The sequence below is a fragment of the Sphingomonas sp. genome, assembly GCF_019746665.1.
Taxonomy (GTDB): domain Bacteria; phylum Pseudomonadota; class Alphaproteobacteria; order Sphingomonadales; family Sphingomonadaceae; genus Sphingomonas.
The window spans coordinates 1-43769 of sequence record NZ_JAIERS010000011.1 but is presented as its reverse complement, the minus strand read 5'-3'; the positions used below and the strand labels follow the sequence as shown (position 1 = coordinate 43769).

Below are 43769 nucleotides of genomic sequence, written 5' to 3'. Positions count from 1 at the left end.
ACTTATGTAACCCCCGCGCCGACCGTCACGGCGGTGACGCCCAACAGCGGCAGCACGGCGGGCGGAACGGTGGTGACGCTGACCGGCACCGACTTCACCGGGGCGACCGGCGTGACCTTCGGCGTGACGGCGGCAGCGAGCTTCACGGTCAACAGCGCCACCTCGATCACGGCGACGGCGCCCGCGGGGGCGGCGGGGACGGTCAACGTCCGGGTGACGACGGCGGGCGGCACGAGCGCGACGGCAGCGGCCAACCAGTTCACTTATGTAACCCCCGCGCCGACCGTCACGGCGGTGACGCCCAACAGCGGCAGCACGGCGGGCGGAACGGTGGTGACACTGACCGGCACGAACTTCACCGGGGCGACCGGCGTGACCTTCGGCGTGACGGCGGCAGCGAGCTTCACGGTCAACAGCGCGACATCGATCACGGCGACCGCACCGGCAGGCGCGGCGGGGGTGGTCAACGTCCGGGTGACGACGGCGGGCGGCACCAGCGCGACAGGCGTTGCGAACCAGTTCACTTATGTGACCCCGGCGCCGACCGTCACGGCGGTCGCGCCCAACAGCGGCAGCACGGCGGGCGGGACGGTCGTGACTCTGACCGGCACAAACTTCACCGGGGCGACCGCCGTGAGCTTCGGGGGCACGGCGGCAGCGAGCTTCACTGTCAACAGCGCCACTTCGATTACGGCGACTGCACCTGCCGGGGCAGCGGGCGTGCTCAACATCACGGTCACGACCCCAGGCGGCACGAGCGCGGCGGCAGCCGCGAACCAGTTCACATACGTTACGCCTGCTCCCACCGTGACCGGGCTGACACCGAACAGCGGCAGCACGGTGGGCGGCAATCTGGTCATCATCAACGGCACCGGTTTCACCGGCGTCACGGGCGTAAATTTTGGTGGCGTGCCGGCAACGGGTGTATTCGCGCTCACGTCAACCGTGATCCAGGCGGTGGCGCCGGCGGGCGCGGCGGGGACCGTCAACGTGACCGTCACCACCGCAGCCGGAACCAGCGCTGCGGCACCGGCGAATCAATATACCTATACAACGCCTGCGCCCACGGTCACCGCCATCAGTCCGACCTCGGGCAGCACGGCGGGCGGCACGGTGGTGACGCTGACGGGTACCAACTTCACCGGCGCCACGGCTGTCTCCTTTGGCGGCTCGGCGGCGACAAGCTTCACCGTCAACAGCGCGACCTCGATCACCGCGACAGCTCCGGCAGGTGCGGCGGGGACGGTCAACATCACCGTGACGACGCCCGGCGGTACGAGCGCGACGGCGGCGGCGAACCAGTTCACCTATGTCGCGCCAGCGCCAACGGTTACGGCTATCACGCCCAATTCTGGCAGCACGGTGGGCGGCACGGCGGTGACGCTGACGGGTACCAACTTCACCGGCGCGACGGCTGTCTCCTTTGGCGGCGCGGCGGCGGCAAGCTTCACCGTCAACAGCGCGACCTCGATCACCGCGACAGCTCCCGCAGGTGCGGCCGGGACCGTCAACGTGGCCGTGACGACTCCGAGCGGTACTAGTGCCGCTGCGGCTGCGAACCAGTTTACCTACGTCTTGCCCGCGCCAACGGTGACTGGGATCGCCCCCAACACCGGGTCCACGTCCGGCGGCACGGTCGTGACTCTAACCGGAACCAATTTCATCGGTACGACCAGCGTTAGCTTTGGCGCGACGCCGGCGACTTCCTTCACCGTGAACAACGCGACCTCGCTCACGGCAATCGCACCCAACGGTACCGCCGGCGTGGTCAACGTCCGCGTGACGACTGGAGGCGGTACCAGCGCGACGGCCGCAGGGAACCAGTTCACCTACGTCACGCCCGCTCCGACGGTGACCGCAGTGACGCCAAACACGGGCAATACCGCGGGTGGGACGGTTGTGACGCTAACCGGCACCGATTTCACTGGCGCGACGAGCGTGAGCTTTGGGGCGACAGCGGCCGCGAGCTTCGTTGTCAATAGCGCGACCTCGATCACCGCGACTACTCCGGCGGGGGCGGCGGGGACGGTCAACGTTCGGGTGACGACCGGTGCTGGGACGAGCGCAATCGCTGCCGCCAATCAGTTCACTTATGTGACGCCGGTGCCCAACGTCACGGCGGTTACGCCGAATACCGGCACCACCGCCGGCGGCACGGCGGTGACGTTGACGGGAACCGGGTTTGCCGGAGCGACCGCGGTGCGGTTCGGCACGACTGCGGCAACGGGCTTCACGGTCAATAGCGACAGTTCGATCACGGCCACCGCGCCGGCTGGCAGCGGGTCTGTGAACATTACGGTCACGACTCCGGCAGGCACCAGTCTTGCCACTGGCGTTAACCAATTCACCTATGTCGCTCCCGCGCCGACGGTAACGGCACTGGCCCCCAGTTCGGGACCGATCAATGGCGGCACGAACGTGGTCATCACCGGCACAAATCTCACCGGAGCGACCGGTGTGAGCTTTGGAGGCCGGCCGGCGACGTTCTTCTTCGTCAACAGCCCGACCCAGATTAGCGCGGTTTCCCCGACGGCGCCCGGACCGGCGGCGTTTAACGTGCAAGTCACGACGCCGAGCGGGATCAGCGCTCCGGGGCCACAAAACGTATTTACCTACCTGCCGGTACCAACCGTAACCGGTGTGTCGCCCGCTACGGGTGTCGCCACAGGCGGTACGGTCGTCGCGCTCACCGGGACTGGCTTTACCGGCGTGTCCGCCGTGAGCTTTGGCGGTGTTCCGGCGACGAGCTTCACGGTCAACAGCGCGACCTCGATCACCGCGACGGCGCCTCCAGGGGCAGTGGGTACGGTCAATATCACTGTCGCTGCCAGCGGCGGCACCAGCGCCACTGCAGCCGCCAATCAGTTCACTTATGTCGCCCCCACGCTGGTGCTATCGCCGACGGCGCTGACGGCGCCGGTTTATGGCAGTGCGTATAACCAAACTATCACCGCTATCGGAGGCAACGGCAGTTACAGTTTCTCCGTCACGGCGGGCGCCTTGCCCGCCGGACTGACACTTTCAACCAGCGGGGTGCTCTCCGGTACGCCCACCGCTGCGGGAACGTTCAACTTCACCATCACGGCGACCGACACGTCGGCGACCCCGCTGACTGGAGCACGTCCGTATAGTGTGACGATCGCGGCACCGACCATTGCCGTCACACCGGCAAGTCTCGTGGCGGTGGTAAATCCCTCACCCGGTAACAGCTACACGGCGGCCTTAAGCGCGACCGGCGGGATCGGGCCTTATAGCTTCGCGGTGACCGCGGGTACGGTCCCGCCAGGGCTGACCGTTTCGAACGCCGGGGTCTTCGCGGGCACGCCGACCGCCGGCGGCAGCTTCACCTTTACCGTAACGGCGACCGATGCGGGCGGCTTCACTGGTAGCCGCGTTTATACGGTCCCGGTCAATGCGCCGTCGCTCGCGCTGACGCCGACCACCCTCCCCAACGGAACAGGTGGAACCCCGTACAGCCAGACCATCGGCGTGATCGGCGGTGGGACCGCGCCGTTCACCTTCAGTCTGACCGCCGGCGCGCTGCCGCCTGGGCTCACATTGTCGAACTCGGGCACGCTCTCTGGAACGCCGAGCGCGCCGGGCAGCTTCAATTTCACGGTTACCGCCCTCGACAGCAGCACCGGGACGGGTCCATACAGTGTAAGTCAGGCCTACACCGTTGCTATCGGGGCGGGCAGCCAGACGATCAGCTTCACGTCAACCGCGCCAACTAGCGCAACGGTCGGTGGCACCGGCTACACCCCGATCGCGACAGCGACGTCGGCGCTACCGGTCACCTTTACGATCGATGCCGCCAGCACCGGTGTTTGCTCGATCGCCGGCGGCGTGGTGAGCTTTGTTGGCGCAGGCACCTGCACGGTGAATGCGAACCAGGCCGGCAACGGCGCCTTCTCCGCAGCACCCCAAGTTCAGCAGAGCTTCGCCGTCGGGCGCGCGAGCCAGACGATCAGCTTTACGTCGGCCGCGCCCACCGGCGCAACCGTGGGCGGCGCAACCTATACGCCGCTGGCGTCGGCAACCTCGGGCCTAGCCGTGGCCTTCAGCATCGACGCGACCAGCACCGGGGTCTGCACGATCTCGAGCGGGGTGGTGAGTTTCACGGGGGTCGGCACATGCCGGATCAACGCCAACCAGGCCGGGAACGCCGCCTTTAGCGCGGCGCCGCAGGTGCAGCAAAGCTTCGCAGTTGGCGCGCCGACGATCACGCTCACGCCCACGGCCCTACAGCCGGCGACGGTCGCGACGCCGTTCAGCGCGACGCTCTCGGCGGGCGGTGGCGCCGCGCCCTATAGTTTTGCAGTGACCGGCGGTGCGCTCCCAGCCGGGATGGCGCTCTCGACCGGCGGCACGCTCTCCGGTACCCCGAGCGCGGGCGGCACATTCACATTTACCGTCACCGCGACCGATGCCGCTGGTTTTACCGGCGCTCGCGCCTTCACGCTTACCGTCGCGGCACCAACTGTTACCGTCGGGCCCGCAAGCCTGCCGGGTGGCCGCGTCGGGCAAAGCTACGCCCAGGCCCTCGCCGCGGCGGGCGGCACCGCGCCTTATCGCTTCGCTGTCACCGCCGGCGCGCTGCCGGCCGGGCTCACGCTTGCGGCCGATGGTGGCCTCAGCGGCAGGCCGACCGCTGCAGGAAGTTTTACCTTTACCGTTACCGCTACCGATACCAGCACGGGCAGCGGCCCCTATAGCGGGAGCCAAGCCTATACGGTGAGCATCGCCGAGGCAGCGCCGATCGCCGGCGCGGTGAACGCGACGGCCGCCTATGGCAGCAGCGCCAACCTGATCACGCTGGCTCTTAGCGGTGGCCCTGCGACCTCGGTGAGCGTCGCATCCCCGCCCGCCAACGGTACCGCTACCGCCAATGGCACGAGCATTGTCTATACGCCGTCACCGACCTTCATCGGCACCGACAGCTTCACCTATACTGCGACTGGCCCAGGCGGAACCTCAGCACCGGCGACCGTGACAATTGCCGTCTCGCCGCCGCCACCGCCGGTCGCCACGAATGTGAGCGTCACGACGGCTTACCAAACGGCGCGCGCCCTCGATTTGGCGGGATCGGTGACGGGAGTCTCGACTAGCGTTGCCATCGCGACGCCGCCGACGCGCGGCACCGCGACGCTCGCCGGCACGACCGTGACCTACACCCCGGCGGCTGGTTTCATCGGCACCGACACATTCACTTTCACCGCGACCGGGCCTGGTGGCACATCGGCACCGGCGACCGTGACGGTTATCGTCTCGCCGCCGCCGCCGCCGACCGTCGCCAATGTCACGACGACCACGCCCTACCAAACGGTACGATCGATCGATTTGGCGCCGTCGGTCACGGGTGTTTCGAGCAGTCTCGCCATCGCGACGCCGCCAACGCGCGGCACCGCGACGCTCGCCGGCACGACAGTTACCTACACGCCGGCCGCGGGCTTTATCGGCACCGACAGTTTCACCTACACCGCGACCGGGCCGGGTGGGACCTCGGCGCCGGCTACGGTGAGCGTAACGGTCGCGCCGCCCCCACCTCCGGTTGCGAGCAACGTCACCGTTAGCACGCCGTTCCAAACCGCGCGCGCGATCGACCTGGCGCCTTCGGTCACCGGCGTCTCGACAAGCATCGCGATCGGTGCGGCGCCCACGCGCGGCACCGCGACGGTCAGCGGCACGACCGTGACTTACACGCCAGCCGCCGGCTTCTTCGGCGCCGATAGCTTCACCTACACCGCGACCGGACCGGGCGGCACGTCGGCCCCGGCCACGGTGACGATCACGGTGGCGACGCCGCCTCCGCCGACCGCGGCTGGTACGAGCGCCTCGACGCCGTTCGAGACACCGCTGCCGATCGACGTCGCCCGGCTGGTGACAGGGGTCTCGACCGGCATCGCCATCGCCACGGCACCTGCCAACGGCACCGCCACGGTGAGTGGCACGGTAATTACTTATACTCCGGCGCCCGATTATGCCGGCACCGACAGCTTCACTTATAGCGCAACCGGCCCGGGTGGAACCTCGGCGCCCGCGACGATCACCCTGACCGTCGCGCCGCTGCCACCGCCCGCGCCCGCACCGCGTCAGGCGACAACCGACAGCAACCGCAGCGTGACCTTCGATGTCACCACCGGGTTGCGTGGTGCGCCCTTCACCGTCGCGATCGCTACGCCACCGCCGAGCGGCCGGGCGAGCGTGCAGGGTGGGGTAATCAGCTTCACGCCGGCGCCCGATTCCCCCGCCAACGTCCGCTTCACCTTCACCGTCACCAGCCGCTTTGGCACTTCGCAGCCGACGCCGATCGATGTTGCGGTGAACGTTGTGCCCGTGCCGGTGCCGCTGAAGAGCGCGCAGACGCTCGCGGGCACTAGTGTGACGGTCAGCCTCTCTGACGGCGCGACCGGTGGACCGTTCACCGCTGCGGCGCTGGTCGGCCCGCTTGATCCGGCGATGGGCAGCGCGGCCATCACGCGCCAGGGTAATGGCTTGGTGCTGACCTTCACCGCCGGGCAAACCTTCTCGGGTCTCGCGCGGATCAGCTACACGCTCAGCAACAGCTACACGACGTCAGTGCCGGCGGTGGTCGAGGTGACCGTCAATGCACGGCCCGATCCCACTACCGATCCCAATGTCCGTAGTATCGTCGATACTCAGGTGCAGACCAGCCAGCGTTTCGCTACCCAGCAGATCCGCAATATCGACGGCCGCTTGCAGCAGCTCCACGATGGCGGTGGGACGGGTTTCACCAACCAGCTCTCGCTGGGCGGCAACATCTTCACGCACTATGCGCTTGGCGACCGGGCACTGATCGACGCTTTCACCAGCTACAACCCCTATGCTCGATTGGGCTTCGAGGGCGGTTATAACGCGCTCGCTGGCGGTGCGGGCAGATCGTCGGCCCTACGCGGCGATGTGGGCAGTTTCGGCGGCGGTGTTCGCCAAGCGAGCGCGATCCGCGGCACCGGGCTTGGGGCGCTCGTGGCGGGCGATGCGAGCGCGCTCGATCGGCTCGACAGCGCCGAACTGCTCCAGGCAGCCGGCACCAAGAGCTATGGCGGCGGGGACAATCCCTTCGGTGCGTGGCTCGGCGGGTCGCTTGAGTTTGGTACACGTGACGCGGTAGGTGGAAATGGTGCCTTCCGCTTCACCACTGGTGGGGTCACCGGCGGGCTGGACTATCGCTTCAGCGATAAGTTTATCCTCGGCGGCAGCATCGGCTATGGCCAGGACCTGACCGATCTGGCGAACGGCCAGGGCCGCGTCAGCTCGCAGCAGTATAGCGGCTCGATCTATGCAAGCTCGCAGCCGGCGCCGCGCTTGTTCATCGATGGATTGTTCGGCTACGGTCGGACGAGCTTCGATACCCGCCGCCTTGCCCAGCAGACCGGGGCAACGATCACCCGCAGTCGCGACTCCGAGCAAATCTTCGCGTCGCTTAATATCACCTATGAATATCGCGGCGGGCGGCTGTGGTTGGCGCCCTATGGCCGGGTCGATTTCGTCGGCGCGACGCTGTTTGATTACGCCGAGCGGGGTGACGCGGTGTATGCGCTGCGGGTGCTCGATCAGTCGAGCTCGCTCGTTACCGGTGCGGCCGGCTTCCGCCTGCGCTATTCGCTGCCATTCGCGGGCGGCACGCTGACCCCGACCTTCCGGGCCGAGGTGCAATATGATCTCGAGCAGGGCGGTGCGGCTCGGTTGCGCTACGCGGATTTGAGCAACGGCTTCATCTACAGCTTCTCCTCGCAGCAATATGCCCGCACGCGGGGATTGTTCGGGGGCAGCCTATCGTATTTCATGCCGCGCGGGGTGCGGCTGAAGCTGGACTACGAAGGTACGGCGATGAGCAATGGGACGAACCACCTCTTCCGCTTCACGACCGGGGTGGCGTTCTGAAGGGCGAGGGGCGGGGCAGACCGCCCCTCGCGGTCTATTGAGCGTCGACGGGCGGCTTGCCCCGTCGGTGATTGGGCACAGGCGAAGCGGAAGGTTATCGTCCGAGCTAATCCGTTCGCGACATGGAACGGCTATGGCCGCGCCGACGATGCACCTCCTTTGCTCGCCCAGCGGAATACCCTCGCTCAACTCTGCTGGGGTGGCGGAAAACAACGCTAATGACGCCGCATCGAAGCAGGCCGGCCTTGTGGAGAACGAGAGTTTTCCGCCCGCCAGTGGCGTCGTTAGCGGACGCCCTACAGCGTCGCCTCGATCGCGCGCGCGGCTTCGGCGGGGTCTTCAGCCTGAGTGATGGGGCGCCCGATCACGAGCATCGAAGCACCCGCGTCGCTTGCCGCGCGAGGAGTGACGACGCGTTTTTGATCGCCTGCCGCGCTAATCGCCGGACGCACTCCGGGCACGACCAAAAAGCCCTTGGGCCAAGCCTTGTGGACCGCGCCAACCTCTTCGCCCGAACAGACGATACCATCCACACCGGCGCTCCGCGCGAGCTCGGCCAGATGCAGCACTTGCACGTGTGGATCTTGGGCAACGCCTATCGAGCGCAGATCATCGCTGTCTAGGCTGGTCAGCGTCGTCACCGCGACCACTTTGGTGCCCGCCGGCGCGGCCGCCTTGGCATCCTCCAGCATGGCGCGACCGCCGCTCGCATGGACCGTCAATACCGCTGGCGCGAGCGGCCGCAGCGTCTGCACCGCCTTGGCAACCGTATTGGGGATGTCGTGCAGCTTCAAATCAAGGAAGATTGGCAGGCCGAGCGTAGCGATCTCGTGCACGCCCGCCTGGCCATTGGCCAGAAAGAATTCGAGGCCCAACTTCACCCCACCGACATGCCGCTTCACCGCTTGCGCAACGGCTCTCGCGCGGGCGAGATCAGGCGTATCGAGCGCGACGAAAATCTTGTTCATGCACCCCCCGGCGGCACCGCGCCTGGTATGGCGACGGGCGGCGGCGTGGACTCGCTCGACGGTGGGAGCATCGCCCCGCGCAGATCGGCCATCGCGCGCTCGGCGCTGTTCAGCCGCTGCCGCATCCGCCAGCGCACCGCGTGATGCCAAAGCAGCATCGGCATCAACCCGGCGAGAAAAGTAGCGATCAGCAGCAGCGGCAGGTTCACGTCCGCCACCAGATCGGCCCAGAGGTTAAGCCGTACCGTGGTCCAGTTGCCGTGAATGAACAGGGCGGCCACCACCGCGACGAGGAACCAGAGCAGGGTTTTCAAGAACTGCATGGCCTGGAGCTTAAGCAAGCGCGGCGTGCTTTACCAGCCTCATGGACGCGGCCGGCGATGGCGTTTGCTTCGCACGTAACGCTTGCCTAGGATCGCGCCCATGCCGACCCATGGCCCGACCCCGACACTGATCTTCATCGCCATGCTGGCGTTCGTGTTCGCGCTCAGGGCGAGGCGGATGCAGCGTGGCCGGCGGTTAAGGGTCGAGTTCCTTTGGGTAATGCCGTTGCTGATCGGCATGATGGCGGCGGCGATGTTCGCCTTTACCCCCGTCACCCCCCTCGTGCTGGCGCTGAGCTTGATCGGGCTCGGCTTAGGAGCGCTGCTTGGCTGGCAGCGGGCGCGATTGGTGAGGATCGAGGTTGATCCCGTCACGCATGAGCTGAGCCAGCGCGAGTCGCCGCTGGCCCTCCTTTTCCTCCTCGGGATCGTCGGCCTCCGCGCGGTGCTGCGCAATATCGGCGCACAGGAGGCGGCGGTGTTTCACGTGAGTGCACTGATTGTGACTGATGCGCTGGTCGCGCTCGCGTTCGGCCTGGTCGCGACCCAACGGCTGATGCTGTTCCTGCGCGCACGGGCGCTGCTTGCCGAGCTTCGGGCGTGAGCGACCCGACACCGTGGATCGCGGCGGAGGACAGCGGCGCGGCCAAGAAGCACGCTCCCGCGACGCTGCGCAACCGCGATGTGATTCTGTCAGTGCTGTGCGAAGTGCTGCCTGCCGCCGGGCTGGTGCTGGAGGTGGCCAGCGGATCGGGCGAGCATATCGCTTATTTCGCGGAAAGCCTGCCCCGGCTTGAATGGCAGCCGAGCGATCCCGCGCCTGCAGCGCTCGCCTCGATCGCGGCGTGGAGCGCGGGGATCGCCAATGTCCGCCCACCGCTCGCGCTCGATGCTGCGGCCGCCGAGTGGCCTCTCGCGCGCGCCGATGCGATGCTGTGCATCAACATGGTGCATATCAGCCCTTGGCAAGCGACACTTGGCTTGTTCGCGGGGGCCGCGCGGCTGCTCGCGTCCAACGCACCACTGTACCTATACGGCCCGTTCCACCGCGCCGGAGTTACGACCGCCGAAAGCAATTTGGCGTTCGACGCCAATCTGCGCGCGCGCGACCCCGCCTGGGGCCTGCGCGCGGTGGAGGACGTGACTGCAGCAGCGCAGGGTTTTGAGCTGACCCAACTGGTCGAAATGCCGGCTAATAATCTCAGCTTGGTCTATGTCCGCCGGTGACGTGACGACCCAGCGGCTCGATGCTTTTGCCGACGCCGCCTTCGCTTTCGCCGTATCGCTGATGGTCGTCGGCGCCGGGGCGCCGGCCGTTGACGCAAAGATGCTCGCTGCCTCGATCGCCGCGATTCCCAGCTTCGGGATCGGTTTCGCGATCATCGTGATGTTCTGGCACACCCATGCCCGCTGGCGTGCACTTCGCGGGCCGGGTGAAATGCGCGCGACGTTGTTGACGCTGGCGCTGATCTTCGTGGTGCTGATCTATGTCACGCCGCTGCGAGCGATGGCACAGAGCTTCGCCGCGTTTCTCGGCGGGCGTGGCGGCGGGTTCGAGGGCGGACTGGGGCGGCTGTTTGCGATTTACGGCAGCGGTTTCGTGGCCATGGCGGCGCTCACCGCCCTGTTGTTCGTCGATGTTGCCGCCAGCGCAGATCGCGTCGCAGCGGTGCGCGCCCAGGCACGCGGCGAGGCGATCATTTGGGGGATCGCGGCGGTCACCGGAGCGATCTCCACGCTGATGTCGCTTCAGCGTGCGACGGAATTTCATGCCCCCTGGGTTTATGCCAGCCTGCCGCTCACGATCGGCCTGTTTGCCTGGCGTTATCGCTGGAACTGAACGCGGCGCTTCACCCAAGGCTCACGAAGCTGTCGATCACGCGCTTGCGGCCGGCGTTCTCGAAATCGATCTCAAGTTTGTTGCCCTCGATCTCGGCGATTGCGCCATAGCCGAATTTCTGGTGGAATACGCGCATCCCCACCGCCAGATCGTCGCGCCCCTTGTTGCCCAGGCTGACGGCGGAGGCGCGTGCCTCCACGATGCGCGCGGGCTCGCGGACATAGCTGGTGCTCGCGCGCTGCCAGCCGGGCCCGCGGGTGGTGCCTCGCGCGACATCGGCGAAGGGATCGCCCTGGGTCGACCAGTTGGCGCGCCATAAGCTTTCGCCGCCGGCCATCGTGGTTTCGCTCTCGACATGAGGGGGCGGAAGCTCGCCGACGAAGCGGCTTGGGATGCTCGACGTCCACTGGCCATAGATGCGCCGGTTAGCGGCATGAAGAATGATCGCGCGGCGGCGGGCGCGAGTGATGGCGACATAGGCTAGGCGCCGTTCCTCCTCGAGCGCGGCGGTGCCGCCTTCGTCGAGCGAACGCTGCGAAGGGAAGACACCTTCCTCCCAGCCCGGCAGGAAAACGGTGCCGAACTCCAGCCCCTTGGCGGCGTGGATCGTCATGATCGTCACCCGGCCTTCGTTGGCGGCGGCATCATTATCCATGACGAGGCTGACGTGTTCCAGGAACGCGCCAAGTGATTCATACTCCTCCATCGCGCGGACGAGTTCGTTCAGATTTTCAAGCCTGCCGGACGCCTCGACTGACTTTTCGGCCTGGAGCGCGGCGGTGTAGCCACTTTCGTCGAGGATTTGCCGCGCGAGATCGGGATGGTCGAGATCGTTCGCCATCGTCCGCCAGCGCGCGAGATCGCCGACGAAGTTGCCGAGCGAACGTCGCGCGGCGGGCGTAAGTTCATCGCTGTCGAGTAGTCGCGCGGCGGCGATCGACAGCGGCACGCCCATCGCCCGCGCCGCCTGGTGGATCTTCGCGACCGCCTTGTCGCCCAACCCGCGCTTGGGAACGTTGACGATGCGCTCGAACGCCAAATCGTCGGCACCTTGGTTCACCAGCCGGAGATAAGCGAGCGCGTCGCGGATCTCGGCGCGTTCGTAGAAGCGCACCCCGCCGACAATGCGGTAATTCAGCCCGATGGCGATAAAGCGATCCTCGAACTCGCGCGTCTGGTGCTGCGCGCGCACCAGGATCGCGATGTCGTCGAGCGATTGCCCCCGGCGTTCGGCCGCCTCGATCTCCTCGGCGACCCGGCGTGCTTCCTCGGGGCCGTCCCACACGCCGATCACACGCAGCTTATCACCGCCCTCGGCCGCGGTCCAAAGGGTCTTGCCAAGCCGGCCGCTATTGTTCGCGATCACGCCCGAGGCGGCGGCAAGGATATGCTCGGTGGAGCGATAATTCTGCTCGAGGCGGATTACCTTGGCGCCCGGAAAGTCGCGCTCGAACTTCAGGATGTTCTCCACCTGCGCCCCGCGCCACGAATAGATTGATTGGTCGTCGTCGCCCACGCAGCAGATATTCTTGCGCTCCTGCGCGAGCAGCCGCAGCCAGAGATATTGGACGCTGTTGGTGTCCTGATACTCGTCAACCATGATGTAGCGGAAGCGCTGCTGATATTGCTCCAGCACCGCGCGCTCGCGGCGCAGAATGACAAGCATGTGCAGCAATAAATCGCCGAAATCGCAGGCGTTGAGCGCGATCAGCCGCGCCTGATAGGCGGCGTAGAGTTCCTGCCCACGCCCATTGGCATAGGCCTCGGCATCGCCGGCATCGAGATCGGCGGGGGATAGCCCGCGATTTTTCCACCCGTCGATCGCGCCCGCGAGCTGGCGCGCCGGCCAGCGCTTCTCGTCGATCTCAGCGGCGGCAATCAGCTGTTTCAGCAGGCGCAACTGGTCGTCGGTATCGAGGATGGTGAAATTGGGCTGCAACCCTACCAGTTCGGCGTGGCGGCGTAGCATCTTTGCGCCGATCGCATGGAATGTGCCGAGCCAGGGCATCCCCTCCACCGCTTCGCCGACCAGCCGGCCGACACGCTCGCGCATTTCGCGCGCCGCCTTGTTGGTGAAGGTGACGGCCAGGATCTCGCTCGGCCAGGCCTTGCGCATGTAGAGCAAATGCGCGAGCCGCGCGGTGAGGGCGGCGGTCTTGCCGGTGCCGGCGCCGGCGAGCACCAGCACCGGGCCGTCAGTGGTCAGCACCGCCTCGCGCTGCGGCGGGTTGAGACCCGCGAGATAAGGGGGATCGGCGTCGGTCATGCGCGAACGGGTAGGGAACGTGCGGGCAGCCCGCAATGGTTAATCTGCCGGTGCGCTCAAGCGAGCGCCGGCGCCCCGCGCACGACCCGCCGCATCACTGTGAGGTAGCCTAGCGCGCCTTCCTCCAGCGTGAAGCGGCGAACATAGTCGAGGCGCTCGTTGGCGGGAGCTGGGGCGGGGGGTGCCGCCATCGCCGCCGCCAGCGACTGAGCGTCCCCGACCGGCACCAGCGTGCCAAACACACCCTGGCCGAGCAGATCGCGCATCGACACGCTGCAATCGGTGGCCACGATTGGGAGCCCGGCGGCGAGTACCTCGATGATCACCGCAGGCACGCCTTCGAACAGTGACGACATCACGAACACGTCGCTCTCGGCCAGCCAGGGCTTCAGGTCGCTGACATGGCCTGGCATCGCGACGCGATCGGCGATGCCGAGCGCCGCCATCCGTGCTTCAAGCGCCGCGCGGTCGGGGCCTTCGCCCAGGATGGTCAATCGGTCTGCCGGCCCCGCCATGGCGGCGAACGCCTCAAGCAGCAGCGCGAAATTCTTCTGGGGCATCAGCCGGCCGATGGCGAGATAGCGGCGACCGCCATTCGGGCAGGGGGCGGGGCGGGGGAGCGCTGCAAGTTCGGCCAACTCCTCACCACGGAGCACGGGATCGTGCACCACATCGATTCGGTCGCGCGGCACGCCCATTGCTTCCGCGACTTCATCGACCATCGCTGGCGACATCGCCACGAAACGATCGAGCAGTCGCCCCTGCAACCAGCACCAGCGGCGGTAAGCAAAGCGAAGCAGTGGCGGCATGTCGAGCCGTACCAGATCGTTGCTAACTTTGGCGATCACCGGAGGGCAGGCAGCCCCCATCAGCAGCTTCATCGCGACGCCGACAGAGGTATAGGTGTTACCCGCGCAGAAAAGGACATCGGGCCGCTCGCGGCGCAGGATGGCCGGCAACTTGCGCATCATCCACCCCAGTGCAGATCCGCCCGCGAAGCCAGGAATCACCTCGATTGGCGCGCCCTGTGCGGCGGCGCGGGCGCTCCCACCGTCGCGGCCGACAATCACCCGCGCGGGCAAGCCAAGTTCGGCCCAGCGGGCGTTTAGGCGGAACGCAACGCGCTCCACCCCACCAGGATCGAAGCTATGTAGACAGGTAAGGATGCGCAGCGGTTGTGCCGCCGCGGGCGGGTGCCAGCCGCCGGTGAACCCGGCGTCGAGCGTCTCGATCGATAAGCTGTCCTGCCGCATACCCCCCTCCGCCCCGCAACCCGCTATAGGTTGTTGGCACCCCGCAACAACCCTGACCGTTCGTGCGCTCGCATTTAGCCGCGATACGACGCGGCGTCATCCTTGGTGAAGTTGCGTATCCGCGAAATGTGGCGGTGGTTAGTCACGGAACTGACATTATTCCCGGGCAACGCGGAGGCCATGGCAACGACTTTCGACCAGGGCGCCGCTGCGCCGCGCGGACCCCGGCTCAACGAGCCCAATCCGCTGCCCGCGCGCTTGCTGTTCCTCGCGGTGCTCGCTGGCGGTTTTGCCTATGCGGTGCTGAGCGTGCTGAGCGACGCGCGCGGCGCAGGGCAGGTGCTGGCGCCGGTCGTGCTGATGTTCCTGCTTGGGGCGCTGCTGATCGCGCTCGGCTTCGAGTTCGTGAATGGTTTCCACGATACCGCCAACGCGGTCGCGACCGTCATCTACACCCACTCCATGCCGGCGCAAGTCGCGGTAGTGTGGTCGGGTGTGTTCAACCTGATCGGCGTGCTGTGCTCGAGCGGGGCCGTGGCATATTCGATCATCACCTTGCTGCCGGTCGAGCTGATCCTGAACGTCGGTAGCAGTGCCGGCTTCGCGATGATCTTCGCGCTGCTTCTCGCGGCGGTGCTGTGGAATCTGGGCACTTGGTATGTCGGCCTGCCGAACTCGTCGAGCCACGCGCTGATCGGCTCGATTTTGGGCGTCGGCGTCGCCAATCAGCTTATCGCGGGCGGACTGGGTGGCACCTCGGGCGTGGAGTGGGGCCAGGCACAGAAGGTGCTGCTCTCGCTGTTCGTCAGTCCAATGGTAGGCTTTATCGGGGCGGCGCTGCTGCTGCGCCTGCTGATGCTCACCGTCCGCTCGCCCCGGCTGTACCGCGCACCGGTCGGGGAGGCGCCCCCGCCCTGGCCGATCCGGGCGCTGCTGGTGTTCACCTGCACCGCGGTCAGCTTCTTCCATGGCAGTAATGACGGGCAGAAGGGTATGGGGTTGATCATGCTGATCCTGATCGGCTGCGCCCCCACGGCCTACGCGCTCAACCGCACGCTGGAGCCGGCAAAGACGCCGGGCCTCATCCTGCAGGCGGACGCCGCCACCCGAGCATTCGGTGCGCATGGCGATGGCGTTCGGCCAAGCTTGGCGATCGCGCGCCAGCAGCTCGAGGCGGCCCTGAAGATCAAGGACGCCGCCCGCCCCGAGGTATTTGCCGCCGCCAGCACCGTCACCGCGCAAATCGCCGACCAGCTGCGCGTGCATGGCAGCCTGGGCTCGGTGCCGGCCGCCGGCATCGCTCCGCTGCGCCGGGATATGTATCTCGTGCTCGATACCGCCAAGCTCGCGTTGAAGGCGCCCGCCGCGACGACCAATTTCAGCGGCCCGGAGCACGACGCGATCAAGCAGTTCCAGGGCGGACTAGAGGCGAGCACGCGCTTCATCCCGCTGTGGGTGAAGATCGCCGTCGCGATCGCGCTGGGGCTCGGGACGATGGTTGGCTGGAAGCGGATCGTCGTCACCGTCGGCGAACGGATCGGCAAGACCCACCTAACTTACGCGATGGGCGCCTCGGCCGAGCTGATGGCGGCGGCGACGATCCTGCTCGCCGATGTGTTCGGCCAACCGGTATCGACCACGCATGTCCTGTCGAGCGGTGTCGCGGGCGCCTCGGTCGCCAATGGCGCGGGATTGCAGCGGCGAACGATCGCCAACATGGCGCTCGCCTGGCTGTTGACGCTGCCGGCGACGATCGTGCTGGCGGGGGGGCTTTATTGGGCCTTTCTGAGCATCGCTGAGGCAATGGGGACCGCGTGACGCGGCATGGTCGCGCTCGGCTCATTGCTACCCCCCGCGGATCGCTCGGTTGCGGGCATCGGAGAGGGCGCGGCCATGCCGGGGCGGGCATCGCCAATTGCGCCCACGGCCCCCGCGCCTATCTAAACCCTTGATGACACCACGCCCCGGCTTGCCGATTCCCGCCACCGCAACCAACATCATCGCGGGCGCGACCGCCGCCGTTTCCGCGCTTCTCATTCTAGGGAATGGGGTGGGGGCGGCGGGCGTGATCCTCGGCTTCGTCCCGCAGACCGTGACCCAGCCGGTCGCGCCGCCGCCGGGACTTTTCCTGGTGCCGGCATGGCTTACCCCGCTCACGGCGACCTTGGTCCATGCCGGTTGGACGCATCTGATCCTGAATCTGGTGATGCTTGTCTATTGCGGCCAACAGGTGGAGCGCGCGATCGGGCCGCGACTGCTCTCGCTGCTCTACGGCGTGGGTGCCTATGCCGCCGCGCTCGGGCAATGGGCGCTGGACCCAGTGAGTCTGTCGCCCATGGTCGGCGCGAGCGGCGCCACCTCGGCGTTGATCGCGGCCTATTCGCTGCTCTTCGCCGAGCGACCGGTTCCGGCGATCGGGCCGTTCCCATCGCGCGTGGTCCGCGTCGCCTGGCTCGCGGCGGCATGGATCGGGGTGCAGAGCCTGTTTGGCCTCGTCGCCGGCTTGGGCGGTAGCTCGATCGCGGTTGGGGCGCATATCGGTGGCTTCCTGGCCGGGCTCGCGCTCGCCCGGCCGCTGCTGCTCTGGCGCTATCGCCGCGCCTGAGACGCAGCACCGAAGAGGAAGCGCAATGCCCCAGGCAAGCGCGCCGCCCAGGCTGCTTCGTTGTGATGCGCGTTCGGCGCTATGACGAGTTTGGTCGTGCTCGACAGCAGACTGGCGGAGAGATTGGCCGCCAATGCGCGTGCACCTGCCACGACCCCGGCATTGAACCGCGCGGTATGGGCTCGTTCCGCCACGCTCGCCTTTGGCGGGGTCTGGAGTTCGGCGCCGCCCATGCCAATGAACACGCGGTTGGGTAGCGCGACGACATGCTCCGTATCGCGCAGCAATTGCCCGTTGCCGACCTGCAAGGACGGGCTCTCGATCAGCGCGCGCCCGAACAGATCGGGGTGGGCGAGGATCACCTGCAAGGTCGCGATCCCGCCATAGGAAGAGCCACCCAGCGCGCGCCCGTCGCGATCCTCGCGCACCGCATAGCGTTTGCCGATCAGCGGCAGCACCTCGTCGCGCAGCATCGTCGCCAGCTTCTGCCCTTCCACGGAGGCAGCATCGGCGTTGAAGGGATCAGGATAGGGTAGATATTCCTGCGCCCGTCGCGCGCCGCCGTTATCGATGCCGACGATGATGAGCGGCGGTATGTCGCCGCGCGCGATCGCTTGGCTCGCCACCTCGTCCGCGGTCCATTCCTGGTTGCCATAGCCAGTGCAGCGATCGAACAGGTTCTGCCCGTCGAACATGTAGAGCACGGGGTAGCGCTTGGCGGGATCATAGCCCTGGGGCAGCCAGACGCGAAGCTTGCGCGCGCCCGGGAAGGTTTTGCTGTCGAAGTCGATCAGCTCAAGTCTGCCCACCACGCTCGGCTGGCAAGCCGGCGGATCGGCAGCCATCGTGGCTTGCGGGATGGCGGAAAGCGCGGCGAGCAGCAGCAGACGGTACATAAATCCTCCCTGTCCGTTGGCGTAATGGGTTGGGCAGGGAAGACAAGCGTGTATTATGTCAACGGCACACTGGAAATCCAGCGTGTTCGAGGGATAGTGTTGTCGATACAGGCACTTAGCTCTGGGGAGTCCGGGCGATCAGATCGGGTTCGAGCAGCCGGTGGAGATGGACGACGACATATTTCATCTCGGCATCATCCACCGTGCGTTGCGCGGCGGCGCGCCAGGCTTTCTCGGCACTGGCGTAGTCCGGAAAGATGCCGACGACCTCGATAGAGCCGAGGTCGTCGAAATCCAGCGTCTGCGGGTCGCGCACGCGACCGCCGAAAACCAGGTGGAGCTTGCTCATGGGCTTCCTCTTGGAACCAGTGGGAAGCCCGCCGATAGCGGCTCAGCCCTGATCTTTGAAGCCCTGCCGCGCACCGTCCCGCCCCGCTTGCGCGGCGGCGTTTCCAGCGCTTTTCGCGGCGCTAACCGCTTGTTCGAAAAGCTTTTTCACCTGGTCGCGCGCGGCATCGCGGCTGATGCCGTGGTTCGCCAGTTCGGCGGCGCCCGCATCGCGCGCGGCGCGGGCGGCGAGCGCCGCGCCTTCCTTCACCCGGCGCCCGACCGGGCCGAGCACCTTCGTCTCGCGTTCAGTGCGCGGCAACAGCGCGCCGGCGAGAACGCCGATCGCGAGGCCGCCGGCGAGCACCGCGAGCGGCGAATCCTCGATCGTGTCGGCGGTGCGGCGGGCGACGACCGCGGCGCTGTCCTTCACCGCGTCCGCGGCGTTGGCGGCCCCGTCCTTCACGGCGGTGACCGCGCTCGCCGCGCTGCCCTTCACCGCGGCGAGAGCGCCTTCCTTGGAGCCTGGCGCGCCGGTGCCGGGCGCCGTGGTCGCTGCATCATTACTATGCGTGTCCGTCATGTTCCGTCCTTCCCGGTGAATTCTTAGCCCCTGCCGTGCGCCGCCGGCGCAGCCAGAGGACGGCAAAAAACAGCCCCACGACGCTCCCGGCCACGCCCGGGCGCTGCCGGGCCGCCTCGAGCGAGGTCATGCCGAGCTTCAGCGCGCCCTGACGGGCACTGTCCGCCGCATCCTCGGCAAGCGCCTTGGGGGTGAGCCGCGCGCGCAGTTCATCGGCGGTCGCGCGGAACCGGGCGCGAGCCTGGTCGGCGGCCGCCTTGGCGGCGATCACCTCGGCTTGATCGCTCATGGCACCGCTTCCGGGCTGAAGGCCTTGCGCAACGCCGCTGCCCCGAGCGCGCCAAGAATGCCGGCGACGAGCAAAGTCCCGCCAACCACCGCTAGCGTCGCCCAACCAGGGCCGATCAGCACCGAAAGCGTCGCGATCAGCCCGACGAGCAGTGCGATCAGCGCCCCGATCGCGAGCAGGGCGGCGGCGACCAACAGGATCGCCGCGCTGCGCACCAGTGCCGCCCGGCCCGAAACCCGCGCGCGCACCAGCCGCAGCTCGGCGCGCGCGAAATCCATTCCCTCGGTACGAAGCCGCGAGAAGAGCGCGCCGATGCTTTCCTCGCCGCCCCCGGCCATGCCGATCAGGCGCCGGTGCCGTTCGTGCCGCCGCCGGCCGTCGTGTCGCCATCGCCGCCGGCCTTCACCACCCGCGCGATCACGAAACCGAGCGCCGCCGCGACCCCAATCGCGACCGCGGGCGATTTGCGGATGAATTCCTGGGCGTCGCCGATCAGCTCGTCGATGTCCTTGGCCTTCAGTTCCTCGGAAAAATTGCCGAGGCCCTGCGCCGCCGAACGGGCATATTGGCCATATTGCCCGCCCAGCTTCTGCTCGACCGTGCCGGCGGCATCTTCCATCAGCCGGGCGACTTCGCCGAGCGCGTCACCCGCGCGCGACTTGCCGGTGTCGGCGAACTGGCGCGCCTTGTCGCCCGCCTGGCGCGCGAACTGGCCGGCCTGCTCCTTGAAATTGCCGCCGCCGCCCGTGCCGCCGCTGCCCGTGCCGCCATTGGCGCCGCCGCCGCCCGCGCCCGTCGCGCCCAGCGTCTCGTCGAGGCCTTCGGTGCCGAAGCCTTCGCTGCCGGCCGCCGCGCCGCCGCTGGTTGCCCCGCCAAGCGGCTCCGACCCGATTTCAGGACCCGTCTGCGTTTGATCGGCCATCTTCTGCCCTTTCCGGTGAATGCCTTCCCCAACGGCTGCGCGGCGCGAGCGTTCCCGCGGGGACGAATTGCCGCCACGCCGGCGAGCCGCTACACGCGCCGCCAACCACATAGCGTCGGCATAATTTTAGGGAGAACGTGCCATGACCGCAATCATCGACATCCACGGCCGCCAGATTATTGATAGCCGCGGCAATCCTACCGTCGAAGTCGATGTCTTGCTCGATGATGGCAGCTTCGGCCGCGCCGCCGTCCCCTCGGGCGCGTCGACCGGCGCGCATGAGGCGGTCGAGCGGCGCGACGGCGACCCGGCGCTGTGGCTCGGCAAGGGCGTGCAGGGCGCGGTCGACGCGGTGAACGCCGATATCGCCGAGGCGCTGCTGGGCATGGAGGCCGAGGATCAGGCCGATATCGACGCCGCGCTGATCGAGCTGGACGGCACCCCGAACAAGGGCCGGCTGGGCGCCAACGCGATCCTGGGCGTGAGTCTCGCGGTCGCCAAGGCGGCGGCCGAGGCGCGCGGGATGCCGCTCTATCGCTATGTCGGCGGGGTGAGCGCGCATCTGCTGCCGGTGCCGATGATGAATATCATCAATGGCGGCCAGCACGCGGATAACCCCATAGACTTCCAGGAATTCATGATCGTGCCGGTCGGCGCGGACTCGCTCTACGACGCGGTGCGCTGCGGATCGGAGATTTTCCATACGCTGAAGAAAGCGCTTCACGCCCAGGGGCTCGCCACGGCGGTGGGCGACGAGGGCGGCTTCGCGCCCAACCTGGCTTCCACCACCGACGCGCTCGATTTCATCATGAAGGCGGTCGAGAGCGCCGGCTATACCCCGGGCGACGACGTGATGCTCGCGCTCGATTGCGCGGCGACCGAATTCTTCAAGGACGGCGCCTATCATATCGAGGGCGAGGGCAAGGTGCTCGATCCGGGCGCGATGGCCGAATATCTGGCGGACCTCACGCGCCGCTACCCGATCTTCTCGATCGAGGACGGGATGAGCGAGGATGACTTCGCCGGCTGGAAGGCGCTGACCGATCTGATCGGCGACAAGGTGCAGCTGGTCGGCGACGATCTGTTCGTCACCAATCCCGCCCGGCTGGCGGACGGGATCGAGCGCGGCCTCGCCAATTCGCTGCTGGTGAAGGTCAACCAGATCGGCACCTTGACCGAAACGCTCGCCGCCGTGTCGCTCGCGCAGCGCAGCCGCTACACCGCGGTGATGTCGCACCGCTCGGGCGAGACCGAGGACGCGACCATCGCCGACCTGGCGGTCGCGACCAATTGCGGGCAGATCAAGACCGGCTCGCTCGCCCGTTCGGATCGGCTGGCCAAGTACAACCAGCTGATCCGCATCGAGGAGGAACTCGGCGACATGGCGTGCTATGCGGGGCGCAGCGTGCTGAAGCGCTGAGCGGCGGGGAAACTCGGCTCGCTTGCCCGTCCCCGGCGAAAGCCGGTTTCCAGGCGTGCCGCCGGTCGACCTGGCGTGCTCGTCTGCCGATCGGGGGGATACTGGGCCCCGGCCTTCGCCGGGGAAGGGCACAACCATCGGTTTGGCCGGCCCAAGAGCCGGGAGAGCGTCGTCGCGGCCGTCTTCCCCGGCGAAGGCCGGGGTCCAGTATCGCCTACAGCTGGGTCTTGTCCCCTCACGGCAGCTTGTGCGACGCCGGGCCCCGAACTTCGCCGGGGAAGGCGGAAGGCTTGTCTGATGGTTTGGTGCTGTAGCGCGATCCGCGCACCATCCCATACTACGTAGAATCCGCTTGATTTGGCGGTCCGCTTTGCTTGACCCGCGATTCGCGCTCAGGCAAAAGGCGCGAATGGGGCGCAACAAAAACATCACAGCGATCGTGCGTCGTGCCGGCGCGCCGGCGCTCGCGCTCGGCGTGATCGCGTTCTTCGCGGCCTATGCCTTGATCGGCGCGAACGGCGTGTTCGCTTATGGTGATTACAAGCGCCAGCTCGCCAAGCGGGAGAAGGTGCTGCGGCTGCTGGAGAAGCGGCGCGGCATCCTGCAGAACCGCGTCGCGCTGCTCGATCCGCGCCACGCCAACCCCGACATGGTGGACGAGCAGGTGCGCCGCCAGCTCAATCTGGCACACCCGGACGAGGTGATCGTCCCGCTGCGCTGAACACCGCTTGCGGGAGATTGCGTCGCGCCGCCGCTTGCGCCTATAGCCCAAGTCCTTCCATCCCCAGGAAAGGCTGATCGTGGCCAAAGCACCCGCGCGCCCCGCCAAGAGCGAACCGCTCACTCCCAATCGCGAACGTCCCAACGAACCCCGGCGCTATCAGGCGTCGCGCGATGAACTGCTCGAATTCTACAAGCAGATGCTGTTGATCCGCCGCTTCGAGGAGAAGGCGGGCCAGCTTTACGGGCTGGGGCTGATCGGCGGTTTCTGCCACCTGTATATCGGCCAGGAAGCGGTCGCGGTTGGCCTGCAATCGGCGCTGTCTGACAAGGACAGCGTGATCACCGGCTATCGCGATCATGGCCATATGTTGTTGTGCGGCATCCCGCCCAAGGACGTGATGGCGGAGCTGACCGGCCGGGCCGCCGGCATCTCCAAGGGCAAGGGCGGCTCGATGCACATGTTCAGCGTCGAGCATAAATTCTATGGCGGGCACGGGATCGTCGGCGCGCAGGTGTCGCTCGGCACGGGCCTGGGCTTCGCGCACAAATACGCGAACGACGGCGGCGCCTGCCTTGCCTATTTCGGCGATGGCGCGGCGAACCAGGGCCAGGTCTATGAAAGCTTCAACATGGCCGAGCTGTGGAAGCTGCCGGTGATCTATGTGATCGAGAACAACCAGTACGCGATGGGCACCAGCGTCAATCGCGCTTCGGCCGAGGATCAGCTGTTCCGGCGCGGCGAGAGCTTCCGCATCCCGGGCATCCAGGTCGATGGCATGGACGTGCTCGCCTGTCGCGGCGCGGCGGAGGAAGCGCTCGCCTGGGTGCGTGCCGGCAAGGGGCCGATCATCCTGGAGATGAAGACCTATCGCTACCGGGGCCACTCGATGTCCGACCCCGCCAAATATCGCAGCCGCGAGGAAGTGCAGGCGGTGCGCGACAAGTCCGATCCGATCGAGGCGGCCAAGAAGGAGCTGGAATCGCTCGGCATCGCGGAGGCCGATCTGAAGGCGGTCGAACAGGAAATCCGCCGGGTGGTGAACGAGGCCGCCGACTTCGCCGAAAGCACCCCCGAGCCCGATCCGGCCGAGCTGTACACCGACGTACTGGTGGAGACTTACTGAGATGGCGATCGAACTGAAGATGCCGGCGCTGTCGCCCACGATGGAAGAGGGCACGCTCGCCAAGTGGCTGGTGAAGGAAGGGGACACGGTCAAATCGGGCGACATCCTCGCCGAGATCGAGACCGACAAGGCGACGATGGAGTTCGAGGCGGTCGATGAAGGCACGCTGCAGCAGATCCTCGTCGCCGAGGGCACCGACAATGTGAAGGTCGGCACCGTGATCGCGCTGATCGCGGGCGAAGGCGAGGCGGCGGCGCCCGTCGCTCCCAAGGCGGTCGAGCCGGCGCCGGCCAGCGCCCCCGCCGCCGAGGCGCCCCAGCCGCCGGCGACCGGCACCGCCCAGCTCGTCACCGAACGCAAGCCGGTCGCGGCCGACCCCGAAGTGCCGGCGGGCACCGAGATGGTGAAGCTTACCGTCCGCGAGGCACTCCGCGACGCGATGGCCGAGGAAATGCGCCGCGACGAGCGCGTCTTTGTGATGGGCGAGGAAGTCGCGCAATATCAGGGCGCGTACAAGGTGACGCAGGGCCTGCTCGACGAATTCGGCGACCGTCGGGTGATCGACACGCCGATCACCGAATATGGCTTCGCCGGCGTCGGCACCGGCGCGGCGATGGGGGGCCTCAGGCCCATCATCGAGTTCATGACCTTCAACTTCGCGATGCAGGCGATCGACCACATCGTGAACTCGGCGGCCAAGACCAATTATATGAGCGGCGGGCAGATGCGCTGCCCGATCGTGTTCCGCGGCCCCAACGGCGCCGCGAGCCGGGTGGCGGCGCAGCACAGCCAGAATTACGGGCCATGGTATGCCAGCGTGCCCGGCCTGATCGTGATCGCACCCTATGACGCGGCCGACGCCAAGGGGCTGCTCAAGGCCGCGATCCGCAGCGAAGACCCGGTCGTGTTCCTGGAAAACGAGCTGCTCTACGGCCGCAGCTTCGAAGTGCCCAAGCTCGACGACCATGTGCTGCCGATCGGCAAGGCGCGGATCGTGCGCCCCGGCAAGGACGTAACCATCGTCAGCTATTCGATCGGCGTCGGCGTCGCGCTCGAAGCGGCGGAGAAGCTGGCGGGCGAGGGGATCGATGCAGAGGTGATCGACCTGCGCACGCTGCGTCCGCTCGACAAGCGCACCGTGCTGGCGAGCCTCGCCAAGACCAACCGTATGGTGGTGGTCGAAGAAGGTTGGCCGACCTGCTCGATCGCGAGCGAGATCATGGCGATCGCGATGGAGGAGGGGTTCGACGACTTGGATGCCCCCGTCCAGCGCGTCACCGACGAGGATGTGCCGCTGCCCTATGCCGCCAATCTCGAAAAGCTCGCGCTGATCGACGCCGCGCGGGTGGTGAGCGCGGTGAAGAAGGTGTGCTACCGGGGCTGAGCGCCGGTAGCGGCGAGACTCACGTGGTGTAATTGCTGCAAAGCATCGGCGTCTCGGTGGGGGCGGGATTGGTGATGCCCTTGGCCAGATCGCGGTTGTCGCGCACGATGAACGACGCGATGAACCGGGTATTCGGAGTGCCGAGGAAGAATTCGGTGATCAGCGGCTGATATTCATAGTTGAGCTCGACGAACATGACGGCTGCGCCGGGCGGCGCGGTCACGGTGCTGCCGGTCGGACCCATGCCGGTCAGGCTGGTGCCGGTCGCACCGTCACCCTCGCGGCCGTAGCTTGAGTCCCAATCGGTGCCCGATTTCAGCCCCAGGCAGCGCTGCCAGCGAATCCATTGCCCGCCCTGCGCGTTCACCTCGAGGCTAGACAGGGTGATGCGCCCCCGCTGGGCGATGTTGAGGCTGCTTCCTTGCAGCCGCACGCCCTGGAACACCTCGTTGATGTCGAATTCGCGGAGCTCCTGGACATTCAGCGACGTGGTGACCCCAACGCGCGAGGCATTGTCCGCCAGCGTGAGCGCGATCTGGCTGAGGCGCATCTGCACGAGTGCGTAGTTGGACAGCTCGATCGCATAAAGCCCAAGCGGCAACACCACGGGCAGCGAAAGCGCGAATTCGAGCATCGCGAGGCCCTTCTCGTCGCGGCGCAGCCGACGCAGGCGACGAAGCGCGCGGATCAGGTACATATCGTCACCGGCGTGATGGCGTTTTGCGTGCTGTAGGGCTGGTTCTTCAGCACGGTCGTCGCGGTGGCTTGGATCGAGTTCGAGCCGCCGAAGAAGTACGCGATCGGCAGAATGCTGGGATAGGTTATTGTCATGGTATAGAGCACGGTATCGCTCGCACCGCCCTGGCCGGTTCTGCCCGGATCGGCATCCCATCGGCTGTTGCCATTCACGTCCGAATAGCATTCATCGGAATCGCGGACACCATTGTTGTTGGCATCATTGAACCGCTCAGGCCCAATCTTGGAGTAGTCGCCGAATGACTTGCGCGAACTTTGCCAGGTCGCGCCCGGGGCAATGGCCGTGATACTACCGACGACGGCGGAATCGATGTTGTTCAGCGCCGCCGGTCCGGTTTCGAGCGAGGCCAGGCGGCCGGCCCGCTGCACCGCCCCGGCGAGGATCGATTGCACATAGAGCCGATAGCTGAGATCCATCAGCCCCAAGAGCAGCAGCAGCACGACCGGCGCAACCAGCGCGAATTCGAGGATGGTGGCGCCCCTTACGTCGTGACGTAGCCGGCGCAGCATCGCGCGCATCACTTCGAAACACGCAGCTTGGCGATGTTCGCGGCGATCGACGCGAAGGCGCTGTTGAGCTCGGCCGCGTTGTTGGCCTGGAACGCGTGCGCGTTGTCGCGCGCGCAGCCCTGCAGCAACGGTGTGAGCGTGGTGCCGAAAGCAATCACCCACACCGTGATGTCGCGCGCCTGCGCGGCGCGGCACAGGGCGGTCAGCCGGCTCTCGACGATCCCCGTCGTCTCGCTATTGCCGCTCGGCAGTCGGTTGGCGGGCGTGCGGCGCCGGTCGAGCGCGGCAAGGCCGTAGGCATCGTAATCGGCGAAGTTTGTCTCGGTCGCGCCGTCGGTCATGAAGATGATGTTGCGGACGATCTGGCTGCCGTTGGAGGCCGTCGCGTTCTCGCTCGCAAACAGGCCGGTCGGCGAGAGCAGGCGCAGCCCCCAAAGAAAACCGATATCGTGATAAGTACGCCCGGCGACTGACAGCCCGTTGAGATAGGTCGTCAGCTGGCTTTGCGTCATCGTCGCCAGTTTGCGCGCGGCGCTGGGGCAGGCGGCGTAATCGTTGGGGAAGCTGCTCATCACCACATAATTGCCGTTCCAGCGGACAGTGGCGGTTACGTCCGCAGGCCAGTTGGCGGTCGAGATCGATGGATCGCTGCTGGTGTAGTTGGTGAAGCGGCGAGGATAGACCAATCGCGGGATGAAAGGACGCCACTGCGTAGCGGGGTTGGCGGGGTCGGGAATGCGATCGATATCCAGATCGATCGCGGAGGTGGGGATTGGTGAATAGTTGGTCTCGCGAACGGTCTCGCGCTCCTCGATGCACGCGCCCGCTGACCCGGCTCCCCACTGAATGTTGTTCGTGGCCGCCCAGACCGAGCCATTGCCGCCCTGAAGGAGCGGTCCCGGTGTTAGCGTACCCCCCGCCATCAACCCGTTCGACAACGTGCCCTTGAGCGACGTCAAGTTGAAGGTGACAGGCTTGTAGTTCCACCACCAGGTGTTGCTCGTGGTGGTCGTCTGCTGGCCCGCATTCGGGTTCGGCGTGCGTGTCGAGGTATAGACCTGCCGGTAATTCGTGTATCGGGTCTCGGTGATCGTGCACACCCCGTTGGAGAGTGACGCGCTGAAGTCGCTGCCGTTGTTGATGACCGTGAAGGTATTGGTCTGCGAGCCATCGGGCTGCTGCTGCCAGCCGGTGTTGCTCGATGTCTGCGTGCGCGTGCTGGCGGGCGCGTAGCAGGCTTCGGGTCGACCATTGCTGGTGGAAGTTACCCGACTGCCCGTAAAGGTCGACGGACCGTTGTTCGTGATCCATTGCCCCTGGGTGGAGGTGCTCGTGGATGTGGTGATGTCGGCGGGCTCGCGCGACTGATAGGTCCAGCTATCCACCATCCACTCGCGGCGGAGCAGCAGCCCCACATTCACCGTGTTCGAATAGGGTACGAAACCATAGCGGGTCTGTGCCGACGCGGTCTTGGCCGCTTCCACGGTAGTGAAAAAGCTCGTCACGGCCGCACGGAGCGCGGCAATGCGGGAGACGGTGTCTCCCGGATTGATCTCGCTCATCGATCCCGTGGTATCGAGCACGAACATCACGTCGAGATTGGGAATCTCGAGCTTGGCTTCGCACACGACGTTGATCGGCACGCTGCTAATGCCGAAAATCGACATGATGGTCATCGGCACGACCGCCCCTGCGGTGCCCTCGACCTGGTTTTGCGCGTTCTTGGAAAAGCTCTTGGTGACGTTGGTCGTGCCGAAGATGCCTGCCTTGAAATTGTTGTTGAAGAACCTTTCGGCCTGCGTGTTGGCGTTGGTGTCGTAGGTGGTGCCGACCATGAATTTGCGTCCGGCGAGCGCGCCGGCGTCGCAAGCCTGCTGCAGCCGGACTCGCACGAAATACATGCGGCTCGTGTCGACCGCAGAGCCGGCGAGCGCGAGGATCGGGATCAGCGCGGCCGCCGTTAAGGCTAGCACATTGCCGCGTTCGTCGCGTGCAAGGCGGCTCAACCAAGCCTTGCCGTTCCGCTGCTCACCCATCATGCGCCTTCTCGAGTTAGCTTTGGGAGACCGCCATGCCCCGATCATCATCGCCGTTCCGTAACGCAGCGAGGTTAAAAGTGCCTTTAAGCGGCGTAGCGGCGTGAGCTTGCGGCTGGAGCGGTTGGACGCCGTCGGCCGGCTCGCGCTTGCCTATGCCCCGCGGCAGGCGCGCGCGGGGCTGGCGGCGCTGTTCATGCTCGACGATACGCTGGCGGCCGCCCTGCGGCTCGGGCGCGATCCGGCGGTGCGGCAGCTGCGCCTGACCTGGTGGTACGAAGCGCTCGGTCGGCTCGATACCGCGCCGCCGCCGCCCGAGCCGCTGCTCCAGGCGCTCGCCGCCGAGCTGCTGCCGCGCGGGGTGCGCGGGGCCGAACTTGCCACGCTGACCGACGGGTGGGACGTGCTGCTCAACCCCGATCCACTGAGCGAGGCGGGGCTGCTCGCTTACGCCGAAGGGCGGGGGCGGGTGTTCACGCTCGCCGCGCGCGTGCTGGGGGGCGCGGGGGCGGGGGTGGCGCCGGCGGGCCAAGGCTGGGCGCTCGCCGAGCTGGCCGGGCATGTCAGCCGGGTCGAGGAAGCGCGGGCGGCGGCGGCGCTGGCGGCGCCGTTGCTGGCGGCGGGGCTGCGCGAACCTTGGCCCCGCCCGCTGCGACCGCTGGCGATGATCGCGGCGGGGGCCGAGCAGGCGCTGCGCCGCCCGCACGCTGGGGCGCTCGCGCGGCTGGGGGTGTTGCTCCGCCGCGCCTGGTTGGAGTGAGCGCGCTGGTGCGGCTCGGTGCGCCGCGCTATGCCTTTACACCGCATAGGCACGGGAGGACGGGGCGATGTGGCGCTATCTGATCGGCGCGGTGGCGGCGTTGCTGATGGTCGCGGCGGGCACTTTGTGGTTCACCACCCGCGCCGGCAAGCCCGCGCCGCTGCTGACGCCCGCGACGCCCGCCGCCGCGCAGAGCGAGGAGGCGCCACTCCCCGACGCCGCGCCCGAGGCGCCCGAGCGCACCCGCGAGCAGCGCCGTTTCGGCCGCTATGACAAGGACGAGGACGGCCGCATCACGCGCGCCGAACTGCTTAGCCCCCGTCGCAAGGCGTTCGCCAAGCTCGATACCAATGGCGACGGGGTGCTCAGCTTCGACGAATGGGTGGTGAAGACCGCGAAGAAATTCGACGCCGCCGACGCTAATCGCGACGGCGCGCTGACCGCCGCCGAGTTCGCGACCACCGCGCCCAAGCGGCGCCAGCGCCCGAAATGCGCGTGCCCGCCGGCCGCGAAAGGTGATGAGGAGAGTTGAGGGGGCACGCGGAGACGGATTCATGAATAGCCCTCTCCCCTTCAGAGGAGAGGGTTGGGAGAGGGGGCCAAAAACGTGCCGCCGCACCCGGCAAACCCCTCACCCAAACCCTCTCCCCTGAAGGGGAGAGGGCTATTGGCCGCGCCTCGCGTTGAGGGGAGAGGGCTATTGGCCCGGCCTCGCGTGGCCCAAAACCCCTAAGCCGCCAGCCAGCCGGCCAAAGCCTCCCGCGCCCTTGCGGTGTAAAGCAGCTTGCGATCGGCCTTCTTGCTCTTGACCGTGATCGGCGGGAACAGCCCGAAATTCACGTTCATCGGCTGGTACGTATCGGCCTCGGCATCGCCGGTGATGTGCGCGAGCAGCGCCCCCAGCGCCGTCTCGCGCGGCGGTGGGGCGAGCGCGTGCCCCAGCAGCTCGGCCGCCGCGAAGCGCCCCGCGAGCAGGCCGATCGCCGCGCTTTCCACATAGCCCTCGCACCCCGTGATCTGCCCGGCGAAGCGCAGCCCCGGCCGTGCCTTCAGCCGGAGTGTGCGGTCGAGCAGTTCGGGCGATTTGATGAAGGTGTTGCGGTGCAGCCCGCCGAGCCTTGCAAATTCGGCGCGCTCCAGCCCGGGGATGGTGCGGAAGATGCGCACTTGCTCGGCGTGCTTCAGCTTGGTCTGGAAGCCGACCATGTTCCACAGCGTGCCGCTCGCATTGTCCTGCCGCAGCTGCACCACCGCATAGGGCCACCGCCCGGTGCGCGGATCATCGAGCCCCACGCCCTTCATCGGGCCATAGCGCAACGTGTCGACGCCGCGCTCGGCCATCACCTCGATCGGCATGCAGCCTTCGAAATAGGGGACATTCTCCCACTGCTTGAAGCTGCTCTTCTCGCCCGCCAGTAGGGCTGCGTGGAAGGCGAGATATTGCTCCTTGGTCAGCGGGCAGTTGATGTAATCGGTGCCGTCGCCTTTCCCCCAGCGCGACTGGAACCAGGCGAGATCCAGGTCGATCGTCTCGCGATAGACGATCGGGGCGATCGCATCGAAAAAGGCGAGCGCCTCGGCGCCGGTCTCGCGCGCGATCGCCTCGGCCAGGCCGGGCGCGGTGAGCGGGCCGGTGGCGATGATCGCCGGCCCTTGCGGTAGCGTGTCGACCCGCTCGCGCACGATCTGGATGTTTGGGTGGCGACTCAATGCCTCGGTCACGCCTTGGGCGAAGCCGTCGCGATCGACCGCGAGCGCCGATCCGGCGGGGACGCGGTGGGTATCGCCCTGCGCGAGGATCAGCGAGCCGAGCGCGCGCATTTCGGCATGGAGCAGCCCGACCGCGTTGCGATCGGCATCGTCCGAGCGGAAGCTGTTCGAGCAGACCAGCTCGGCGAGGTCGGCGCCCTGATGCGCGGGCGTGGTATCGCCGCCCCCGCGCATTTCGGAGAGCTTCACCTTCAGCCCCGCCTGGGCAAGCTGCCACGCCGCCTCCGATCCGGCGAGCCCGCCGCCGATGATGTGGATGTCGTGGGTCATGGGCCGCGCTTAGGCGCCGGGCGGTGGTGGAGGCAAGTCGCTCCCGGTCGCGTTGCAACCAGAGCTGGGCTCAGTTACGCGCGGGGCAGCGTTTTATGCTGGGTGTTTCGGACGTGTACCGGGTGGGGGCGCAAGCATCCACTCCCCAGCGCCCAGACCCGGCGCGCTATTTGTGGCGCCGACTGTCCCCAGCGAAGGCCGGGGTGCAGCGGCGCCGGGTCGATAAGCGCCGCACGCACCTCTCCAGCGTGCCGCGCCTAGACCCCGGCCTTGGCCGGGGAAGGCAACAACGGCTTGGCGACGCGCGCCCCTCGACGCGGGTCAGGCAGGGCGCCGGCAGCGATGGTGGACCACCGCCCAGCCAGGCAGCGCCGCGCGTAACGCCTCGGCGATTGCTTCGCCCTCAAGGTCGAACGCTTCGAAGGGGAAAGTGGCGAGGCATTCGGGTACAGGACCGTTGGGATTATGGTCGCGGTCCCAAGCGTAATAGCTTTCGGTCCAGCGCTCGATGCGCGCGATCAGCGCCGGATCGAGTGGCAGCGAGGCGGGGTCGTCCGAAGAACCGTCATGGTGCCAGACGCACCCTGAACCGTGATCGAGCCGGAGCGCGACGAAGGGCCGGCCGTCTGGCCCAATCCACGCCGCGTCGTCGCCCCTCACAACAACCCCATCTGCCTGTCCTCGTCCCCCTTGGCCGCCGCGCTTTTCACGGCGTCCTTGCGCGCCATCGGCAGGTCGAGCCGGCGGGCGGGTTTGTTGGGATAGTCGAACAGCTCGGCGACGGTGATCACCTGCAGCCGGTCATCCTCGCGGTCGAGCAGGGGGTGTTTATATTTGCCGGCGGCGGCGATTTCGTCGCGCATCGGCTTGGTGGGGAGCGCGGTGCAGATCAGGAAGCCGAACTCGGCCTTCTCCCGCAGCCGATCCGAATTGAGCGTCGCCAGATCGCCGCGCGTGCCGGGGCGCGATTTCACCTGGAAGATCGCCTTGCCGTTGGTTTCCTTGTCGATCAGGAAATAGGCGATGCCGTCGATCCCGCCATCGGCGCCCTTCTTCTCGTTGATCCGTGCCTGATTGTTCGAAAAAGTGAGGACGGCCCATTTCTCGAACTCTTTCCGCGTCTTGTCATCGCGGCGGTTGGCGAGCGCCATCGCGCTTTCCAGATCGCGCGGTACGCCATCGAGCTTGATGGCCGCCTCGATCGCGGGCCAGTCATCGGGGTAGCGATCCTGGAGGCGCTTCAGGATCAGCGAGATCGACTGATAGGTGATGTCGATCCCGATCCAGCGGCGGCCCAAGCGCTGCGCGACGGCGACGGTGGTGCCGCAGCCGCAATAGGCATCGAGCACGGTGTCGCCTTCGTTCGAGGAAGCGCGGATGATGCGTTCGAGCAAAGCTTCGGGCTTTTGGGTGGGGTAGCCGAGGCGTTCTTGGGCGCGAGGGTTGATTGGGAAGATGTCATTCCAGACGTCCTGCAAAGGCATTCCCGGCATTTCGTCAAGATAGCGAATGTACTCCGGTGTCCCGTTTTTTGTGTAGCGCAGTCGACCATTATCATGATGTTCCTGCATCTTCTCGATCGGGTAACGCCAAAGCTTAGTTACGCCGCGCCATTCGTAAGTGTAACCACCACCGGAAAGGCCATAAGCCGTTGTATCACTCAGCCGATAACGACGTCCATCGTCCGTCTTACGCCGATAGTGGGAATCAATGTAGGTCTCATCGTACGGCTGAAACTGCTTGTTCCAAGTCGCTGCCAATCCTTTGCTGTAAAATAGCAACGTATCGTGCACGTTACCCATCTCTCCAGCGTCGCTATGAGCCGTCGTTCGCTTCCAGATAATTTCGTTACGGAACAATCCACCCTGCCCACAGAACACCGCATCCAGCACCAGCTTCAGATAATGCGAGGCGGTCGGGTCGCAGTGGAGGTAGAAGCTGCCGGTGGGCTTCAGCACACGGTGGATTTCCACGATCCGAAGCGTCATGTGGACGAGATAGGCGAGCAGGCTGCCGCGCCCGAGCACCTTTTCCAGCCCCCCGATCAGCTCCACCGTCTGCTCGGTCCAGCGGGTTTCGCCGGGGCGCGGGTTCAGCCGCTCGATATCGAGGATATAGTCCAGCCCCTCGGCGGCTTCGTCGCCCCAGTTCCAGGTATCGACGAACGCCTGCGCCTGCGCGCGATCCTCGCTGCCCTGATTATTGTAGATCTGGAAATAGTTGCGCTTCGAATTGAACGGCGGATCGATATAGCAGAGGTCGACGCTCTCGGTGCCGATCTTGCGGCGGAGTACGTCGAGATTGTCACCATAATAGAGTTCGTTCCGCATCCTGGCCCCGCCTCCCGCGCCCTTCATGGCGCCATCGCGCGGAGGCGGCAATAAGCTAGCGCGCCGTTGGTGGAAGCGGGCGCATGGGGCACCACGGCGGGGGCGATGCGCCTTCCCCGGCGACGGGCGGGGTTCAGTCGTACGCCTCCCGAAGATGTTGCGCTGCCCTGGCGTATGGCGAGATACTGGGTTTCGGCCTGCGCCGGGGAAGTACAATCCGGATAGGCAGGGATTTCGCTGGTCGTGGATGGTCGTGCCGATGGCTCGGCTCCGGGGCCGGGCGGTGTTAGGGGGACCATGGCGAGACGGGACGTCATCTTCGTCGCCGCGTTGATCGCGGGCACGAGCTATTTCTGGGGCTTCCATCTGCTGCCGCCGGGCGCGGCGCTCACCGCGTGGAAGGGCGCGGGGGTGGGGTTGCTCGCTTTGTGGGCGGCGCTGAACGGGGCGCGGGGGATCGCGCTGGTGCTTGCTTTGGGGGCGCTGGGGGATGAGCTGATCGAGGCGGTGGGGTTGGGCGCGGGGGCGATCGCGTTCCTCGCCGGGCATCTGGTCGCGATCTGGTTCTACCGGCGGCATCCCCGCGCGGCACTTTCGCCGAGCCAGCGGGCGTTGGTTTGGCTGCTGCCCGGCGCGGTCGCCTTTACCGGCTGGGCGCTCGTGCCGGACTCGACGCTCGCCTGGCAAGTGGCGCTCTACGCGCTCGCGCTCGGCGGCATGGCGGCGAGCGCCTGGGCGAGCGCTTTCCCGCGCTATTGGGTAGGGCTGGGAGCGATGGCGTTCGTCGCGAGCGACCTGCTGCTGTTCGCGCGGCTGGGGCCGCTCGCGGGGTCGGTGGTGCCCGATTGGGGGGTGTGGCCGCTCTATTTTGGCGGGCAGGCGATGATCGCCTGGGGCGCGGTGCGGACGTTGGGGCGAGCGCGGTAACGTTCCCACATCTTCCTCCCCGGCAAAGGCCGGGGAAGACGTAAGGAATTGACGGGGTTATCGGGGCAGCACCACCCCGCCATCCTCGCCGCGCTCGAGTGGCATCGCGGCGCGCACCGCGTCCATCGGCAGCGCGGCATAGACATGCGGGAACAGCGCCCCGCCGCGCGAAGGCTCCCACTTCACCGCCTCGCCGAGCAGATCGAGGTCGATCGCCGCGACCCATAGCCCGGTCTGTCCGGCGAAATGCTTGTCCACCGTCTCGGTCAGCTGTTCGGCGGTCGAGAGGTGGATATAGCCGTCCGCCAGATCGATCGGCGCGCCCGCGAACACGCCCGCCGCGACGAAGCGCGCCCACTCGCCGCCGGTCAGCACCTTATAGGCGGTGCTCACCGGCCATCCTCCGGCCCGGCGGCGGCATCGTCGCCGATGATCGCCCCGTCCTGGGGATCGGTCGCGACCGGCACGTCGGGCACGGCTTCCTCGTCCTCATCGTCGATCAGCGCGGCGGAGACGACATGCTCCTCGGCGCCGACATCGAACAGCCGCACGCCCGCCGAGCCGCGCCCGATCACCCGTAGCGAATCGAGCGGCATCCGGATCATCTTGGCCTGATCGGTCGCGAGCATAAGCTGGTCGTCCTTCGCCGCCGGGAAGCTGGCGACGACCGCGCCGTTGCGGGCAATATTGTCGATATTGACGATGCCCTGACCGCCGCGCCCGGTGCGGCGATACTCATAGGCGCTCGACAGTTTGCCATAGCCATTGGCGCACACCGTCAGGATGAACTGCTCGCGCCGGGCGAGTTCGGTGAAGCGCTCCGCCGGCAGCGCCGGCTCGCCCTCGCGCTCGCCCTTCCACGGAGCGAAGCGGAGATATTCCTCGCGCTCCTCCTGGTTGGTGCCGACGCGGTGGAGGATCGAGAGCGAGATCACCTCGTCATCGCCGCGCAGCGTGATGCCGCGCACGCCGGTGGCGGTACGGCTCTGGAACTCGCGCACCTCGTCGCCGGCGAAGCGGATCGCCTTGCCCTGGCGCGTCGCGAGCAGCACATCGTCATGCGCCTCCAGCAGCGCGACGCCGATCAGCCGGTCCGCCGAGCCATCCTCGAAGCGCATCGCGATCTTGCCGCCGGTCGGGATGTTGGTGAAGGCGTCCATCGAATTGCGCCGCACCGCGCCGAGCGCTGTCGCGAACATCACATGGAGCTTGCCCCACTCCGCCTCGTCCTCGGGAAGCGGCAGGACGGTCGAGATCGTTTCCCCTTCGGCGAGCGGCAGCAGGTTCACCATCGGCCGCCCGCGCGTCGCCGGGCCGCCCTCGGGCAGGCGCCACACCTTCAGCCGGTAGACCTTGCCGTGGGTGGAGAAGAACAGGACGGGGGTGTGGGTGGAGGTGACGAAGAGGTTCGTCACCGCATCCTCTTCCTTGGTCGCCATGCCGGCGCGGCCCTTGCCGCCGCGCTTCTGCGCGCGGAACGCGTCGAGGCTGGTGCGCTTGATATAGCCCTGGAGCGTGACCGTCACGACCATCGCCTCGCGCTCGATCAGATCCTCGTCGTCGATGCCTTCGGCGGCGGCGGCGATCTGGGTGCGGCGCGGGGTGGCGAACTGGTCGCGCACCTCGATCAGCTCGCCGCGCATCACCGCATAGAGCTTCGCGCGATCGGCGAGGATCGCGAGCAGATCGGCGATCGAGGCGGCAAGCTCCTTCAGCTCCTCGCCAATCTCGTCGCGCCCGAGCGCGGTGAGGCGGTGCAGGCGCAGATCGAGGATCGCACGCACCTGCTCGTCGGATAGGCGATAGCTGTCGCCCGCGATCTCGGTCTCGACCGCTTCGACCAGGCGGATATAGGGCAGGATTTCGCCGATCGGCCATTCGCGCGCGAGCAGCGCGGCGCGCGCTTCCGCCGGGCTCGCCGAGCCACGGATGATCCGCACCACTTCGTCGAGATTGGTGACCGCGATCACCAGCCCGAGCAGGATGTGCGCCCGCTCGCGCGCCTTGGCGAGTTCGTACTTCGCCCGGCGGGTAATCACTTCCTCGCGGAACTTCACGAAGGCGTCGATGATGTCGCGCAGGTTGAGCAGTTCGGGCCGCCCGCCGCGGATCGCGAGCATGTTCGCCGGGAAGCTCTGCTGCGCGGGGGTGTGGCGCCAGAGTTGGTTGAGCACCACGTCTGGCGTCGCATCGCGCCGCAGATCGATCACGATGCGCACGCCCTGGCGGTTCGACTCGTCGCGAATGTCTGAGACACCCTCGATCCGCTTGTCCTTCACCGCTTCGGCGATCTTCTCGACGAGCGCGTTCTTGCCCTGCTGATAGGGGATTTCGGTGAGGACGATCGCGCGCTTGTCGCCGCGCCCCTCCTCGATGATGTGGCGCGCGCGCACGATGATCGAGCCGCGCCCGGTCTCATAGGCGGCGCGGGTACCGGCACGCCCGAGGATGATCGCGCCCGTCGGGAAATCGGGACCGGGGACGATTTCGAGCAATTCCTCGGTCGAGGGCGCGGCGGCGCCCGACAGCGCCCGGTCGATCCACAGCAGGCAGGCGTCGATCACCTCGCCCAGATTGTGCGGCGGAATGTTGGTCGCCATGCCGACGGCGATCCCGCCCGCGCCGTTGACCAGCAGATTGGGGAAGCGCGCCGGCAGCACGCTCGGCTCGCGCTCCGAACCGTCATAGTTGGGCTGGAAGTCGACCGTGTCCTTGTCGATGTCGGCGAGCAGCGACCCGGCGACCTTGGCCAGCCGCGCCTCGGTATAGCGCTCGGCCGCCGGCGGATCGGGGTCCATCGAGCCGAAATTGCCCTGGCCGTCGATCAGCGGCAGCCGCATCGACCAATCCTGCGCCAGCCGCGCGAGCGCGTCATAGATCGCCTGGTTGCCGTGCGGATGGTATTTACCCATCGTGTCGCCGGTGATGCGGGCGCACTTGCGATAGGGCTTGTTGTAGAAATAGCCCGATTCCTGGCACGACCACAGGATGCGTCGATGGACCGGCTTCAGCCCGTCGCGCACGTCGGGCAGCGCGCGCGAGACGATGACGCTCATCGCGTAGCTGAGGTAGCTCGATCGCATCTCTTCGACGATCGAGATCGGGGTAATGTCTGAAGGGTCGGCGAGCAGGGTCTCGTCGGTCAAGGTCGCGCGCTCTCGAGTGGCTTTATGACGGGAAGGTGACGACCCCCTAGCCGATGGCGCGCGGACGCGCCACCCCGTTTGGCATTTTAGCGGGCGGTAGCGGCCGGTCACCCCTCCCTGGAAGGAAGGGGCCGGGGGTGGGCCGATCAGGAGGACGGCGGTTCGATTCCCGGCCGTCCCCCGCCATCTCCACCCACCCCAACCCCTCTCTTTCGGGGAGGGGCGTTGCAGCGCGCGGACGCCCTATTTCTTGCAGGCGGTTTTGGTCGCGTTGCCCTTCTTGGAGCAATCATAGGTGATCGTCTTGCCGGTCTTGGTCTTGGTGGTGACCTTGTTGCCGCTGACGGTGGTGGTCTTGGTGGTGGTGGTCGCTGCCTTGGCCGGCGCGGTGGTGCCGGTCGTCGTCGTCTTGGTGGTTTTGGTCTCGGTCTTGGCGGCGGTCATCTGCGCGGCGGCGCCGGTCGTGAGCAGCGCCGCGCCGGCGGCGGCGGCGATAAGCGAACGGATCATTTGCCTGTTCCTCTCCCGCGGTGGCGGGGCACCACCGCTGGGCGGGAGAGGATCATGCCGTGTGCCACCTGTCCAGCCGGCGGGCGATGAAGATTTGGCAATCTGTCGCCCATTTACGGCGCGATTTCCTGCCCATCCCACGCGAACAGCTTGCCGCTGTCGGCCGTTTTCAGCCCGTCGAGAACGTCAAGCAGTTGCACCGCCGCGCGATCGGGCGCGAACAGCTGGCCGGGCTTCACATTCGCCTGGAACGGCTTGGACAATCCGGTGTCGACCGTGCCCGGGTGGAGCGCCACCACGATCCCCTGGGGATTGCGCCGTTTCTCCTCGATCGCGATCGTGCGGATCAGCTGGTTGAGCGCCGCCTTCGCCGCGCGGTAGCTGTGCCAGCCGCCCAGCCTGTTGTCGCTGATGCTCCCCACCCGCGCCGACAGCGCGGCGAAGATCGTGCGGCGATCGCGTGGCAGGATCGGCAGGAAATGCTTGGCCACGAGCGCCGGGCCGATCGCGTTCACCTGGAAATTGCGCGTGAGCCAGGCGGGGTCGAGCTCCTTCAGTGCCCGTTCGGGGCCGCGCTCGCCTTCATGGAGCAGGCCGGTCGTGACGAGCACCGCGTCCGGCGCGCCGCCGCGGGCCGCCTCGGTCGCGGCGGCGGCGATGCTCGCTTCGTCGGTGAGGTCGATCGGCATGGCGCCCATGGCATTTCGGGCGAAGCGAATGACGCCCACGCCTTCGCCGTCCAGCGCCTCGGCGAGCGCGGCGCCGATGCCGCCGCTTGCCCCGATCACGACCACTTTCTCCATCGTCCATGCCGATAGGCTGCCCGCGCGCGCCATTCAATGCGCGTTCATTCCCCAAGGGGCAGGAGGCGCCATCGCTTGAACGCCCCAAAAGCGCAGCCTATGGCAGGCGCATCAGCGAGGGGCTTTTACAGGAGACGGACATGATGCGGATCAAGACCAAGGCCGTGCGCGCGGCGTTGCTGCTCGCCGGGGCAGGGGCGGTGCTGACGCCCGGCATGGCGCTTGCGCAGAAGGACAAGAAGGGCGCGGCCGCCGACGCGGCGCCGAAGGTGCAGCTGAGCGACGGCTTCCGCAAGGCAGCGCTGCCCGCGCAGACCGCGCTGCAGGCCAAGAACTGGGTCGAGGCCGAGCCGCTCGTCGCCGCCGCCGAGGCCGCGGTGAAAACCGACGACGACAAATTCTACGCCCAGCAGTTCCGGCTTCAGCTGGCCGATGGCACGCTGGTGCAGCGCGCCAATGGCGACGCGAACGTCTATGCCCAGGGCGAAGCCACGCTGATCGGGCCGCTCGACGCGCTGATCGCCAATCCGAAGCTGCCGCAGGATACCCGCTCGCGCTTCCTCTTCAAGCGGGGCCAGATCGAATATGGCGCCAAGCGCTACAAGGAGGCGATCGCCTTCTACGATCGCGCGCGCGAGGCGGGCTATAACGACCCCAACCTGGCGCTCAACATCGCTCAGGCGCGCGCCGACGGCGGCGATCTGGTGGGATCGGCCGCGGCGATCCGCACCGCGATCGATGCCGAAAAGGCCGCCGGCCGCAAGCCGCCGCTCGAATGGTATCGCTATGCCCGCGCCAAGGTCGCCCAGGCGAAGCTGAACGCGCAGGTCAACGACTGGTCGCTGCTGATGGTGAAGGACTATCCGACCGCCAAGCATTGGCGCGAAGCGGTGCTGCTCTACGGCTTTAACGGCGCCGCCTCGCCCCAGCTCGACAAGCGCGCCAAGATCGACCTGTGGCGACTGCTGCGCGCGAACAAGGCGCTCGCCGACCAGGGTGATTATGTCGAATATGCCGAGGATCTGGGCGATGTCGGCCTGGGCGCCGAAGCCAAGGCGGTGATCGACGAAGGCCGCGCCGCCGGCAAGATCCCCGCCGCCTCCGGCCCGGCCAACATGGTCTATTCGGAAGCGCAGAAGCAGATCGCGAGCGACGGTCCGCTCGACGCGCTCGCCAAGCGCGCCCAGGCGGCGCCCGCCGGCGGCCCGGCGGCGGCGACGGGTGACCTGGCGCTCGGCACCGGCAACTATGCCCGCGCGATCGAGCTCTACAAGCTCGCGCTCACCAAGGGCGGGGTGAAGGTGGACGAGGTTAACAGCCACCTGGCGATGGCGCAGGCGCTGTCGGGCGACAAGGCCGGCGCGAAGACGACCTTCGCGCTGGTGAAGACCCCGCCGCGTTCGGACATCGCCGCCTATTGGGTCACCTGGCTCGACCAGGCCGGCCCGACCGAGCCCGGTAACGCGGCCGAGTAATCAGGATTGCCCGGCGGCGCGCTCTCCGGCGCGTCGCCCGGCGATCAGGCCGCGGGCACCGGGATGCCGGGCAGCGCCTTGGTGGTGCGGATCGTGAGCGAGGTCTTCACGCTCGCCACGTTGGGCGCGGGCGTCAGGTGCGTGGTCAGGATTTCCTGGAACGCCTTCAGATCGCTCGCCACGATCTTCAGGATGAAGTCGATCTCGCCGTTCAGCATGTGACATTCGCGGATTTCCGGGATCGAGCGGACATGTTCCTCGAACGCGGCGAGATCGGCCTCGGCCTGGCTCTTCAGCGACACCATCGCGAACACCGTGATCGGATAGCCCAGGATCGCCGGATCGAGCGCCGCGTGATAGCCGCGGATCGCGCCCGCTTCCTCCAGCGCGCGCACGCGCCGCAGGCAGGGCGGGGCGGTGAGCCCGACGCGCTCGGCGAGATCGACATTGGTCATGCGGCCATCGTCTTGCAGCAGAGTGAGAATTTGCCGGTCGATCCGGTCGAATACCATAATGAAGCCCTTTCGGCACAAGGCCTGTACTTTTATCGGCGTGAGGATGCCTGCCCCTATAAGATAGTTGCGGCGAAGCGCAATCGTCCCACATTGTGACGTGCCAAAAAGAGCGGTTCCCCTGGCACCTTTCCCCCGGTTAAGAATTCGTTACCAAGGGTCGAAAGCGGGTTCGTCGCGGCCCCGCAACGAGCAAGGAAACAGTGCGCTTCAACGACAGCCTGGAGACGGTTCTCGCCGCCGACACCTCGACCCGGATCGGGGCCGAACTCGCGTGGCGGCAGTTGGTCGATCTGGTCGGGCGGCGGCGCACGGCGGCGGTCGAGCGCGCGATGACGGCGCTCGAGACGTTGCGCCCGCGTGTGTCGGCGGCGGCGCGCGCGGCGGCAGCGCGGGCGATCGCCTTCGCCGATCCACCGGCGCCGCTGGTCCGGCTGATCGCGGGCGAGCCGATCGGCGTCGCCGCGCCCGTGCTGCGTAGTGCGCGATTGAGCGACGCCGAATGGTGCGCGCTGCTGCCCGAAATCGGCGCCGCCGGGCGCGCCGTGCTGCGCCACCGGCGCGACTTGAGCAATATAGTCGCGCAGGCGCTCGCGGCCTATGGCCCGGTGGATTTCGTGCTTGGCGCGAGCCCGGCGGCGCGGCGAGCGGCGGCGGTGCCCCCGGCGACGCGCCGCCCTGAATGGCGCGATCTGCTCGGCACGATCGAGCAAGTGCCGGGCGAGCCCGCGCTTGAGGCCGCGCCGTTGCCGAGCCTGCCCGAGGAACCCTTCGCGACGGAACCCGCGCCCGCCCCGGCGCTTGAGTCGACCATGCTCGGCGACAGCGACTTCGCGAGTTTCGCCAGCATCGCCGCGAGCCTGCCGGCGGTGCAAGCGGCGCTGCGCAACCGCGAGGCGGCGCCCGAGCCTACGCCGAGCGGCCCGTTCCCGATCGCCGAGGTGGTCGCTCGAATCGACGCCTTCCAGCGCCAGCGCGAGGCGAACCCCGCGCCGGCACCACGCCTGCCGCCCGAACATTTCCACTTCGAGACCGACGCGCGCGGCGTGATCCGCTGGGTGGAGGGCGCCGAGCGCACCCCGCTGATCGGCGTTTCGCTCGAATATGGCGCGGGTGCCGCCGCCGCGGTCGATGGCGTGGCGAGCGGGGCGTTTCGCCGCCGCGCGCGGTTCGACGATGCTCGCTTGGTGATCGCCGGCCGTGGCGAGCTGGCGGGCGCTTGGCGCATCTCGGGCGTGCCGGTGTTCGAGCGCGAGAGCGGCCGCTTCACCGGCTATCGCGGCGCCGCCCGCCGCCCGCGTGCCGATGAACGGGCCGAACCCGCCGCGCCCGCGCACGAATCGCTGCGCGCGCTGGTCCATGAACTGCGCACCCCCACCAACGCGATCGCTGGCTTCGCCGAGATGATCGAGGGCGAGATGATCGGCCCGGTGCCCGCGCCCTATCGCGGTTATGCGGCGACGATCGTCGATCAGGCGCGCGCGTTGCTTGGCGCGATCGAGGATCTCGACACCGCCGCGCGGATCGACGCCCACGCGCTCGAACTGCGGCCGGGCGAAGTGGCGATCGCGCCGCTCATCACCCGGCTGCTCGCCGATCTCGCACCGCTCGCGGCGCTGCGCGGCGCCGCCACAACCTTCAAGGCAGAGCCCGAGTTGGCGGCGCGCGCCGATGATCGCGCGCTCGAGCGGCTGCTCGGACGGCTGCTCGCGGTGCTGGTCGCGGCACTTGGCCGAGGGGAAACGCTTCCCATCGCCGCGCGCCGGCAAGAGGGCGAGCTGTTGATCGAGTTCGGCCGCCCAGCCAAGCTCGCGCTCGATGAGGCCGCCCCCGCGGCCGATGCCGAGGCGGAGGTCGCCGCGGGCATGCCGCTACTCGGCACCGGCTTCGCGCTGCGGCTGGCGCGCAACCTGGCGCGCGAGTTGGGCGGGGCGCTTTCGATCGAGCCGCTGCGCTTGACTTTGCAGCTGCCCGCCGCCTTTGCTGCCGATATGGGGCAGGCCTCGATCAACTGACGGCGTGGAGATCGCCGCGCCATATCGCCCGCCGCCGGCGGGGTTGCCGGTGCTATGGCACGCCGATCTTCGCCCACGCTTTGTCGTGTTCGTCGATACCGAGGAAGAGTTCGACTGGCGCGCACCGTTCACGCGCGAGCGCCATGGCACCCAGGCGACGCGCGCCCTGCCTGCGGCGCACCGGCGCTTCGCCGGCTGGGGTGTGCCGATCGCCTATATGGTCGATTATCCCGTGGTGCGCGATCCCCATGCGGTCGAGGCGCTGCATGCGGCGCTTGCCGATGGCGCCTCCACGATCGGCGCGCAGCTCCACGCCTGGGTGACGCCGCCTTTCAACGAGCCGCTTTCCCCGGCGGCGAGCTATGCGGGCAATCTGCCGCTGAATGTGGAAGCGGCGAAGCTCGACAGCTTGACCCAGGCGCTGCACGCCACGTTCGGCCGCCGCCCACGCGCCTATCGGGCCGGACGCTACGGGATCGGCGCCAACACGCTCGGTTTGCTCGCTGAGCGCGGCTATCGGCTCGATAGCTCGGTGCGCGCGCATTATGACTATCGCGGGGATGGCGGGCCCGACTTCCGAGACATGGGAAACGCCGCTTATCGCTGCGGCCCGGGCGACGCGCTGATCGAATTGCCGCTGACGACCGTATTCACCGGTGCCCTGCGGCGGATGGGGGCGCCGCTGTTCCACCGGCTCGGCCGAGTGCCCCATGCGCGCGGCGCCTTCGCGCGCGCCGGGCTGCTCGAACGCGTATCGCTCACGCCCGAGGGGATGCCGCTGCCGGCGGTGCTGGAGGCGGTGCGGGTGGCGCTGGGCGAAGGGCTGCCGGTGCTGAGCTTCGCCTTCCATTCCCCTTCGCTCGCGCCCGGCCATACGCCATATGTGCGCGATGCCGCCGACCTCGCCGCCTTCTGGCGCTGGTGGGAGGGGGTGCTGACGCTGCTCGATGCGCGCGGGGTGAAGCCGATCGGGCTCGAGGCGTTGATCGACGCGGTGGGCTAGGGGCTTGTTTCACCGCGCCGTGCCCCTTAACGGACAGCCCCCAAGGGCCTGTAGCTCAATGGTAGAGCCAGCCGCTCATAACGGCCAGGTTGCGGGTTCGAATCCTGCCGGGCCCACC

37 protein-coding genes and 1 tRNA gene are annotated in these 43769 nt (G+C 67.4%); 17 read left to right on the top strand and 21 right to left on the bottom strand.

The window, feature by feature from the left end:
• Window positions 1–7905 (top strand): IPT/TIG domain-containing protein (locus K2X73_RS08335; RefSeq protein WP_294109896.1); only part of this gene is annotated, 7905 nt, incomplete at its 5' end.
• Window positions 7906–8201: 296 nt separating this feature from the next.
• Here K2X73_RS08335 and pyrF read toward each other — a convergent pair.
• Both pyrF and K2X73_RS08325 read right to left on the bottom strand, forming a co-directional pair.
• Window positions 8202–8873, bottom strand: coding sequence for an orotidine-5'-phosphate decarboxylase (pyrF, locus tag K2X73_RS08330; protein ID WP_294109894.1), 672 nt, complete (start codon window positions 8871–8873; stop codon window positions 8202–8204).
• Entirely contained in the window at window positions 8870–9196 is a 327-nt protein-coding gene (locus K2X73_RS08325; RefSeq protein WP_294109893.1) for a hypothetical protein, read from the bottom strand. The genes pyrF and K2X73_RS08325 overlap by 4 nt, the downstream gene beginning before the upstream one ends.
• 100 nt (window positions 9197–9296) lie before the next feature.
• Between K2X73_RS08325 and K2X73_RS08320 the strand changes: the two genes are divergently transcribed.
• The 3 genes from K2X73_RS08320 to K2X73_RS08310 are packed head-to-tail and all read left to right on the top strand — an operon-like array spanning window position 9297 to window position 11036.
• Complete coding sequence (locus tag K2X73_RS08320; RefSeq protein WP_294109891.1) at window positions 9297–9800, top strand: CcdC protein domain-containing protein; 504 nt, start codon at window positions 9297–9299, stop codon at window positions 9798–9800.
• Window positions 9797–10423, top strand: a complete 627-nt coding sequence (locus K2X73_RS08315; RefSeq protein ID WP_294109888.1) for a DUF938 domain-containing protein — start codon at window positions 9797–9799, stop codon at window positions 10421–10423. Before K2X73_RS08320 ends, K2X73_RS08315 begins: the two co-directional genes overlap by 4 nt.
• Window positions 10410–11036, top strand: a complete 627-nt coding sequence (locus K2X73_RS08310) for a TMEM175 family protein (RefSeq protein ID WP_294109886.1) — start codon at window positions 10410–10412, stop codon at window positions 11034–11036. Before K2X73_RS08315 ends, K2X73_RS08310 begins: the two co-directional genes overlap by 14 nt.
• A 10-nt stretch (window positions 11037–11046) precedes the next feature.
• Here K2X73_RS08310 and K2X73_RS08305 read toward each other — a convergent pair whose 3' ends face one another.
• Window positions 11047–13302 (bottom strand): UvrD-helicase domain-containing protein, encoded by a 2256-nt coding sequence (locus tag K2X73_RS08305; RefSeq protein ID WP_294109884.1) that lies wholly within the window; start codon window positions 13300–13302, stop codon window positions 11047–11049.
• A 56-nt stretch (window positions 13303–13358) separates the two neighbouring features.
• Window positions 13359–14555 (bottom strand): glycosyltransferase, encoded by a 1197-nt coding sequence (locus K2X73_RS08300; RefSeq protein ID WP_294109882.1) that lies wholly within the window; start codon window positions 14553–14555, stop codon window positions 13359–13361.
• A gap of 180 nt (window positions 14556–14735) precedes the next feature.
• On the opposite strand from K2X73_RS08300, the gene K2X73_RS08295 reads away from it, so the two are divergent.
• Window positions 14736–16373 carry an inorganic phosphate transporter gene (locus tag K2X73_RS08295; RefSeq protein WP_294109880.1) on the top strand — a complete coding sequence of 546 codons (1638 nt, stop codon included), beginning with the start codon at window positions 14736–14738 and terminating at the stop codon, window positions 16371–16373.
• Between the two features lie 133 nt (window positions 16374–16506).
• Complete coding sequence (locus K2X73_RS08290) at window positions 16507–17160, top strand: rhomboid family intramembrane serine protease (RefSeq protein WP_294109878.1); 654 nt, start codon at window positions 16507–16509, stop codon at window positions 17158–17160.
• On the opposite strand, the gene K2X73_RS08285 is transcribed toward K2X73_RS08290, so the two are convergent.
• The 6 genes from K2X73_RS08285 to K2X73_RS08260 all read right to left on the bottom strand — a co-directional run bounded on the left by K2X73_RS08285 (window position 17145) and on the right by K2X73_RS08260 (window position 20177).
• Window positions 17145–18056 carry an alpha/beta hydrolase-fold protein gene (locus K2X73_RS08285; protein ID WP_294109876.1) on the bottom strand — a complete coding sequence of 304 codons (912 nt, stop codon included), beginning with the start codon at window positions 18054–18056 and terminating at the stop codon, window positions 17145–17147. The genes K2X73_RS08290 and K2X73_RS08285 overlap by 16 nt on opposite strands.
• 115 nt (window positions 18057–18171) lie before the next feature.
• The gene (locus tag K2X73_RS08280; protein ID WP_294109874.1) at window positions 18172–18405 is read right to left on the bottom strand and encodes a DUF4170 domain-containing protein; all 234 of its coding nucleotides are present in this window, start codon (window positions 18403–18405) and stop codon (window positions 18172–18174) included.
• 42 nt (window positions 18406–18447) lie between these two features.
• Entirely contained in the window at window positions 18448–18966 is a 519-nt protein-coding gene (locus K2X73_RS08275; protein ID WP_294109872.1) for a hypothetical protein, read from the bottom strand.
• Window positions 18950–19255 carry a hypothetical protein gene (locus K2X73_RS08270; RefSeq protein WP_294109871.1) on the bottom strand — a complete coding sequence of 102 codons (306 nt, stop codon included), beginning with the start codon at window positions 19253–19255 and terminating at the stop codon, window positions 18950–18952. The genes K2X73_RS08275 and K2X73_RS08270 overlap by 17 nt, the downstream gene beginning before the upstream one ends.
• The gene (locus K2X73_RS08265) at window positions 19252–19593 is read right to left on the bottom strand and encodes a phage holin family protein (RefSeq protein WP_294109869.1); all 342 of its coding nucleotides are present in this window, start codon (window positions 19591–19593) and stop codon (window positions 19252–19254) included. The genes K2X73_RS08270 and K2X73_RS08265 overlap by 4 nt, the downstream gene beginning before the upstream one ends.
• A gap of 5 nt (window positions 19594–19598) precedes the next feature.
• On the bottom strand, window positions 19599–20177 hold the full coding sequence (locus K2X73_RS08260) for a hypothetical protein (RefSeq protein ID WP_294109867.1): 579 nt from the start codon (window positions 20175–20177) through the stop codon (window positions 19599–19601).
• Window positions 20178–20319: 142 nt separating this feature from the next.
• Here K2X73_RS08260 and eno point away from each other — a divergent pair, with 142 nt between their 5' ends.
• The 4 genes from eno (at window position 20320) to K2X73_RS08240 (ending at window position 24828) form a co-directional block, all read left to right on the top strand.
• Window positions 20320–21597, top strand: a complete 1278-nt coding sequence (eno, locus tag K2X73_RS08255; RefSeq protein WP_294109865.1) for a phosphopyruvate hydratase — start codon at window positions 20320–20322, stop codon at window positions 21595–21597.
• Between the two features lie 409 nt (window positions 21598–22006).
• On the top strand, window positions 22007–22318 hold the full coding sequence (locus tag K2X73_RS08250; protein ID WP_294109864.1) for a septum formation initiator family protein: 312 nt from the start codon (window positions 22007–22009) through the stop codon (window positions 22316–22318).
• Window positions 22319–22397: 79 nt separating this feature from the next.
• Window positions 22398–23444: a pyruvate dehydrogenase (acetyl-transferring) E1 component subunit alpha gene (gene pdhA / locus K2X73_RS08245; protein WP_294109862.1), complete on the top strand. Its 1047-nt coding sequence runs from the start codon at window positions 22398–22400 to the stop codon at window positions 23442–23444.
• A 1-nt stretch (window position 23445) separates the two neighbouring features.
• The gene (locus tag K2X73_RS08240; RefSeq protein ID WP_294109860.1) at window positions 23446–24828 is read left to right on the top strand and encodes a pyruvate dehydrogenase complex E1 component subunit beta; all 1383 of its coding nucleotides are present in this window, start codon (window positions 23446–23448) and stop codon (window positions 24826–24828) included.
• A gap of 19 nt (window positions 24829–24847) precedes the next feature.
• Here K2X73_RS08240 and K2X73_RS08235 read toward each other — a convergent pair whose 3' ends face one another.
• From K2X73_RS08235 to K2X73_RS08225, 3 genes are read right to left on the bottom strand one after another with little or no spacing between them, the layout of a single operon-like run.
• The gene (locus K2X73_RS08235) at window positions 24848–25525 is read right to left on the bottom strand and encodes a TadE/TadG family type IV pilus assembly protein (protein ID WP_294109858.1); all 678 of its coding nucleotides are present in this window, start codon (window positions 25523–25525) and stop codon (window positions 24848–24850) included.
• The gene (locus tag K2X73_RS08230) at window positions 25516–26103 is read right to left on the bottom strand and encodes a TadE/TadG family type IV pilus assembly protein (protein WP_294109854.1); all 588 of its coding nucleotides are present in this window, start codon (window positions 26101–26103) and stop codon (window positions 25516–25518) included. The genes K2X73_RS08235 and K2X73_RS08230 overlap by 10 nt, the downstream gene beginning before the upstream one ends.
• Window positions 26103–28130 carry a TadE/TadG family type IV pilus assembly protein gene (locus K2X73_RS08225; protein ID WP_294109852.1) on the bottom strand — a complete coding sequence of 676 codons (2028 nt, stop codon included), beginning with the start codon at window positions 28128–28130 and terminating at the stop codon, window positions 26103–26105. The genes K2X73_RS08230 and K2X73_RS08225 overlap by 1 nt, the downstream gene beginning before the upstream one ends.
• A gap of 103 nt (window positions 28131–28233) precedes the next feature.
• Between K2X73_RS08225 and K2X73_RS08220 the strand changes: the two genes are divergently transcribed.
• Window positions 28234–28890, top strand: a complete 657-nt coding sequence (locus K2X73_RS08220; protein WP_294109850.1) for a hypothetical protein — start codon at window positions 28234–28236, stop codon at window positions 28888–28890.
• A 67-nt stretch (window positions 28891–28957) separates the two neighbouring features.
• Entirely contained in the window at window positions 28958–29422 is a 465-nt protein-coding gene (locus tag K2X73_RS08215; RefSeq protein WP_294109848.1) for an EF-hand domain-containing protein, read from the top strand.
• Window positions 29423–29619: 197 nt separating this feature from the next.
• On the opposite strand, the gene trmFO is transcribed toward K2X73_RS08215, so the two are convergent.
• From trmFO to K2X73_RS08200, 3 genes are all read right to left on the bottom strand, one after another.
• The gene (gene trmFO, locus K2X73_RS08210) at window positions 29620–30930 is read right to left on the bottom strand and encodes a methylenetetrahydrofolate--tRNA-(uracil(54)-C(5))-methyltransferase (FADH(2)-oxidizing) TrmFO (protein ID WP_294109846.1); all 1311 of its coding nucleotides are present in this window, start codon (window positions 30928–30930) and stop codon (window positions 29620–29622) included.
• Window positions 30931–31251: 321 nt separating this feature from the next.
• A complete protein-coding gene (locus tag K2X73_RS08205; protein WP_294109845.1) occupies window positions 31252–31590 on the bottom strand; it encodes a hypothetical protein in 339 nt (112 codons plus the stop codon).
• The gene (locus K2X73_RS08200; protein ID WP_294109843.1) at window positions 31587–33260 is read right to left on the bottom strand and encodes a DNA methyltransferase; all 1674 of its coding nucleotides are present in this window, start codon (window positions 33258–33260) and stop codon (window positions 31587–31589) included. Before K2X73_RS08200 ends, K2X73_RS08205 begins: the two co-directional genes overlap by 4 nt.
• A gap of 297 nt (window positions 33261–33557) precedes the next feature.
• Here K2X73_RS08200 and K2X73_RS08195 point away from each other — a divergent pair, with 297 nt between their 5' ends.
• Entirely contained in the window at window positions 33558–34187 is a 630-nt protein-coding gene (locus K2X73_RS08195) for a lysoplasmalogenase family protein (protein WP_294109841.1), read from the top strand.
• A gap of 57 nt (window positions 34188–34244) precedes the next feature.
• Here the strand turns inward: K2X73_RS08195 and K2X73_RS08190 are convergent, their stop codons facing one another.
• From K2X73_RS08190 to K2X73_RS08175, 4 genes are all read right to left on the bottom strand, one after another.
• Complete coding sequence (locus K2X73_RS08190; protein ID WP_294109839.1) at window positions 34245–34580, bottom strand: DUF952 domain-containing protein; 336 nt, start codon at window positions 34578–34580, stop codon at window positions 34245–34247.
• Window positions 34577–37333: a DNA gyrase subunit A gene (gene gyrA / locus K2X73_RS08185; RefSeq protein WP_294109837.1), complete on the bottom strand. Its 2757-nt coding sequence runs from the start codon at window positions 37331–37333 to the stop codon at window positions 34577–34579. The genes K2X73_RS08190 and gyrA overlap by 4 nt, the downstream gene beginning before the upstream one ends.
• 243 nt (window positions 37334–37576) lie before the next feature.
• Window positions 37577–37843 carry a hypothetical protein gene (locus K2X73_RS08180; protein ID WP_294109835.1) on the bottom strand — a complete coding sequence of 89 codons (267 nt, stop codon included), beginning with the start codon at window positions 37841–37843 and terminating at the stop codon, window positions 37577–37579.
• Between the two features lie 113 nt (window positions 37844–37956).
• Window positions 37957–38646 (bottom strand): SDR family NAD(P)-dependent oxidoreductase, encoded by a 690-nt coding sequence (locus tag K2X73_RS08175; protein WP_294109833.1) that lies wholly within the window; start codon window positions 38644–38646, stop codon window positions 37957–37959.
• Window positions 38647–38786: 140 nt separating this feature from the next.
• Here K2X73_RS08175 and K2X73_RS08170 point away from each other — a divergent pair, with 140 nt between their 5' ends.
• A complete protein-coding gene (locus K2X73_RS08170) occupies window positions 38787–40121 on the top strand; it encodes a hypothetical protein (protein ID WP_294109831.1) in 1335 nt (444 codons plus the stop codon).
• Window positions 40122–40165: 44 nt separating this feature from the next.
• On the opposite strand, the gene K2X73_RS08165 is transcribed toward K2X73_RS08170, so the two are convergent.
• Window positions 40166–40633, bottom strand: a complete 468-nt coding sequence (locus K2X73_RS08165) for an Lrp/AsnC family transcriptional regulator (protein ID WP_294109829.1) — start codon at window positions 40631–40633, stop codon at window positions 40166–40168.
• A gap of 203 nt (window positions 40634–40836) precedes the next feature.
• Between K2X73_RS08165 and K2X73_RS08160 the strand changes: the two genes are divergently transcribed.
• The 3 genes from K2X73_RS08160 to K2X73_RS08150 all read left to right on the top strand — a co-directional run bounded on the left by K2X73_RS08160 (window position 40837) and on the right by K2X73_RS08150 (window position 43767).
• The gene (locus K2X73_RS08160) at window positions 40837–42648 is read left to right on the top strand and encodes a histidine kinase dimerization/phospho-acceptor domain-containing protein (RefSeq protein ID WP_294109827.1); all 1812 of its coding nucleotides are present in this window, start codon (window positions 40837–40839) and stop codon (window positions 42646–42648) included.
• A gap of 4 nt (window positions 42649–42652) precedes the next feature.
• Window positions 42653–43651: a polysaccharide deacetylase family protein gene (locus K2X73_RS08155; protein ID WP_365980481.1), complete on the top strand. Its 999-nt coding sequence runs from the start codon at window positions 42653–42655 to the stop codon at window positions 43649–43651.
• A gap of 44 nt (window positions 43652–43695) precedes the next feature.
• Window positions 43696–43767 (top strand) — tRNA-Ile (locus tag K2X73_RS08150).
• The last annotated feature ends 2 nt before the right edge of the window (window positions 43768–43769 follow it).

Coding starts and splice junctions, on each gene's coding strand:
- pyrF (WP_294109894.1), bottom strand. CDS start 8,873: ATGAACAAGATTTTCGTCGCGCTCGATACGCCTGATCTCGCCCGCGCG.
- K2X73_RS08325 (WP_294109893.1), bottom strand. CDS start 9,196: ATGCAGTTCTTGAAAACCCTGCTCTGGTTCCTCGTCGCGGTGGTGGCC.
- K2X73_RS08320 (WP_294109891.1), top strand. CDS start 9,297: ATGCCGACCCATGGCCCGACCCCGACACTGATCTTCATCGCCATGCTG.
- K2X73_RS08310 (WP_294109886.1), top strand. CDS start 10,410: ATGTCCGCCGGTGACGTGACGACCCAGCGGCTCGATGCTTTTGCCGAC.
- K2X73_RS08305 (WP_294109884.1), bottom strand. CDS start 13,302: ATGACCGACGCCGATCCCCCTTATCTCGCGGGTCTCAACCCGCCGCAG.
- K2X73_RS08300 (WP_294109882.1), bottom strand. CDS start 14,555: ATGCGGCAGGACAGCTTATCGATCGAGACGCTCGACGCCGGGTTCACC.
- K2X73_RS08295 (WP_294109880.1), top strand. CDS start 14,736: ATGGCAACGACTTTCGACCAGGGCGCCGCTGCGCCGCGCGGACCCCGG.
- K2X73_RS08290 (WP_294109878.1), top strand. CDS start 16,507: ATGACACCACGCCCCGGCTTGCCGATTCCCGCCACCGCAACCAACATC.
- K2X73_RS08285 (WP_294109876.1), bottom strand. CDS start 18,056: ATGTACCGTCTGCTGCTGCTCGCCGCGCTTTCCGCCATCCCGCAAGCC.
- K2X73_RS08280 (WP_294109874.1), bottom strand. CDS start 18,405: ATGAGCAAGCTCCACCTGGTTTTCGGCGGTCGCGTGCGCGACCCGCAG.
- K2X73_RS08275 (WP_294109872.1), bottom strand. CDS start 18,966: ATGACGGACACGCATAGTAATGATGCAGCGACCACGGCGCCCGGCACC.
- K2X73_RS08270 (WP_294109871.1), bottom strand. CDS start 19,255: ATGAGCGATCAAGCCGAGGTGATCGCCGCCAAGGCGGCCGCCGACCAG.
- K2X73_RS08265 (WP_294109869.1), bottom strand. CDS start 19,593: ATGGCCGGGGGCGGCGAGGAAAGCATCGGCGCGCTCTTCTCGCGGCTT.
- K2X73_RS08260 (WP_294109867.1), bottom strand. CDS start 20,177: ATGGCCGATCAAACGCAGACGGGTCCTGAAATCGGGTCGGAGCCGCTT.
- eno (WP_294109865.1), top strand. CDS start 20,320: ATGACCGCAATCATCGACATCCACGGCCGCCAGATTATTGATAGCCGC.
- K2X73_RS08250 (WP_294109864.1), top strand. CDS start 22,007: ATGGGGCGCAACAAAAACATCACAGCGATCGTGCGTCGTGCCGGCGCG.
- K2X73_RS08240 (WP_294109860.1), top strand. CDS start 23,446: ATGGCGATCGAACTGAAGATGCCGGCGCTGTCGCCCACGATGGAAGAG.
- K2X73_RS08235 (WP_294109858.1), bottom strand. CDS start 25,525: ATGTACCTGATCCGCGCGCTTCGTCGCCTGCGTCGGCTGCGCCGCGAC.
- K2X73_RS08230 (WP_294109854.1), bottom strand. CDS start 26,103: ATGCGCGCGATGCTGCGCCGGCTACGTCACGACGTAAGGGGCGCCACC.
- K2X73_RS08225 (WP_294109852.1), bottom strand. CDS start 28,130: ATGGGTGAGCAGCGGAACGGCAAGGCTTGGTTGAGCCGCCTTGCACGC.
- K2X73_RS08215 (WP_294109848.1), top strand. CDS start 28,958: ATGTGGCGCTATCTGATCGGCGCGGTGGCGGCGTTGCTGATGGTCGCG.
- trmFO (WP_294109846.1), bottom strand. CDS start 30,930: ATGACCCACGACATCCACATCATCGGCGGCGGGCTCGCCGGATCGGAG.
- K2X73_RS08200 (WP_294109843.1), bottom strand. CDS start 33,260: ATGCGGAACGAACTCTATTATGGTGACAATCTCGACGTACTCCGCCGC.
- K2X73_RS08195 (WP_294109841.1), top strand. CDS start 33,558: ATGGCGAGACGGGACGTCATCTTCGTCGCCGCGTTGATCGCGGGCACG.
- K2X73_RS08180 (WP_294109835.1), bottom strand. CDS start 37,843: ATGATCCGTTCGCTTATCGCCGCCGCCGCCGGCGCGGCGCTGCTCACG.
- K2X73_RS08175 (WP_294109833.1), bottom strand. CDS start 38,646: ATGGAGAAAGTGGTCGTGATCGGGGCAAGCGGCGGCATCGGCGCCGCG.
- K2X73_RS08170 (WP_294109831.1), top strand. CDS start 38,787: ATGATGCGGATCAAGACCAAGGCCGTGCGCGCGGCGTTGCTGCTCGCC.
- K2X73_RS08165 (WP_294109829.1), bottom strand. CDS start 40,633: ATGGTATTCGACCGGATCGACCGGCAAATTCTCACTCTGCTGCAAGAC.